At 65.0% G+C, this 57163-nt stretch carries 51 protein-coding genes (2 of these 51 running past the window's edge); 16 read left to right on the plus strand and 35 right to left on the minus strand.

The window, feature by feature from the left end; genetic code table 11:
• Positions 1 to 751, minus strand: the 5' portion of a protein-coding gene (locus AC1RDS_RS05805) for a DUF932 domain-containing protein (protein ID WP_296337632.1). It extends 74 nt beyond the left edge of the window; 751 of the gene's 825 nt are visible here — the first part of the coding sequence; its start codon is at positions 749 to 751; the stop codon falls past the left edge of the window.
• Positions 752 to 1368: 617 nt separating this feature from the next.
• On the opposite strand from AC1RDS_RS05805, the gene AC1RDS_RS05810 reads away from it, so the two are divergent.
• The 4 genes from AC1RDS_RS05810 to AC1RDS_RS05825 all read left to right on the plus strand — a co-directional run bounded on the left by AC1RDS_RS05810 (position 1369) and on the right by AC1RDS_RS05825 (position 5186).
• Positions 1369 to 2178, plus strand: coding sequence for a hypothetical protein (locus tag AC1RDS_RS05810; RefSeq protein ID WP_296728486.1), 810 nt, complete (start codon positions 1369 to 1371; stop codon positions 2176 to 2178).
• Positions 2179 to 2202: 24 nt separating this feature from the next.
• Positions 2203 to 4194 (plus strand): hypothetical protein, encoded by a 1992-nt coding sequence (locus AC1RDS_RS05815; protein WP_492226736.1) that lies wholly within the window; start codon positions 2203 to 2205, stop codon positions 4192 to 4194.
• Positions 4195 to 4329: 135 nt separating this feature from the next.
• A complete protein-coding gene (locus AC1RDS_RS05820) occupies positions 4330 to 4464 on the plus strand; it encodes a hypothetical protein (protein ID WP_296337639.1) in 135 nt (44 codons plus the stop codon).
• Positions 4465 to 4517: 53 nt separating this feature from the next.
• Positions 4518 to 5186, plus strand: a complete 669-nt coding sequence (locus tag AC1RDS_RS05825) for a DUF6988 family protein (RefSeq protein WP_296337641.1) — start codon at positions 4518 to 4520, stop codon at positions 5184 to 5186.
• Positions 5187 to 5216: 30 nt separating this feature from the next.
• Here AC1RDS_RS05825 and AC1RDS_RS05830 read toward each other — a convergent pair whose 3' ends face one another.
• Positions 5217 to 5567 carry a DUF2958 domain-containing protein gene (locus AC1RDS_RS05830; protein ID WP_492226737.1) on the minus strand — a complete coding sequence of 117 codons (351 nt, stop codon included), beginning with the start codon at positions 5565 to 5567 and terminating at the stop codon, positions 5217 to 5219.
• A 376-nt stretch (positions 5568 to 5943) separates the two neighbouring features.
• On the opposite strand from AC1RDS_RS05830, the gene AC1RDS_RS05835 reads away from it, so the two are divergent.
• Positions 5944 to 8580: an AAA family ATPase gene (locus AC1RDS_RS05835; protein WP_296337643.1), complete on the plus strand. Its 2637-nt coding sequence runs from the start codon at positions 5944 to 5946 to the stop codon at positions 8578 to 8580.
• A 65-nt stretch (positions 8581 to 8645) separates the two neighbouring features.
• Here AC1RDS_RS05835 and AC1RDS_RS05840 read toward each other — a convergent pair whose 3' ends face one another.
• Entirely contained in the window at positions 8646 to 10916 is a 2271-nt protein-coding gene (locus AC1RDS_RS05840; protein ID WP_269196843.1) for an nSTAND3 domain-containing NTPase, read from the minus strand.
• Between the two features lie 150 nt (positions 10917 to 11066).
• Here AC1RDS_RS05840 and AC1RDS_RS05845 point away from each other — a divergent pair, with 150 nt between their 5' ends.
• Positions 11067 to 11411, plus strand: a complete 345-nt coding sequence (locus tag AC1RDS_RS05845) for a helix-turn-helix transcriptional regulator (RefSeq protein ID WP_060983851.1) — start codon at positions 11067 to 11069, stop codon at positions 11409 to 11411.
• Positions 11412 to 11437: 26 nt separating this feature from the next.
• Here AC1RDS_RS05845 and AC1RDS_RS05850 read toward each other — a convergent pair whose 3' ends face one another.
• The 6 genes from AC1RDS_RS05850 to guaB all read right to left on the minus strand — a co-directional run bounded on the left by AC1RDS_RS05850 (position 11438) and on the right by guaB (position 18372).
• Positions 11438 to 11716, minus strand: coding sequence for a transcriptional regulator (locus AC1RDS_RS05850; protein ID WP_244138381.1), 279 nt, complete (start codon positions 11714 to 11716; stop codon positions 11438 to 11440).
• Positions 11717 to 11720: 4 nt separating this feature from the next.
• The gene (locus AC1RDS_RS05855; RefSeq protein WP_060983849.1) at positions 11721 to 12668 is read right to left on the minus strand and encodes a nucleotidyl transferase AbiEii/AbiGii toxin family protein; all 948 of its coding nucleotides are present in this window, start codon (positions 12666 to 12668) and stop codon (positions 11721 to 11723) included.
• Positions 12652 to 13476, minus strand: coding sequence for a type IV toxin-antitoxin system AbiEi family antitoxin domain-containing protein (locus tag AC1RDS_RS05860; protein WP_060983848.1), 825 nt, complete (start codon positions 13474 to 13476; stop codon positions 12652 to 12654). Before AC1RDS_RS05860 ends, AC1RDS_RS05855 begins: the two co-directional genes overlap by 17 nt.
• A gap of 157 nt (positions 13477 to 13633) precedes the next feature.
• Complete coding sequence (locus tag AC1RDS_RS05865) at positions 13634 to 14890, minus strand: tyrosine-type recombinase/integrase (protein ID WP_060983847.1); 1257 nt, start codon at positions 14888 to 14890, stop codon at positions 13634 to 13636.
• A gap of 300 nt (positions 14891 to 15190) precedes the next feature.
• Complete coding sequence (guaA, locus tag AC1RDS_RS05870) at positions 15191 to 16831, minus strand: glutamine-hydrolyzing GMP synthase (RefSeq protein ID WP_092696630.1); 1641 nt, start codon at positions 16829 to 16831, stop codon at positions 15191 to 15193.
• A gap of 71 nt (positions 16832 to 16902) precedes the next feature.
• Positions 16903 to 18372 carry an IMP dehydrogenase gene (gene guaB / locus AC1RDS_RS05875; RefSeq protein ID WP_092696629.1) on the minus strand — a complete coding sequence of 490 codons (1470 nt, stop codon included), beginning with the start codon at positions 18370 to 18372 and terminating at the stop codon, positions 16903 to 16905.
• Between the two features lie 107 nt (positions 18373 to 18479).
• Here guaB and AC1RDS_RS05880 point away from each other — a divergent pair, with 107 nt between their 5' ends.
• A complete protein-coding gene (locus AC1RDS_RS05880) occupies positions 18480 to 18995 on the plus strand; it encodes a DUF4124 domain-containing protein (RefSeq protein ID WP_348684034.1) in 516 nt (171 codons plus the stop codon).
• A gap of 31 nt (positions 18996 to 19026) precedes the next feature.
• Here the strand turns inward: AC1RDS_RS05880 and AC1RDS_RS05885 are convergent, their stop codons facing one another.
• Positions 19027 to 19374: an RnfH family protein gene (locus tag AC1RDS_RS05885; RefSeq protein ID WP_348684033.1), complete on the minus strand. Its 348-nt coding sequence runs from the start codon at positions 19372 to 19374 to the stop codon at positions 19027 to 19029.
• Complete coding sequence (locus AC1RDS_RS05890; RefSeq protein WP_092696626.1) at positions 19367 to 19807, minus strand: type II toxin-antitoxin system RatA family toxin; 441 nt, start codon at positions 19805 to 19807, stop codon at positions 19367 to 19369. Before AC1RDS_RS05890 ends, AC1RDS_RS05885 begins: the two co-directional genes overlap by 8 nt.
• A gap of 133 nt (positions 19808 to 19940) precedes the next feature.
• Between AC1RDS_RS05890 and smpB the strand changes: the two genes are divergently transcribed.
• The 4 genes from smpB to AC1RDS_RS05910 all read left to right on the plus strand — a co-directional run bounded on the left by smpB (position 19941) and on the right by AC1RDS_RS05910 (position 22260).
• Positions 19941 to 20414: an SsrA-binding protein SmpB gene (smpB, locus tag AC1RDS_RS05895; RefSeq protein ID WP_026437053.1), complete on the plus strand. Its 474-nt coding sequence runs from the start codon at positions 19941 to 19943 to the stop codon at positions 20412 to 20414.
• A 99-nt stretch (positions 20415 to 20513) separates the two neighbouring features.
• Positions 20514 to 20879, plus strand: coding sequence for a COG4315 family predicted lipoprotein (locus AC1RDS_RS05900; protein WP_092696625.1), 366 nt, complete (start codon positions 20514 to 20516; stop codon positions 20877 to 20879).
• A gap of 29 nt (positions 20880 to 20908) precedes the next feature.
• Positions 20909 to 21421 carry a sigma-70 family RNA polymerase sigma factor gene (locus tag AC1RDS_RS05905; protein ID WP_092696624.1) on the plus strand — a complete coding sequence of 171 codons (513 nt, stop codon included), beginning with the start codon at positions 20909 to 20911 and terminating at the stop codon, positions 21419 to 21421.
• 14 nt (positions 21422 to 21435) lie between these two features.
• Complete coding sequence (locus tag AC1RDS_RS05910; RefSeq protein WP_092696623.1) at positions 21436 to 22260, plus strand: anti-sigma factor family protein; 825 nt, start codon at positions 21436 to 21438, stop codon at positions 22258 to 22260.
• Between the two features lie 47 nt (positions 22261 to 22307).
• Here AC1RDS_RS05910 and AC1RDS_RS05915 read toward each other — a convergent pair whose 3' ends face one another.
• The 15 genes from AC1RDS_RS05915 to AC1RDS_RS05985 form a co-directional block, all read right to left on the minus strand.
• Positions 22308 to 23411, minus strand: coding sequence for an enoyl-CoA hydratase/isomerase family protein (locus AC1RDS_RS05915; protein ID WP_092696622.1), 1104 nt, complete (start codon positions 23409 to 23411; stop codon positions 22308 to 22310).
• The gene (locus AC1RDS_RS05920) at positions 23408 to 24280 is read right to left on the minus strand and encodes a DMT family transporter (protein WP_348684030.1); all 873 of its coding nucleotides are present in this window, start codon (positions 24278 to 24280) and stop codon (positions 23408 to 23410) included. The genes AC1RDS_RS05915 and AC1RDS_RS05920 overlap by 4 nt, the downstream gene beginning before the upstream one ends.
• Positions 24281 to 24387: 107 nt before the next feature.
• A complete protein-coding gene (gene typA, locus AC1RDS_RS05925; RefSeq protein WP_287876800.1) occupies positions 24388 to 26211 on the minus strand; it encodes a translational GTPase TypA in 1824 nt (607 codons plus the stop codon).
• Positions 26208 to 27200, minus strand: coding sequence for a tRNA pseudouridine(55) synthase TruB (gene truB / locus AC1RDS_RS05930; RefSeq protein WP_287876798.1), 993 nt, complete (start codon positions 27198 to 27200; stop codon positions 26208 to 26210). Before truB ends, typA begins: the two co-directional genes overlap by 4 nt.
• 2 nt (positions 27201 to 27202) lie before the next feature.
• A complete protein-coding gene (gene rbfA / locus AC1RDS_RS05935; RefSeq protein ID WP_092696619.1) occupies positions 27203 to 27574 on the minus strand; it encodes a 30S ribosome-binding factor RbfA in 372 nt (123 codons plus the stop codon).
• 15 nt (positions 27575 to 27589) lie between these two features.
• Positions 27590 to 30451 (minus strand): translation initiation factor IF-2, encoded by a 2862-nt coding sequence (infB, locus tag AC1RDS_RS05940; RefSeq protein ID WP_287876796.1) that lies wholly within the window; start codon positions 30449 to 30451, stop codon positions 27590 to 27592.
• Between the two features lie 23 nt (positions 30452 to 30474).
• On the minus strand, positions 30475 to 31959 hold the full coding sequence (nusA, locus tag AC1RDS_RS05945) for a transcription termination factor NusA (RefSeq protein WP_092696617.1): 1485 nt from the start codon (positions 31957 to 31959) through the stop codon (positions 30475 to 30477).
• Positions 31960 to 32036: 77 nt separating this feature from the next.
• A complete protein-coding gene (gene rimP, locus AC1RDS_RS05950) occupies positions 32037 to 32630 on the minus strand; it encodes a ribosome maturation factor RimP (RefSeq protein ID WP_348684026.1) in 594 nt (197 codons plus the stop codon).
• Positions 32631 to 32993: 363 nt separating this feature from the next.
• A complete protein-coding gene (locus AC1RDS_RS05955) occupies positions 32994 to 36353 on the minus strand; it encodes an SNF2-related protein (RefSeq protein ID WP_092696740.1) in 3360 nt (1119 codons plus the stop codon).
• A gap of 195 nt (positions 36354 to 36548) precedes the next feature.
• Positions 36549 to 36935: a thioredoxin family protein gene (locus AC1RDS_RS05960; protein WP_092696615.1), complete on the minus strand. Its 387-nt coding sequence runs from the start codon at positions 36933 to 36935 to the stop codon at positions 36549 to 36551.
• 14 nt (positions 36936 to 36949) lie between these two features.
• Entirely contained in the window at positions 36950 to 38227 is a 1278-nt protein-coding gene (locus AC1RDS_RS05965; RefSeq protein WP_092696614.1) for a cytochrome c, read from the minus strand.
• 12 nt (positions 38228 to 38239) lie between these two features.
• Positions 38240 to 39010 (minus strand): c-type cytochrome, encoded by a 771-nt coding sequence (locus AC1RDS_RS05970; RefSeq protein ID WP_092696613.1) that lies wholly within the window; start codon positions 39008 to 39010, stop codon positions 38240 to 38242.
• 94 nt (positions 39011 to 39104) lie between these two features.
• On the minus strand, positions 39105 to 39674 hold the full coding sequence (locus AC1RDS_RS05975) for an acetate and sugar kinases/Hsc70/actin family protein (RefSeq protein WP_202900055.1): 570 nt from the start codon (positions 39672 to 39674) through the stop codon (positions 39105 to 39107).
• A 64-nt stretch (positions 39675 to 39738) separates the two neighbouring features.
• Positions 39739 to 40275, minus strand: coding sequence for a flavin reductase family protein (locus AC1RDS_RS05980; RefSeq protein WP_026437378.1), 537 nt, complete (start codon positions 40273 to 40275; stop codon positions 39739 to 39741).
• A 53-nt stretch (positions 40276 to 40328) separates the two neighbouring features.
• Entirely contained in the window at positions 40329 to 41801 is a 1473-nt protein-coding gene (locus AC1RDS_RS05985) for an RNB domain-containing ribonuclease (protein ID WP_026437377.1), read from the minus strand.
• A 381-nt stretch (positions 41802 to 42182) separates the two neighbouring features.
• Between AC1RDS_RS05985 and AC1RDS_RS05990 the strand changes: the two genes are divergently transcribed.
• Together AC1RDS_RS05990 and AC1RDS_RS05995 are read left to right on the plus strand one after the other, a co-directional pair.
• Positions 42183 to 42809, plus strand: coding sequence for a class I SAM-dependent methyltransferase (locus tag AC1RDS_RS05990; RefSeq protein WP_026437376.1), 627 nt, complete (start codon positions 42183 to 42185; stop codon positions 42807 to 42809).
• 21 nt (positions 42810 to 42830) lie between these two features.
• Positions 42831 to 45464, plus strand: coding sequence for a cation-translocating P-type ATPase (locus AC1RDS_RS05995; RefSeq protein ID WP_034713085.1), 2634 nt, complete (start codon positions 42831 to 42833; stop codon positions 45462 to 45464).
• A 33-nt stretch (positions 45465 to 45497) separates the two neighbouring features.
• Here AC1RDS_RS05995 and AC1RDS_RS06000 read toward each other — a convergent pair whose 3' ends face one another.
• Positions 45498 to 46466, minus strand: coding sequence for a cation diffusion facilitator family transporter (locus AC1RDS_RS06000; protein ID WP_026437374.1), 969 nt, complete (start codon positions 46464 to 46466; stop codon positions 45498 to 45500).
• 89 nt (positions 46467 to 46555) lie between these two features.
• On the minus strand, positions 46556 to 47515 hold the full coding sequence (dmeF, locus tag AC1RDS_RS06005) for a CDF family Co(II)/Ni(II) efflux transporter DmeF (protein WP_026437373.1): 960 nt from the start codon (positions 47513 to 47515) through the stop codon (positions 46556 to 46558).
• A 66-nt stretch (positions 47516 to 47581) separates the two neighbouring features.
• Between dmeF and AC1RDS_RS06010 the strand changes: the two genes are divergently transcribed.
• Positions 47582 to 47857 (plus strand): metal/formaldehyde-sensitive transcriptional repressor, encoded by a 276-nt coding sequence (locus AC1RDS_RS06010; protein WP_026437372.1) that lies wholly within the window; start codon positions 47582 to 47584, stop codon positions 47855 to 47857.
• 40 nt (positions 47858 to 47897) lie between these two features.
• On the opposite strand, the gene AC1RDS_RS06015 is transcribed toward AC1RDS_RS06010, so the two are convergent.
• The 6 genes from AC1RDS_RS06015 to AC1RDS_RS06040 form a co-directional block, all read right to left on the minus strand.
• Positions 47898 to 49538, minus strand: a complete 1641-nt coding sequence (locus AC1RDS_RS06015) for an ABC transporter ATP-binding protein (protein ID WP_034713080.1) — start codon at positions 49536 to 49538, stop codon at positions 47898 to 47900.
• Between the two features lie 166 nt (positions 49539 to 49704).
• Entirely contained in the window at positions 49705 to 50739 is a 1035-nt protein-coding gene (locus tag AC1RDS_RS06020; RefSeq protein ID WP_026437370.1) for an ABC transporter permease, read from the minus strand.
• Entirely contained in the window at positions 50736 to 51140 is a 405-nt protein-coding gene (locus tag AC1RDS_RS06025; RefSeq protein WP_026437369.1) for a type II toxin-antitoxin system VapC family toxin, read from the minus strand. Before AC1RDS_RS06025 ends, AC1RDS_RS06020 begins: the two co-directional genes overlap by 4 nt.
• Before the next feature lie 5 nt (positions 51141 to 51145).
• Entirely contained in the window at positions 51146 to 51433 is a 288-nt protein-coding gene (locus tag AC1RDS_RS06030; RefSeq protein ID WP_026437368.1) for a type II toxin-antitoxin system Phd/YefM family antitoxin, read from the minus strand.
• A gap of 58 nt (positions 51434 to 51491) precedes the next feature.
• Complete coding sequence (locus tag AC1RDS_RS06035) at positions 51492 to 52523, minus strand: microcin C ABC transporter permease YejB (RefSeq protein WP_092696612.1); 1032 nt, start codon at positions 52521 to 52523, stop codon at positions 51492 to 51494.
• A gap of 116 nt (positions 52524 to 52639) precedes the next feature.
• Complete coding sequence (locus AC1RDS_RS06040; protein WP_092696611.1) at positions 52640 to 54439, minus strand: extracellular solute-binding protein; 1800 nt, start codon at positions 54437 to 54439, stop codon at positions 52640 to 52642.
• Between the two features lie 104 nt (positions 54440 to 54543).
• Between AC1RDS_RS06040 and fabI the strand changes: the two genes are divergently transcribed.
• Both fabI and AC1RDS_RS06050 read left to right on the plus strand, forming a co-directional pair.
• Positions 54544 to 55344, plus strand: a complete 801-nt coding sequence (gene fabI / locus AC1RDS_RS06045; RefSeq protein WP_092696610.1) for an enoyl-ACP reductase FabI — start codon at positions 54544 to 54546, stop codon at positions 55342 to 55344.
• A gap of 82 nt (positions 55345 to 55426) precedes the next feature.
• The gene (locus AC1RDS_RS06050) at positions 55427 to 56278 is read left to right on the plus strand and encodes a DNA ligase (protein WP_348684021.1); all 852 of its coding nucleotides are present in this window, start codon (positions 55427 to 55429) and stop codon (positions 56276 to 56278) included.
• A gap of 78 nt (positions 56279 to 56356) precedes the next feature.
• Here AC1RDS_RS06050 and AC1RDS_RS06055 read toward each other — a convergent pair whose 3' ends face one another.
• Positions 56357 to 57163, minus strand: partial view of an arginine/lysine/ornithine decarboxylase gene (locus AC1RDS_RS06055; protein ID WP_092696609.1) — the end only. The gene runs 1557 nt beyond the window's last position; the window shows 807 of its 2364 coding nt (coding positions 1558-2364); the start codon falls outside the window, past its right edge; it ends in the stop codon at positions 56357 to 56359.

Here is a 57163-nt window from a genome sequence, read left to right on the forward strand (position 1 = left end):
CCTGCACGGGGCGGGTCTGTTGCCTGCGGCCATTGGCGGCGCGACCATGCAATCCGCCCTTGGTCAGGTTCTCCTGCGTGCGGTTGAACACGCTCCACAGGTCGGGGCGGCGGTCATCGAAGCGGCGCGGCATCAGGATTTGCGATTCCGTGATGGGCGCGGGCTTGGTCGGGTCGTCGTACTTTAGGGCCAGCGCGGCGCGGGCGAACACTTCCGATTCACCGGCGTCCAGCGTGATGGCCTGCATGGATTCGCGCGATGCCTGCGCATGCTCGAAGCCGCCCAGCACCTGATAGGCGCCCTCGATGACATGCCCGGCCACGTCGCCTTTGTGGGGCACGCGCACATCGCCCACGGTGTCGCCGCAGACAAGGCCATTGCTGCACACGAAGCGGAACATGCCGCCCAGCAATTGATAGCTGCTCGTGCCGTCGTGCGAGTTCAGCAGGATGATTTCGTTGGCTTCGCGGGCGTTGATCTGGTTGGCATGGCGCAGGCGCAGCATGTGTTTCGTGTGCTCGCGCCGGCCCTCGTTGCGCACGCGGGTCTGGCACACCATGAAGGGTTGAAACCCTTCCTTTCGAAGCTCGGTCAACACGGCAGCCGTGGGGATGTAGGCGTATCGCTCGGAACGGCTCTCATGCGGGGCATCCGCGAAGATGGACGGGGCCACCCTGCGAATCTGGTCATCGGACAGCGGGGTTTCGCTGCGCAGCGCGGAGGAGTGGGAAGCAAAACGGGTTGCAAGCATGTCGTTCTCCTGAACAAAAAGGCTGTTGAAGAAAACCGCACACCGGATTCCTAGATTCGGAGCCCAGCCTTTATGGCTGTTCGGTGCGGTCGGCACGAGGAACCCGGTTGGCCCTGTTGCCACCGTCTTTCCTGAGTTCATCGCCCGCGGCCAAAGGAGCGCGCGGACGGGGGCCGTCAAGGAAGCAAGCGCAGGGTGGGTGCGGCCCGCAGCGCAGCGAGGACACGGCCCTGCGCGCCTTGATGGCACTCGGGAGCGGGCTACGGTCGCGGACAAGGTGATGGGGTCAGGGAAGACGGCTGGACATGGCAACGGCCCCTTCCGCCGCAGACCGCACGGCAAGCGAAGCGCGCAGGCCCGGATCTGGAAGCCGGGCCGGAGGCGTCAGCCGAGCGGAGCGAGGGAACGATCGAAGCCCGTAAGGGGGGCGAGACGCCGCAGGCGGCTCGATGCGCCAGCACGAGAGCGCGACCGGCCATATGCCATTGGCCGGGGACGCCCATGACGCCCTGGAGTGCCGATGTACCTGGTGCAGGACTTCGCAACAGCGTTTCAGGTACCGACAGAACCAGAGTGCTTCAATATGCTGCCAGCATGTCCACCAGCCAAGACCGTCCATGACATTGCATTCCCCCGCCTCCCCCAAGAACGTCTGCGAAGAGCTTCTCATGGAGGAAAAGCGGCACAACGCCGAGCATCACATCCTGCCCAGCGAAAGCGCCGTGGCGGATCGGCTTCTGGCGAGAGGCCTGGAAATGACCCCGGCCTACGAGGAGCTGCACAGCAAGCTGCACCAGCATCCGCACGCCCTCAAGACATGTCTGGGACTGGTTCTGACTGCGGCAGCACTTTGGAATCCCGAGAAGATCGCGGAAGCGCGCAATGCGCGGAGCGAACTCACCAAGGTGAACCAGCAGATTGCCAAGCAGGCTGCCGAACTGGCTGAACTGCTTCAGCAGCGCTCGGATCTCGGCAACACGTCAGGCTTCCGGACGGATACGCACTACCACGTTTGTGATGTGATCCAGGCATCCGCCCAGCAGAACTACGGGTTCAGAAACTATGTGCAGGAGCGTCTCGAAAATCTGCAAGGACAGTTCGATCTCAAGTACTGGCCCACGTTGAGCGACTTCGCCCGTGAGCTGGCTCGCGATGCCGCGACGGCGGTTGCACAGGCATCCGACCCTTTGACGGCGGCAGCAACGGCCGCCTCGCGGGCTTCTCTGGCCGATTTCTTCAAGGCCCTCTTCGCGAGCATCGAAGAGAACAGCGCACGGAGTTTCGGCCCCCTTCCCCATGGGCTGCAGATCAGCGACAGCACGTTCGCCATCCTGGTGAACTGCGCGCTGGATCTCGACGCGGATAGCATGGTGGACGGCCCCTACGTGAAGCGTCTGCGTCAACGCGAGCGCGAAGGTGCCAAGTGATGTTCCAGCAACGAAAGGGCGGCAATGGCATACGACGCGAGCATCTGGCGGGTGGACACCGAAGCCGCACCGGCGCGTCCCACGCCGCATGCCGACACTGTGCCGCTGACATGGGCGCACGACTCGCGCACCGGCGAACCGCGCTACATCCACGACGCTGAGGTCATCGACGCAAGCGCTGAATGCCAATGCCCGGCCTGCGACCTGTCGCTGACGCCGGTGTTGGCAGGGCAACCCCTGCGGAGGAACCCCACAGCGCACTTCCGTCACCCCAAGGGCGCCCAGAAAGATGACTGCACCCTCGTTGCCGCGCGACTGGCCGCGATCCGGCATCTGCAGGAACGGGGCTTCATCGATCTGCCCAGGCGCCGGATGTCGGCCAACGCCATCGGCTTCAGCGGCCAGGGCTATGAAGGCTGGGCTGAGAAGCGCGCAGAGCGCGTCTCCATCACCAGCGCGGTGCTCCACGACCACGCCACCGCGCTGTTGACGCTGGATGACGGCCGCGAATTCCTGGTCGACCTCACGGGGCAGCGCGATGCCGGCAGCGACGGCCAAGGGCGGGCCATCGTCACCCTGTTCCTCTCCGATCCCGCCATCGCGATGATGTCGCCGGACGAGATCCGCGCGCGCCTGCGCCTGCTTCCCGACATCCGCTGGTGCGCGCACTGGGACGACCAGGCGTTGCAAGCGGCCGCGAGCGCGCAGGCCCAGCAGGCCGCGCGCGAGGCCATGGATGCCTGGGAAGCCGCAGACGAAGCACAGTTCCATCAGTATCTGCCCCCGGACCTGGAGCCGTCCATTGCGCTGCAATGGCGCCGCGAGACGCTGTTGCACAGTGAAGTCAAGGCGATCCTGGAACAGGCCTCCCAAATTGCAACGCCCAGCCTCGAGCTCAAAGTGACCCGCTACGCCCCGGAAGAATTCAGCGGCGAATGGGAGGACAACACGCTTCGCGTTCAGTGGATGGCAGGATCCACGACGCTGTCGCTGGAAAAGACCCAATTGGAAGAGCGCCAAGGCAGCATCGTGCCCGATGTCATCTGCACCCTCCGCGAACCTCGACCGTATATTTACGGCGTCACAGAGACTTGGCTCGACGATGCCTTCGAAGAGTTGGTGGAGGACACCCACAGCAGCCAGCGCTGGCCCCAGACCTTGCTGATTGAAGTTACCGTGACCCACGGCATCGATCAGGAGAAGCTGCGCCGTATCCAGGCACTCGACATGCCGACGCTGGAAATCGACATCGGCTCGCTCGGTGGCCGGGTGACCCGGGAAGGTCTGCGCCACCTGGTGGTGAACGAAACCATCGGCAAGCGCTGGGTGCATCACCCTGCCCTGCGGTGGCGCCACCAGATCCTCGAAACGAAACTGGACCAGCATCCAGTCACGGTAAGGTTTCAGGAGCGCCTGGCCGAGCTGCGACGCCCCCGCTTGCTCGCGACGCCGGCGTCGGAGTGGGCCAGGATTTATCTGGCCGCCGCCACGGAATTCCTCGACACCAACACCCGCATCAACAAAGCCCGGCGTGCACATCGGGGGCCGGGCCCAGAACCCGAGCCATTGCGGGAAGACAGCGAGCCCTGGCTGCGGCTCATGGAGGCAGCGGAAGCCCTGGCTGCGCATGGTTATCCAGGCGGTGCCGACCACGAGATGGTGGGTGGCGCCGGCATCGTTTCGCGGCTGCTGTCGATCCAGCACAACCGGGGCATCGGCTATGCATTCAGCACGGGTTACCAAGTGCTCAACGCCATCATGCAGAGCACGCCCGGCTACCAGCACTGGCACACGCTGTATCTCATGGCCGTCAAGGCCTACGGTCTGGACGCTCGGCTCACCCCAGGGCAAGTCGAGCGCTATGGTTCCTGGCGACAAAGCGTCATCGACAAGGTGAACGCTGGCGACGAGACGCACCTGCGGCCCGGGCGCTATGACGCGGTGCTCGGCGTGCTGTTCGCCGAGATGGCACCGCGTCTTGCCAACGGCTATGGCCGAAACCCGCAGTCCGAGTAACTGGGCGAAGGCGGTGCGTCTCCCGGCACAATGACATCCACGATGGACATACGAGAGCTACAAGACGAGGAACTGAGTGCCCAAGCCCGCGAATGGAGACAGCGAGCGCTGGGTGGAGAAAGGGACGCGCGCGGCATGGCGCACGAACTGGAGCGCGAAGTGCGCCGCCGCTTTGGCATGCCCATGAACGATGCGCCACATCCGCTGCCGAAGGTGTGCCTTCTGGCCGAACTGCCACGGGCACGGCCGCCACGCTGGAAGCCCTGGTGACTGCGCCCGCTGGCGTTGGAAAGAACCCGAAGGCATCTTCTGACTATCCCCGCATGGAAGAACCCGGCATCCCAAGTGACGATCCGCTGGAGCACATGCTCCAGCGCTCGGGCGCATTGCATGAACGGCTGGACGCGCTGCTGGGCGACGCCGAGTTCTACGGCTCGCCCCGTGGCGAAGCCACTCTAGGCATGTGTCTGGTCGCCATGGAACATGCGATCGCATTGCGCGCCCTGATGGCGTTACGACTGCCGACCTCGGCCGTCAGCCTCATGCGTCTGCAGTTCGAGGCCCTGACGCGGGCGATGTGGCTGCTCTATGCCGCCAGCGATGCGACGATCGGCAAGCTGATGGCTCCTCTGACGCTCGCGAGCGAGCAGGCAGCCAAGAACCTGCCCGGCGCAAGCGAAATGATCGACCAGATCGGCAAGCGGATCGGACAAGGTGTGCCACCGGCAGCGCACCAGATGCTGTCGCACTTCAAGGACGTGTCTTGGCACGCCATGAACTCATTCGTGCATGGCGGCATCCATCCGCTGCGGCGCAACGCTGACGGCTTTCCCGTTGATCTCGCACTGCAGGTGCTGCGCAACTCCAACGGCCTGACCACCATGACGGGCATGACGATGGCAGTCCTCACCGGAGATGAGGCGGTGGCCAACCCCATCAGCAAGATCCAGCCGGCCTTCGCCGACTGCCTACCTGATCTGCTGAGATCTTGAACAGGGCATCTTGCGACGCCCCATGTCATATCAGTGGACGACTCGGCCAGCGTGTCGTGCATCACGCACATAGGCGCTCAATCGCTTCTCCGCACGAAAGTGCAGATCACGCTCGATTGGCAGACCCAGGCGTCCACGCACCAAAGCCAGTTCGGCCAAGCTGACCCAACCCAGCTCAGGGATCCCCAGGCCCAGGTCGCAAAGCCCGAATGCATGGTCGTGGTTGTCAGAATCGATCTCAGTTAGCAGCCAGGTTGCGCCGGCGTCGGGCGTGAACAGTTTGACCACAGGAGGCGGATCGAAGTCCGGGGTTTCGATGTATTCCTGGCCGTTGGCCAGCAGCAGCGAACGCTGCTCGTCTGTGATGAATGGGTAGTTCATGCTGAACTCCTGAAGGATGCCGGGCGAAGTTGCCCAGCCCTTCCGGGTCACGGCGCAGCGCAAGCTGTCAGGGGTCCACGACGGCCGCAGGCCGCAAGCGTGCAAGCACGCGCCGCCCTTGACCGCGAGCACGCCGTGGCACGATAGGGAAACAGCAAGCGCCCATACTCCGCCGCTTCACTAGGCCCGAGGCGTCATGGGATCAAGGCCGGATGGCCGCGATTCGGCATGAAGCACGGAGCGCAGCCTGCAAGTTTGGCGGTGAACCGCCAGGACGCCGTAATATTTCTACTTGAAACAGAAAAATCCCCGCAGGCAGCGCAGCCAGACGAGGGAGCTTCTGGGCGACAAACACGACAACTACGGGAGGAGGCCCATGTCAATATTGCAGGAGATACTGAACTGGACCAAAGGGTTGCCCGAATGGCAGAGCGATGCCGTGGCACGTTTGCTTGCCAAGCAGACACTCGCGATGGAAGACCAGAATGATCTGCTCGCGCTACTCAAGGCGGCACATGGCATTCCGGATCCCAAAGACCGTAAGCCCAAGCCACTGACCGCCGAACAGATTCCCGCCCCGGTTCAAGTGACGACTCACGTTGAGCTGCGGGCCATCAAGAACATGCGGCACGTCAACGCGATTGCCGAGAACCAACATCTACCCTTCAGCGCCTCCGGCATGACCGTCATCTATGGCGATAACGGGTCAGGAAAATCGGGCTACTCCCGCGTTCTCAAACGCGCATGCCGTGCGCGCGATCAGTCGGAGGCCATTCATCCGAACGCCAACTTGCCTGCGGGCAAGGCAGGAACTCCGGAAGCCACTTTCGAGATCGCTGTCGACGGGGTTGCGCAAGACGCACACTGGCAACACGGCAAGGCGGCCCCTGCAGCGCTGTCGTCGTTTGCGATTTTCGACTCGCGTTGCGCCCGTGCCTACCTCGATAGTGAAGACGATTTTTCGTATGTACCCTACGGGCTCGATGTATTCGAGGGCCTGGCTAAAGTCTGCAAGCATTTGAAGACGGCGATCGAGACCGAGTACGCTCAATCTGCCGCTGATCTTTCCGCCTTTGCTCCCCTGCAGGGAGACACGCTCGTCGGCAAGCTGATCGCGTCGCTTTCCGCCAAGACAACTCAGGTCCAGATTGATGCGCTCGCGACTTTGACTCCGGAGGAACTTGCCCAGCATGCGTCCCTGGACAAGAGCCTGAAGGAGAACAACCCGAAGGAGAAAGCTGCGCAATTGCGATTGCGCGCCCGCCGTGTCGCAGCCATTGCAACGAATGCGGCCAGCAAAGGCGCACAAGTAGATCAAGCTGTCGTCGCCAAACTGAAAGCCCTGGCAGACAGCTATCGCACGGCGCAAGCTGCAGCCGCCCTCGCGGCGAAGCAGTTCAAGGAAGGCGAAAACATGCTGCCAGGCACCGGCGGCGAGACATGGCGCGAACTTTTCGAGGCGGCGCGCAAGTTTGCCATCGAATCCCACCCTGACAAAACGTTCCCCGAATTGGGTGCGGACGCACCCTGCCCTCTCTGTCAGCAAGCGCTCGCCGAAGGTGCTGACCGCTTGCTGCGCTTCGAAGCCTTCATTCAACAGGAGGTGGAAAAAACCTCCCAGGCGCGTCGTGCGGCCCTGTACGCCGAATACAAGCCCTTCGCTGCACAGGTTCTCACGCTGAATCTAGACGACGTGACGCATGGAGAAATCGAGGCCCTGGACCCGCAGTTGGCCGCCGATGCCAAGGCGTTCGAGCCGCTCCTGACCGCTCGCCAGGAAGCCATCAAAGCGGCAGTGATCTCGCACCAGTGGGATGGCGTCAACCAACCCTTGTTCAATCCAGCCGAACGGCTTCAGGCTTTGGCGAACAAGCTGAATGCCGAAGTGGAGACCTTGGAGAAAGCCTCAGACGAAAAGGCCCGTGCAGCCCTACAGAAACAGTTCCTGGAACTGGATGCGCGGGTACGACTGAGTCAAGTCAAGGATGCTGTCACCACAGCAGTCAATCGACTCGCCCACCAGGCCAAGCTCACGAAGTGCCTGTCTGCCGTGAAGACCAACGCCATTTCGTTGAAGGCATCGGAGTTGGCGGAAAAGGTCGTGTCGAAGGAACTGGCCGAATCGCTGAACCGCGAATTCAAGGCGCTCGGTGTCGGCACGCTGCGCGTTTCGCTGCAAAGCCGGTCGGATCGGGGCAAGGCCCTGCACAAGCTCAAGCTGGAACTGCCGCAAAGCCGCAGTCCAGGGGACATCTTGAGCGAAGGGGAGCAACGTGCAATCGCGGTCGGTTCTTTCCTTGCCGAGGTTGGCTTAAGCGGAGGCAATGGCGGCATCGTGTTTGATGATCCCGTATCGTCACTCGATCATCGTCGGCGCGAACGTGTGGCAAAGCGCCTGACCGCCGAGGCAGCACAACGGCAGGTCGTCGTATTTACCCACGACATCTATTTCCTGTGCCTGCTCGTCGAAGAAGCGAAGTTGGCCGGTGTCCCCATCGCTACCCAAAGCCTGACCCGCCGCGCAGAGGGTTTCGGGGTTGCGGACCCGGATCTTCCATTTGAGGGGAAAACGGCAAGCAAGCGAATCAACGCCCTGAAAGCTCAACACCAAGGCATTGCAAAGCTTTACAAGGATGGCGAAGAGCAAGAGCACAAGCGGCAAACCATCGATGCCTACTTCCGCTTGCGCATGGCGTGGGAGCGCGCCGTAGAGGAGGTGTTGTTACACCAAGTCATCCTTCGTTTCCGAAAAGGCGTCGAGACTCAGCGACTGGCTGGCGTAATAGTCGAAGATGACGACTACGCGCGGGTAACCGCGGGCATGACAAAGTGCTCCAACTATGCGCACGACAAAGCGCTCATGGGCGGCGTGGCCGTCCCCGAACCCGATGAACTGCTCGCCGACATCATGGCGCTGGAAACTTGGCGCGGACAAGTTGAGGCGCGCAATGTGAATACGGCGAAGAAGCGTAAGGCCGGACCGGCCGTCGCGCCACCTACCGCAGCACCATAGGCGGCTCAGGGTTCTTTCAGCACGCTACGGAGACTGAGCCTGTCCGAAATTTTGTGCCCGAGTCATCACACGTCGCCGTCATCGATATCGTCAAAGATGCTTCGCGTGCCGTGCTTTTCCTCAGAGGGCTCAACGGCTCCAAGAGTCCGAGGACTTCTCTTCGGTTCGGGCGTCTCGGTTTCGGCGATCCATTCATTCGCGAGATCTATCTCGCGCTCAATCAGCTTGACTGCATCTGCATCCCCGCTGAATCGCATCTTGAGGGTGTTGAACGATTCGATAATATCTTGCATGTGCTCATCCGGAGGGTCGGAGGAATGGTTGTTTTGCACCTCTAGCCGCAGTTCTGGCAGCTTCGGCAGTAGGTCCGCGCGCGCGGCTTCCACAAGCTCATCAAATTCTTCTTCTGTGAAGACACTGCGCACACCGGCATCTTTCAAGGCGTATGTGTCCTCACCCGCAATCGCATAGTTGCTAACGTTCTCGACGAACTGTCTTCGGTTCTCCTCGGGAAGGAGCCCGAACTCATGCAGGCGTACCGCGAGATCAACCTCAGGTACAGCGCCAAGGCTCAGCCCCGGCTTGGACACACGCTCCAAGGTTTCCGCTGACTGCTCAAGGAACAACGCCAAGAACTCTTTGGAACAGCGACTGGCGAGAAACCGGTGGAGTGTCCATCTCGCCCCCCACGAAGACATCCACTCCACTTTGTACATATCGCTGGCTGAGAACTCCCGCAGGCGCGCAACCATCATCGGGAAGAGCGGCTTCGGAACAACAACCGCCTTTTCAAAGCCGACGTTGCCGCATGTGACCTGGGATGTCAGATTCTCCGTGGAGCTTCCACTCAAGAAAATGCCGAGCAAATCAGGACTGAAAGCCAGAGTCGCAGCGTACGCATCGCCGATGGTCGGGTGCTTGAAACGCCACACCGGCTGGTCGTCAACCTGGACATTGGTCACAAGACTGCCGTTGAGCGCATCGAGTGCGGTGATGCACTCTCCCAGTGTGCTGCCAAGCCGCTCCAGTGCTTGCGTTTCGGTGCCCTGTAAGGTGACAGGGCTTTCGAGGTGATCTTTCCTCATGTAGATCAAGCCGAGCGCGGCCTTGCTGTTCGCATCCAATCCCTGGATCACTTCAAGCAGAAGCTGCTCGCGCTTTTCCACGAACTGTCCAAGATGGTATTCACCCACGTAGAGGTCCTTGGTGAACAGCGGATCCGCGATGCGCCGTGCCGTCTCTGGAATGAAGCGCGGATGTGCTGCCACGCCTTCTAAGTGAGGTTTGATATCAGCCCGAAACGCGGTGGGCTGCTTTCCGAGCTTCAGATGGTTGTACAAAATCTGTTGTCTTTCTAAGGCCGATAGGTCATGAACATCGATCACTACCTGGCTTTCGCCGAGCAGCGGGAACGCACTTTCCTTGAGGTCATGACGCGCACGGTTGTAGATGTAATTCCGTGAGGTCATGACGATCTTGACCCCTTGACGCAACATCGCCTTCACCTGTGCCAGCGAATGGTTCCAGCCCTGCACTAGTGGCGACTCGTACTGCGTCACGCCAAATGCATCGTCAATCCAGAAGAACTGAGAGGGTTCGTCAACGTTCCAACGCTCGACGATCTTGGCCGGGTCGACCAGCTTGACTACCGATGACTTCCACTTGTCAGCCGCAGCCATTGCCAACATGGAAGCAATGGTTGTTTTTCCCGCTGCCGGTTCTCCGATAAGCAGCACAAATCCATGTTCATCGAGGGCACTGACCGCTTTCCGATAGGAATCCGTGATGACAACCTTGGCCAGGTCTTCCCGCAGCGATTCAAGAACGGCGCGCGCCTGCGAGTAGGCCCGTTCATCCAGGATTTGACTCAGGTCTCCCAGACCATATACACGGGGCACAAGCATCCGTAGGCGGGTGTTGTCCCTGATCTGGTCCTCTATCCAGGTAGACCCATATATCAACACATGCATGGCTCCGAGTTCGATCAAGTCCGCCCTAATCTGCGCCTCCTGTTTGGCAGATACACCGGCATTCGTCATCAGGACATAGACATCGCAAAGCCCATCAGCCGCCAGCTTGCGCACCTTGGGTATTTCGTCCGCCATGACGGACCTTGTGAGGAGCTGACTAGCCTTGCTTGAATATTTGCATTGAATGACAAACTTCCCGCTGAGCGCCTCACCCGTTGCCGGTGTCCAACTACCAGCAAAAGCGCCATCTCGCCCTGCGTCATTCGAATCCAGAAATGACTGCACGGTTTGCCCAAGCACTTCCCTCGCGATGGTGAGGCACAGCTGCTGAAAGCTGTTCCATCCAAGACGGTGTAAATCGTACATACCTACTCCTCAAACCGAGCACACGCAACCAAGCATCAAATTCAAGAATGATTGTGCCTGTCCACTACTCCGGGCTTCGCCCTGACAGGTTGTCCCAATCACCCGTGATAGTCACCATGAGCGACAATTCATCCGCTCACGGTCATCGTCATGCCAACATCATTGCCAGCGACCCCAAGCCCCTTACCGCATCCAAACACGGCCGGCTACGACGACATACCTCAGTTTTCAGCGGCAGCGCCCTTACCTTTCCGCCGCACCATCCGCCGGCACGAACTGCACCAGATCGTCCCCCTGGCCGAGACAACGGTCTACGAGATGGAGCAGCGCGGCGAATTCCCCAAGCGCTTCCGGCTCACGCCCCGCTGCGTCGTCTGGGACCTGGAAGAGGTCGAGGCATGGATCGAAGAACGCAAACGAGCCTCGCGCGCAGCGAAGTCCAGCACACCTGTCGGCCCGGATGTCAGGCGACGCCTGTACCGGCCCGTCAGGTGAGCGTTCTCAACACAATTCCGTGAATATCAAGGCGCCCCTGCCTTCGTCCTGACTAGCGACGCGCCCGGCAAGACCTGCGCCATCTGAGCGACAGCCAGAGCCACCGCCGCATTGCGATCCATCGCCTCCCGGCTGAAAGCCAGAGCGGCATGTCCAGGTCGCCCCCAGCCCACCGTAGCATCGGCACAGTCACTGCCTGCCAGCCGGCGCAAGACCTCATCCTGCGAATCCAGCTCAGGATTCAGCGCATAGACCAGTGTGAAATCGTGAACCATCGCGATTGCTCCGTCTTCTTGCTTTTCCACCGCATCAGCGCGCCATGATCCGCGCCAGTGCGTCCGCCAACTGACCACAATCCGCGGCGCGCTTGGCCGCCGTGCGCTGCGCCAAGTTGTGCAGCTTGCGCCGCACACCGGGTAAATCAGCCGCGTGAGGCAGCCCGATCAAGCTGAAATCCGGCTGCTCGCCCTCGATGGATTGCAGAAAGGCGCGCGACGGCTCATCCAGCCACGCTGCCACGCGCGACAACAGGCGCTCGCGAATCTCCAGCAAGACCCCGACCTCGATGGGCTCGGTCGTCATGCCCTTGAAATGGGCCTCGAAGGTCACCTCGAAATCCGCAGGCGCGCGAGGCGCCAGCATCTCCCAGGCCGGCTTGGGGCTGCACGTCAGGTACACGAGAAAGGTGCGCCAGAGCATCTCATCCGCCCGCTCGTCCTCCAACAGCAAGCCCACATCGAAAAGATCGCGCGGATGCTGCCGCGACAGCGCCGCCGCGAGCTTGCCGGCATAGAGGTCGGCGAAATCCAGCACCTGCACCTCGGCGAAGCCGAATGCGTCCTCCACCCGCGGGCGCACCACCATTCTGCGCACCGGATGCACCGTGCCGCGCATCACCGGCGTCGTCTCGATCTGCACGCGCGCGCGGCCTCGGCTAGCAACCAGCCGCGTGACAGTACCTGCGCCCTCGCCCGCCGAGGTCTGCACCTGCAGTTGCAACGGGCGGGCGCGCAGCACATCGGCCAATCGCCCAAGGGCTTCGGCAATCAGCTTCGCATCCTCGGCGTAGTCGTGGACAGGCAGCCAAGCCAGATCTATATCCACCGACAAGCGCGGCAGGTCGTGCTCGAAGAGGTTAATTGCCGTGCCGCCCTTGAGCGCGAAGCGCGGCTCCTGCGCGAGCACCGGCAGGATCTCGACCAGCAGCCGCACCCGGTCGGTGTAGCGCCGATCCCAATGGTCAAGCCAGGTGCTCATCGAGGTCTCCTGGCAAGGTGATCTGGTAAGTCGGATGCAAGCGCCCGCCGGGCACCAGCGCGCGCTTGCCCCGGCCCAGCTCGACCCCATCGAGGGGCACATGAGACAGCCACGCATGCTTGTGACGTTCGGCCAGGGCCAGGAACAGCCGCTTCGCCTTGATGCTGCGGCAGTGGCGCAGCATCAGACCGACACGCTGCGGCCGCAGCGTCGTCATCGCCTGCATCAGCGCATCAGCCTCATACACCAGCGCCGCATCCGACACGCCATCGCACAGCTCCAGCATGGCCCGCTCGGGCGTGGAGCACACCAGTGCCGAATCGGCACCCGAGTCCATCCGATGCCACGCCAGCCCCTGCCCGGCCAGCACGGACTCGGACACCTCGGCCGTGAACGACACGGTAGGCAGATCGAACGGACCCTTGCCGAGGAACGCGAAGCTCTCCTGCAACGGCAGCTTGCTCATCCAGCCTGGCGGCCGCTCCGGCCCATAGAGGGTAATCGTCCCGGCATCGCCCAGGCGCAAGTAGTGCTCGTGCCCCTGCAAGGTCAGCGCGAAGCGTCCCCCCAAATGCAACTGCATCCCCTCCCCGGCTTGCAGGCTGCGCACCACACCATCCCACTGCAGACGCCCGCCCTGGCGCATATACACGCCACGGGCCGGCGACGCCAGCCAGCCGCTGCCGAAATAGCGTGCGACGAGGCTGTTCGAGTAGCCATGCGCCCGCAGCCAGCGGCTGGAAACCAGGCGCGTATCTCCCAGCTCGGCCAGCAGGCGGTTCAGTTTTCCTGTATTTTGATCACCCATAGTGCTCAAAATACAGCTTTCTCGAACTCCCGCCAAGACTCGACGGTTCAATAGATCAGAAATTCGATCACTCACAGTGATCTTTTTACGACAACGGTAAACCGCCCGCCGCCCAGCGGCGGCACGTTCCAAGAGGATCTGCATGCGATCCCCCCTGTCACACGGTCGCACTCAGTACCGGCACCACCACGTTCTCCGGCATCAGCTTCGGCACGTAGGTCTGGCCATCGATCCAGGCATCGACCATGTTGGCCCACTCCTGCAGCATGTGGCGCCGCTGCTCGGCGTACTCGGCCTTGTTGTAGATCGAGCGCGAGGACCGCCCGTCCTCGTGCGCCAGGCACTTCTCGATCCAATCACGGTTGAAGCCGATTTCGTTCAGCAGCGTCGAGCCGGTGCGGCGCAGATCGTGGACGGTGAAAGGCTCCAACGGCAAGCCCTCAGCCTTCGCTCGCTCCGCGACGATCTGCGTGACCCGGTTCAAGGTCGCGTTCGACATGCAGCGATCAGCGTCGTAGCGCGACGGCAGCACGAACTTGGAGCCGGCCGCGCATGTGTGCAAGGCCACGAAGATGTCGAGCGCTTGGCGCGACAGATAGACCACATGCGGGTTGCGTCCCTTCATGCGCTGCTTCGGGATCGTCCAGGTCGCGTTCTCGAAATCGACCTCATCCCAGGTGGCCTGGATCAGCTCGCTCTTGCGCACCAGGGTCAGCAGGATCATGCGCAGCGCCAGCCGGATGGTCGGATAGGTCGCCACCGATTCCATCTGCCGCGCCATCAGCCGGATCTCCAGCGGCGACAAGGCGCGATCCTTCGGCACGAAGGTCGCAATCGACGCGGCCCCTACATGCTCAGCCGGGTTGTCCACCTTCTCGCCGTGCAGGATGGCGAAGGCATAGACCTGCTTCACGATGTCGCGGACGTGTACCGCAGTGGCTGGAGCACCGCGCGCCTTCACCTTATTGCAGAGGGCGCGCAGGTCATCAGCGGTGATTTCGTTGAGCTGCCTATTCTGGAAGGCCGGCAGAATGTCCCGATCGACGATGCTCTTGCGCATTGCCTTGGTGCTGTCGGCCATTCGAGCGCCGGCCAGCCACTTCTCGGTCACGTCGCCAAAGGTCTTGGCGGCGGTCAGCCGACGCTTCTCGCGCTGCTTCTCCAGCGCGGGGGACTTGCCCTGGGCCACTGCCTTCTTGGCGTCGATCAGCTTTTCACGGGCCATCGCCAGTGAAATACCCGCCGGCCCGTAGCGGCCAATGGTCAGGGTCTCACGGCGCCCGTTGAGACGGTAATCGTAGCGGAAGGTGACGGTACCGGTAGGCGATACCGTCACGTACATCCCATCCCGGTCAGAAGCCTTATAAGTCAAAGACTTAGGCTTCAAATTGCGCAGTGCGGTGTCGGTAAGCATCGAGGTTTTCCTCCTGTTGGTGACGGCTTTTACCGTCAGGGGTCAGGAGACCTGCTGATGCCCGGAAAGCCGCATGAAATCAGCTTTCCAGAGGAGACTTTTACCGTCAAAGACCGGTTTGGTCTCAATAGTGAACGGGAGGGTCTTAGTCCGGCCTCCGGTTCTTACCGCCACATTTACCGCCAACCTGTTCCGCTGGCCGGCGATAGCCACCGATAGCTGCCGTGACGTATTTCTTTTTAAATCAACACGTTACGGCGGTTTTTCGATAGCTGGCGATAGTCCCCGAAGGACGTCAAATCACTCCCACTCAATCGTCGCCGGTGGTTTGGAGCTGACGTCGTAGGTCACGCGGTTGATGCCGCGTACTTCGTTGATGATGCGCCCCGACACTTTCTTGAGCAGCGCGTAGGGCAGCTCGGCCCAGTCGGCGGTCATGAAGTCGCTGGTCTGCACGGCGCGCAGGGCGACCACGTAGTCGTAGGTGCGGCCGTCGCCCATCACGCCCACGCTCTTGACGGGCAGGAAGACGGTGAAGGCCTGGCTGGTGAGGTCGTACCAGGTCTTGCCGGTGGCTTCATCCACGTGGTTGCGCAACTCTTCGATGAAGATGGCATCGGCACGGCGCAGCAGGTCTGCGTATTCCTTCTTGACCTCGCCCAGGATGCGCACGCCCAGGCCGGGGCCGGGGAAGGGGTGGCGGTAGACCATTTCGGGCGGCAGGCCCAGGGCCACGCCGAGTTCGCGCACCTCGTCCTTGAACAGGTCGCGCAACGGCTCCAGCAGCTTGAGGCCCAGTTGCTCGGGGAGGCCGCCCACGTTGTGGTGGCTCTTGATGGTGACGGCCTTCTTGCTCTTGGCACCGCCCGATTCGATGACGTCGGGGTAAATGGTGCCCTGGGCCAGCCACGTCGCGCCTTTGACGGTGCGACCTCCGGTCTCGCCCTTGGCGCCGTCACCCTTGAGCTTGGCAGCTTCCTGCTTGAACACATCGACGAACAGGCCGCCGATGATCTTGCGCTTTTGTTCGGGCTCGCTGACTCCTGCCAGCTTGCCCAGGAACAGGTCGCTGGCGTCCACACGGATGACCTTGGCGTGCAGCTTGCCAACGAACATGTCCATGACCATGTCGCCCTCGTTCAGGCGCAGCAGGCCGTGGTCCACGAACACGCAGGTGAGCTGGTCACCGATGGCGCGGTGGATCAGCGCAGCGGCCACGGACGAGTCCACGCCGCCCGACAGGCCCAGGATCACTTCTTCATCGCCCACCTGCTGGCGGATCTGCTCCACCGCCTCGGCGATGTGGTCGCGCATCACCCAGTCGGGCGAGGTGCCGCAGATGCCGAGCACAAAACGATCCAGCAGCGCCCTGCCCTGCACGGTGTGCGTGACTTCGGGGTGGAACTGCACGGCATAGAAGCGGCGGTCTTCGTCGGCCATGCCGGCGATGGGGCAGCTCTCGGTGCTGGCCATGAGCTTGAAGCCCGGGGGCAGCTCGGTGACCTTGTCGCCGTGGCTCATCCACACGTTGAGCATGCCGTGGCCTTCGGGCGTGGTGAAGTCGGCAATGTCCTTGAGCAGCGCGGTGTGGCCGCGTGCGCGCACCGCCGCAAAGCCGAACTCGCGCTTGTGGCCGCCTTCGACCTTGCCACCGAGCTGGTGCGCCATGGTCTGCATGCCGTAGCAGATGCCCAGCACGGGCACGCCGAGCTGGAACACCGCTTCGGGGGCCTTGTCGGTGGTGTCCTCATACACGCTGGCGTGGCTGCCCGAGAGGATGATGCCCTTGAGCGAGCCGTCCTTGGCGTAGTCGCGCACCCACTCGTCCGTCACGTCGCAGGGGTGCACTTCGCAGTACACATGGGCTTCGCGCACGCGGCGTGCGATGAGCTGGGTGACTTGCGAGCCGAAATCAAGGATGAGGATCTTCTGGTGTTGCATGGTGGGCCACAGGAAAAAGACAAAGGCCCGAACACCTGGACATCGGGTTCGGGCCTGTGGTTGCTGAAAAATCAGTCCGCGCGGTAGTTGGGCGCTTCCTTGGTGATCTGCACGTCGTGGACATGGCTTTCGCGGATACCGGCGGTGGTGATCTCGACGAATTCAGCCTTGTTGTTCATGTCCTCGATCGTGGCACAGCCGCAGTAGCCCATGGCGGCACGCACGCCGCCGGCCATCTGGAACACGATGGAGACCATCGAGCCCTTGTAGGGTACGCGGCCTTCAATGCCCTCGGGCACCAGCTTGTCGGCATTGGGGTTGCCCGTGGTCGACTCCTGGAAGTAGCGGTCGGCACTGCCCTGCTGCATGGCGCCAATAGAGCCCATGCCGCGGTAGCTCTTGTAGCTGCGGCCCTGGAACAGGATCACCTCACCCGGCGCTTCTTCCGTGCCGGCAAACATGCCACCCATCATGATGGTGCTGGCACCCGCGGCCAGGGCCTTGGCAATGTCGCCGCTGTAGCGCACGCCGCCGTCGGCAATCAGCGGCACGCCCGTACCGCGCAGCGCCGTGGCCACGCTGTCGATGGCCATGATCTGCGGCACGCCCACACCGGCCACGATGCGCGTCGTGCAGATGGAGCCAGGGCCAATGCCGACCTTGACAGCGTCGGCACCGGCCTCGACCAGCGCCAGCGCAGCCGCGCCCGTGGCGATGTTGCCGCCAATCACATCGACTTGCGGGTAATTCTGCTTGACCCAGCGCACACGGTCGATGACGCCCTTGCTGTGGCCATGGGCCGTGTCCACCACGATGGCGTCCACGCCGGCCTTCACCAGGGCCTCGACACGCTCTTCCGTGCCCTCGCCCACGCCCACCGCCGCACCCACGCGCAGGCGGCCGTTGCTGTCGCGTGCGGCATTGGGAAAGCTGGTCTGCTTGGTGATGTCTTTCACCGTGATCAGGCCCTTGAGCACAAAATCATCGTTGATGACCAGCAGCCGCTCCAGCTTGTATTTGTTCAGCAGGGCCTTGGCCTCGCTGGCCGTGGCGCCCTCCTTGACCGTGATGAGCTTTTCACGGGGCGTCATGATCTGGTGCACCTTGACGTCGTAACGGGTTTCAAAGCGCAGATCGCGGCTGGTGACGATACCCACCACCTTGCCACCATCGCACACCGGAAAGCCCGAAATACCCAGCTGCTCCGACAACTCCAGCACCTGGAGCACGGTGTGCTCGGGGGTGATGACGACCGGATCGCGCACCACACCAGACTCGTACCGCTTGACCTTGGCCACGTGGGCGGCCTGTTCCTGGGGCGTGAGGTTCTTGTGCACGATGCCGATGCCGCCCTCCTGGGCGATGGCGATGGCCAGGCGCGCCTCGGTCACGGTGTCCATGGCGGCGGACACCAGCGGCAGGTTCAGCTGGATGTTGCGGGAGAGTTTCGTCGCAAGGGACGTGTCCTTGGGCAGGACCTGGGAGTACGCTGGCACCAGCAACACATCGTCGAAGGTGAGCGCTTTTCCAAGAAGGCGCATGAGAAAGCTCCAAAAAATGGATTGTACCCGCGCGGCCTGTGGCAAAAACGCTGCCACGGAAAGCAACTTGCTGGCAGCCCCATGGAGGCACAGCTAAACTTGCCGCCATGAAAATTCACAAGCTTGTGCTGCTGGCATTCGCCTGCACCTGGTCACTGGGCGCTTCGGCCCAATGGCAATGGATCGACAAGGACGGCCGCAAGGTGTTCAGCGACCGTGCGCCCCCTCTGGACATCCCGGACAAGAGCATCCTGAAGCAGCCGGGAACCCGTATGGATCCAAGGCCCGCTCTTCCGGCTGTTGCAGCAGAACCCGCTGCCGCCGCATCCGCCCCCAAACCGTCGGCCAGCAGCGCCACCGGCGGCAAGGACAAGGAACTTGAAGAGAGAAAGGCGCAAGCAGAGGCTGCAGAAGCAGCCAAGAAAAAATCCGAAGAAGAGAAGATCGCAAAAACCAAGGCGGACAACTGCACCCGCGCCCGCCAGGCCAAGGCTACACTCGACTCCGGCCGGCCCATGATGCATACGAATGCCCAGGGCGAACGGGTTTACCTTGATGAAGCAACCCGCGCCTCGGAATCCCAGCGCATCGACAGCGTCATTGCATCCGATTGCGCGCGGTGATGGTCGGGCAGCTGCCGCCGTTGTCCAGACTTCAGTAGCCCGACTTTCCGCCAGGACGCTGCCGCGCAAACAGGCCGGTGGTTCGGGCGCCCTGGCGCGCAAAGCGCTCGCGCCGTGCCACCTTGGGGTCCACCTTCAACGGGCGATACACCTCCACCCGATCCCCTGAGGCGAGCATGCAGCCTGGCGCCACCTGACGACCCCAGACACCGACAGCGGAAGAAGTCACATCTGCAGGCAAGGGTTGCAAGGCTGCGCACATGTTCAGCGCATCGGCCACCGTGGCCCCCTGCGGCAGCTGCAATGCCCACTCGACCGCACTGCGCGGTGCCGCGCAAACCACCACGGTGATGTGCAGCAACCCCTGGTCGTCACCCATACACCTGCTCCGCGCGCTTGACAAAGGCGTCCACCATGCTGGCGGCGATGCGGTCAAAAATGGGGCCCACCAATGCCGCAAGGGTGGCGCTGTCAAACCCGTAGTGCAGCAACAGCTCGACCTTGCAGGCGCGCTGACTGCCATCGGCCACCGGGTGGAAATGCCAGTCGCCCTCCAGGCGGGAGAACGGGCCCTTGACCAGGTGCATCTGCACGCGCCGGCCCGCCTCATGGATATTGCGGGTGACAAAGGTCTGGCGCAAACCGGCCATCGCGATGCCCACCTCGGCCGTCATCCCGTCATCATCGCGTTCCAGCACCGCCGAGCGGTCGCACCAGGGCAGGAACTGGGGGTAGTGCTCCACCCCCGTCACGAGGGAAAACATTTCTTCGGGGCTGTACCAGATAAGGACGGATTTGTGGACGGTTTTCATGCAGATACGGCTTCGGCGCCACGGAGCGACGGAATCAGCCAGGGGATCCGGGGGAATTTAGAATCGCTCTAGCGAGACCCAACCATTGTAGGGAGGCCTTTTACCTCCCCGTTTGCGCCGCATCTAATCTCTCATGGCCAAAAAACCCGATCCCACGTCCCGCATTGCCGACAACAAGAAGGCGGCCTTCAACTACTTTTTCGAAGAACGCCACGAGGCCGGCATGGTGCTGTATGGCTGGGAAGTCAAGGCGCTGCGCGAAGGCAAGGTGCAGCTGACCGATGGCTATGTGCTCATCCGTGATGGCGAGTTGTACCTGCTGGGCTGCCTCATCAATCCCCTCAAGACCGCCTCCACCCACGTCAACCCCGAGGCAGCACGCACCAAGAAATTGCTGCTCAAGAAGGATGACATCAAACGCCTGATCGGGAAGGTCGAGCAAAAAGGCTACACCCTGGTGCCCATCAACCTGCATTGGAAAAATGGTTTTGTGAAATGCGAGATTGCCCTGGCCAAGGGCAAGGCGGAACATGACAAGCGCGACACCATCAAGGACCGCGAAGGCAAGCGCGAAGTCGAACGCGCCATGAAAAGCCGTAACCGCTAGCGATCCTGAAGGGCGGCGGGAATAAATCACCGCCCCCATGTGTTTGTCCGCATGCAGGCCGCATTTCGCACTCGCCTGCCCCCTTGTCCGGAGAAACCCATGAAAAAGCTCTTGCCCATCACCGCGCTCTTTGCGCTTGCCGCCTGCTCCTCCATGGCCCAGTCACCCGTCAAACCCATGGATGGCGTGCTGGTCGGTGCAGGCAACATGACGCTCTACACCTTTGACCGCGACACCGCGGGCAGCGGAAAGTCCGTCTGCAACGGCCCCTGTGCCACCAACTGGCCACCCCTGATGGCGGCCCCCGCGCAAGCCAGCGGCGACTACAGCGTCATCACCCGCGACGACGGAAAAACCCAGCTGGCTTACAAGGGAAAACCGCTGTACTACTGGTCCAAGGACGCGAAACCCGGCGACAAGACCGGCGACGGCTTCAACCAGGTCTGGCACGCTGCGCGCCCCTGAAACCTTCCCCCTGCCGCTGACATCGCGCCATGGACCGCACCCAGGTTGTCGAGCAACTTCCCGGCCTGCGCCGCTATGCCCGGGTGCTGACGGGCGACTCCTGGGCGGCCGACGATCTCGTGCAGGACACGCTGGAGCGGGCCTGCAGCAAATGGCGGCTGTGGCGCAGCGGCAGTGATTTGCGCGCCTGGCTGTTCACCCTGATGCACAACCTGTACCTCAACCAGCGCCGCGCCATGCCCTCCTTGCAGCGGCTGGAGCTGGAGGATGTTCAGGACACCCTGCAGGCCAGTGCACGCCCGTCGGACGATGCGCTCGATCTGGAGCGCTGCCTGCAGCGCCTGCCTGCTGAGCAGCGCGCCGTGCTGCTGCTGGTGACGCTGGAAGACCTCAGCTACGAGGACACTGCCCGCATTCTGGACATTCCGATGGGTACCGTCATGTCGCGGCTGTCACGCGCACGTAGCCGCCTGCGCGCGCTCATGGAACGCACACCCGCGCCCGTGCCAGGCCAACCACCCGTGCTGCGCCGCCTCAAATGATTCCGGCCTCTGCCATGGACCACACCACCCCCTTCCCTGCCGGCCCTGACCCTGCGTGGCACGCACTGGTGGATGGCCGGCTGCCCCCCGCCGACGCCCGGGCGCTGCAGCAGCAACTGGCCGCCGATGCCCCGGCACAAGCCACTGTCGCACAATGGCAGGCCCAGCGCCGGCAGTTGCGCGCCCTGCACCAGGACATGCTGGATACGCCCGTGCCGGATGCGCTGCTGCAGACGCTTGCGCAAGCCACGGCGCGCAGGGCCGAGCGGCATCGCCAATGGTGGCGCTGGGGCGGCATGGCGGCCTCGGTGCTGGTGGCGTTTGCACTGGGATGGGCAGGCCGCAGCCAGTGGCCGGCGGCGGCACCCAATGGCCTTCTGGCCCTGAATGCAGGCACACCCCAGCAGCGATTTGCGGTGCAGGCCGCCATGGCCCATGCCGTGTACCAGCCCGAGCAGCGCCATCCCGTGGAGGTGCCGGCCGCCCAGCAGGAGCATCTGGTGCAATGGCTTTCCAAGCGCTTGGGGCGCCCCCTGAAAGTGCCGGTGCTGACGGCACAGGGCTACGATCTGGTGGGGGGGCGGCTGCTGCCCGGTGATACCGGCGCACGCGCGCAATTCATGTACCAGAACAGCGCAGGCGAACGCGTCACGCTGTACCTGGGTGCGCTGGCGCCAGCGACCCAACCCACGCATTCCGAGACCGCCTTTCGCTTCACCCAGGAAGGCACTGTCTCCGGTTTTTACTGGACGGATCAGGGCTTTGGCTATGCGCTCAGTGGGCAGATTCCCCGCCCCGCACTGCAGGCGCTGGCCACTGCGGTGCACCAGCAGCTCTGAAGCGAGGCGCCCGCCTTGGCAAAAGCGCACCCAGCGCCGCGCGCCCGTCAGCGCAGCGCGGCCAGGGGATGCGCGTGGACAGGCCAGGGGCTGGCAAAGAACGGGGCCACCATCTCCGGCGTCACGTCTTCGATGCGCGCAGGGTTCCATTGGGGTGCGTGGTCCTTGTCCACCGCCAGGGCACGGATGCCTTCCACCGTCTCGCTCTGGCCGGCGCGCAGGAAAAAGCAGTGGCGCACCATGTCGCGCTCCATGCGCAGATCATCGGCCAGGCCCATGCCGCGCGCACGGCGGATCTGCTCCAGCACCACATGCAGCATCAGCGGCGAGCGCTTGCGCAGCGTGGCCGCCGTGCTGCGCGCCCATTCGCTGTCTGCAGCGTCCAGGGCGGCCGTGATGGCGGCCACGCTGCCCAGCGAAAAATACTGATCGATCTGGCCTCTGACGCCCGCCAGTTTTTCGTCAGCAGCTACCGTTTTAGAAGCAACAAAGGCCTTCACGGCGGCACCGTCGGCAAAGGTCTGCGCGCCCAGGGCATCCCAGACCGTGGCCTGTGCATCCAGCGGCAGGCAGCCGTCAGCCAGGCCGAAGGCGATGGCGTCACCGGCGCCAATGGTGTCGCCGGTCAGGGCCAGCCACTCGCCCACGCGGCCAGGGCAGCGGCTCAGGAAATAGCCACCACCCACGTCGGGAAACAGGCCAATCGCCGTCTCGGGCATGGCCATCTTGGTGCGCTCGGTCACCACGCGCAGGGCTGCGCCCTGGCTGATGCCCATGCCGCCGCCCATGACGATCCCATCCATGAAGGCGATGTAGGGCTTGCCGTAGTTGTGGATCAGGTGGTTGAGCGCATATTCCTCGGTGAAGAAGTCTTCGAGCAGCGGATTGCCCTGGCTGCCCGCCTGGTGCAGAAAACGGATGTCGCCGCCCGCGCAAAAGGCCCCGAACGGGCCCTCCTTGTTGCTGCCACGGATGGCCACGGCCAGCACGCGCGCGTCGTCCTTCCAGGCCAGCAGGGTGGCCATGAGATCCCGCACCATGCCCAAGGACAGCGCGTTGAGCGCCCGCGGGCGGTTCAATGTAATGAAGCCCACCTGGCCCCGCACCTCGCTCAGCACCTCACTCGACATCTGCATTGTCATCTCCGTCATTTTTGTTCCTTCCAAGCTAAAAACTCGTTGAGCACCAGGGCGCCAACCACCAGCAGCCCCCCGGTCAGCACGGCCGAACCGGGGCGCTCCCCGGCACCGGCCCAGGCCAGCAAGATGCCGAAGATAACCTCCAGCAGGCCCAGCAAGGCCATTTCGGGCGCCTTGAGCACGCGTGCGCAGCGCACCGCCAGCACGCACGGAATGGCCAGCTGAAAAAGTCCCAGCAACGCCAGCAGCAGGATATCGTGGCCCGTGGCCTGAAACGGCCACGCCAGCGGCAAGGTGGCCAGCGCCGAAAACACGGCCCCCACCAGGACTGCCGGCACCAGGTCCACGGCGTGGCCGTGCTGCTGTGAAGACTGGACCACGGTCCAGTTGGCAGCGGCCGCCACCGGTATGCACAAGGCCACCAGGGTGCCCACGAGAGGCAGCCCGGCCATCTGCGCGCCATACATCCACGCCATGCCCACACCGGCAAGGCCAATGGCCACCCAGGTGCGCAGCACAATCCGGTGCCCGATGAAGATGCGCGCAAACAGGGCCGTGAGCAAAGGCCCCGCCGCCATGGTCACCAGCACATTCGCCACCGGCATGAGCATCATGGCGACCATGAAGGTGGTGAACATCACGCTCCAGCACAGGCCGGAGAGCCACAGGGCAGCGCCGCCGCGGCGCATGGCCGACAACACACCGCGCCCCTGCGCCGCAGGCAGGATCACCAGCAGCGAGATCACGGTGAAAAAGCTGCGCCAGAAGGTCACTTCAAAGCTGCGCGCATGCTCCAGGTGGCGCGTCACCACGCCAGCCATGGACCACAGCAGCGTGACCAGAAGCATCAACACGACAGCCCGGGAATGCGTGAGTTTCATGAAAATTGCGCTGAACGGAAAACCTTCAAACGACAAAAAGGCCACTGCACTGCAGTGGCCCCTCGGAACCTGCCGCCTTCAAGGCCTCAGGCCCCGGGAATGGCAGATCAGCTGCGGCCAGCGCGCTTGCGCTCGTTCTCGGTCAGGTAGCGCTTGCGCAGGCGCACGGACTTGGGCGTGATCTCGACCAGCTCGTCATCCTCGATGAACTCCACACCGTATTCCAGCGTGAGGTCGATCGGAGGCGTGATCTTGATCGCGTCTTCCTTGCCGCTCACGCGGAAGTTGGTCAGCTGCTTGGTGCGCGTGGCATTCACCACCAGGTCGTTGTCGCGGCTGTGGATGCCGACGATCATGCCTTCGTACACCGGGTCGTTGGCCTTCACGAACATGCGGCCACGATCGTCCAGCTTGCCCAGGGCATAGGTGAAGATTTCACCGTCGTCCATGGAGATCAGCACGCCGTTCTTGCGGCCGCCGATATCGCCCTTGTGCGGCTCATAGCTGTCGAAGATGTTGCTGATGAGGCCCGAGCCACGCGTCAGGTTCAGGAATTCGTTGGTGAAACCGATCAGGCCACGGGCCGGGATGCGGTACTCCAGGCGCACGCGGCCACGGCCGTCGGACTCCATGTTCACCAGCTCGCCCTTGCGCTCGCCCAGGGCCTGCATCACGCCACCCTGGTGGCCTTCTTCGATGTCGGCCGTCACCAGTTCGATAGGCTCGTGCTTGACGCCGTCGATGTCCTTGAACACCACGCGGGGCTTGGACACAGCCAGCTCGTAGCCTTCGCGGCGCATGTTCTCCAAGAGGATGGTCAGGTGCAGTTCACCACGGCCCATCACTTCGAAGATGCCTTCCTCGGCGGTCTCGTTCACGCGCAGGGCCACGTTGTGCTGCAGTTCCTTTTGCAGGCGGTCCCAGATCTGGCGGCTGGTCACGAACTTGCCTTCACGGCCTGCCAGTGGCGAGGTGTTCACGCAGAAGTTCATGGTCAGCGTGGGCTCGTCCACCTTCAGCATGGGCAGGGGCGCGGGGTTGGCGGGGTCGGTCACGGTCACGCCGATGCCGATGTCCTCGATGCCGTTGATCAGCACGATGTCGCCAGGGCCTGCCACCGGCGTCTGCATGCGGTCCAGCCCCTGGAAGGTCAACACCTGGTTGACACGGCCCTTGACAGCCTTGCCGCCTGGGCCTTCCATGACGACCACGTCCATCATGGGCTTCAAGGTGCCCTGGCTGATGCGGCCCACGCCGATGCGGCCCACGAAGGTGGAGAAATCGAGTGCCGAGATCTGCAGTTGCAGCGGAGCGTCTGGGTTGCCCGTGTTCGGTGGCACGTGCTTCAGGATGGTGTCGAACAGGGCCGACATGTCGGGACCCCACTGCTCGCCGGGCGCGCCTTCTTCCAGCGACGACCAGCCGTTGATGCCCGAGGCGTACACCACGGGGAAGTCCAGCTGCTCATCGGTAGCGCCCAGCTTGTCGAACAGGTCGAACGCAGCGTTCACCACCTTGTCGGGGTTGGCACCGGGCTTGTCCACCTTGTTCACCACCAGGATGGGGCGCAGGCCCAGGGCCAGGGCCTTCTTGGTCACGAAACGCGTCTGGGGCATGGGGCCTTCCTGCGCGTCGATCAGCAGCACCACGCTGTCCACCATGGACAGGGCACGCTCCACTTCACCGCCAAAGTCCGCGTGGCCGGGGGTGTCCACGATGTTGATGTGCGTGCCTTTCCAGCTCACGGCGCAGTTCTTGGCCAGGATGGTGATGCCACGCTCTTTTTCAATCGCGTTGTTGTCCATCACGGTATCGACGACCTTTTCGTGGTCGGCAAAGGTGCCGGACTGGCGCAGCAGCTGGTCGACCATGGTGGTTTTGCCATGGTCAACGTGGGCGATGATGGCGATGTTGCGGATTTGTTTGCTCATAGTGTTTCCTTAATGCCGGCAGCCACTGTGCCCGGCGTGCTTTGCAGGATTTGTTGAATTTCGATGGGGCTCAGCAAGCGATCAGGGATCAGCTCGCCTGCTACCGTATGGGCGACGCCCAGCAGCGCGCGCGGCGCCTGACCAAACACGGCCACGGCGCGGGCATCGGGCCACTGGCCACGTCGGCGCACCCCGGACAGGAAGCGTGCAGCATCTTCGCTGCCCAGTGTGACGGGCAGGTGATCGGCCAGCAGGGATTCTGCCGGCAGCAGGCAGGCCAGCCGCTGCGCTTCGTCCATGGCCTCGAGTGCGGGCAAGGTGACGCAGCGCGCGATGCCGAGGCCGCCCGTGTCAATGCGGCGCAAAGAGGTCAGGTGGGCGCCACAACCGAGTGCCGCTCCGATGTCTTCGCCCAGCGTGCGGATATAGGTACCTTTGCTGCATGTAACTATTAATTTGATAGCTGGTTGCGCTTGACCATCAAGCTCCAGAGCCACACTCAATGCATAAATTTGGACATTGCGCGCCGGGCGCTCGATCTCGATGCCCGCACGCGCGTACTCGTACAGCGCCTTCCCGTCTTTCTTGAGCGCGCTGTGCATCGGCGGCACCTGCGCGATCGGACCGGTGAACCGGCGCTGCACTTCGGCCAGTCGCTCGGGCTCCAGCATGGACGGATCGACCGCACACTCGCGCACCACCTCGCCCTCGGCATCCCCCGTGCTCGTGACCACGCCCAGACGGGCAACGGCCTCGTAGGTCTTGGGCGCATCCAGCTGCAACTGGCTGAACTTGGTGGCGGCGCCGAAGCACAGCGGCAATACACCGGTGGCCAGAGGATCCAGCGTGCCGGTATGGCCCGCCTTTTCCGCACGCAGCAGCCACTTCACCTTTTGCAAGGCGTCGTTGCTCGACAGGCCGAGCGGTTTATCGAGCAGCAACACCCCATGCACAGGGCGCCGCTGCACCCTGGTGCGTGGCGCGTTCATGGTCAGTCGTCCTTGGCGCGCGAGGAAACGGCCTTGGCAATCAAGGCATTCATGTCGGCGGCACGCTCGGAAGTGCGGTCAAACACAAAATGCAGCGTGGGCACCGTGTGGATGTGCAGGCGCTTGAACAGCCCATTGCGCAGGAAACCTGCCGCCTGGTTGAGCGCTGCCTGCGTTTCCACAGGGTCACCCGTCAGCAGGCTGAAGAACACCTTGGCGTGGGCGTAATCGGGGGTGACCTCCACGCCCTGCAGCGTCACCATGCCCACGCGCGGGTCTTTCAACTCGCGCGCGATCAGCTCCGTCAGATCGCGTTGGATCTGATCGGCCACCTTGAAGGCGCGGTTGGGGGTGGAGGATTTCTTCGCTGCCATAGAGTCGTCGTAGCCTTACAGCGTCCGCGCGATTTCCTTGATGTCAAAGAATTCGAGGTGATCACCTTCCTTGATGTCGTTGTAGTTCTTGAGCTTGATACCGCACTCAAAACCTTCCTTGACTTCCTTGACATCGTCCTTGAGACGCTTGACCGAATCGACGTCGCCGGTGTAGACCACCACGTTGTCGCGCAACAGGCGGAACTTGGCGTTGCGGTGCACCATGCCGGACGTGATGTACGAACCCGCAACGGTACCGATCTTGGACGCCACGAACACGGTGCGGATCTCGGCCGTGCCGATGATTTCCTCGCGCTGCTCGGGAGCCAGCATGCCGGACATCGCCACCTTCAGCTCATCGACGGCGTCATAGATGATGCTGTAGTAGTGCAGATCCACACCATTGCTCTCGGCGAGCTTGCGCGCACCGGCATCGGCACGCACGTTGAAGCCGATCACGATGGCCTTGGAAGCAATCGCCAGGTTGATGTCGGACTCGCTGATGGCGCCCACGGCGGCATACACCAGCTGCACCTTGACTTCATCCGTCGACAGCTTGAGCAGCGACTGGGCCAGCGCCTCCTGCGAACCCTGCACATCGGCCTTGACGATGATGGGCAGCATCTTCACTTCGCCCGCCGTCATGTCGGCAAACATGTTCTCCAGCTTGGCCGCCTGCTGCTTGGCCAGCTTGGTGTTGCGGAACTTGCCGGCGCGGTAGGTGGCGACTTCGCGCGCACGGCGCTCATCGGTCAGCACCATGAAATCGTCACCAGCCTGCGGCACTTCGGTCAGACCCTGGATTTCAACCGGGATCGACGGACCCGCCGTCTTGGCGACCCTGCCGCTCTCATCGAGCATGGCGCGCACACGGCCATAGGTCTGGCCCGCCAGCACCACGTCGCCCACCTTCAGGGTACCGGACTGCACCAGCACGGTCGCCACAGGGCCGCGGCCCTTGTCGAGCTTGGCTTCGATCACCAGGCCCTTGGCCAGCGAATCGACGGGGGCCTTGAGTTCCAGCACTTCGGCTTGCAGCAGCACCTGTTCCAGCAGCGTGTCGATGCCCATGCCGGTCTTGGAAGACACCGGCACGAAAGGCGAATCGCCACCGTACTCCTCGGGAACCACCTCTTCCACCACGAGCTCCTGCTTGACGCGGTCGGGGTTGGCATCGGGCTTGTCGGCCTTGGTGATCGCCACCACGATAGGAACGCCCGCCGCCTTGGCGTGCTTGATGGCTTCCTTGGTCTGGGGCATGACGCCGTCGTCGGCCGCCACCACCAGGATCACGATGTCGGTGGCCTGGGCGCCACGGGCACGCATGGCCGTGAAAGCCTCGTGACCCGGGGTGTCAAGGAACGAAATCATGCCGCGTGGCGTTTCCACGTGGTAGGCGCCGATGTGCTGCGTGATGCCGCCCGCCTCGCCCGAGGCGACCTTGGCACGGCGGATGTAGTCCAGCAGCGAGGTCTTGCCGTGATCGACGTGACCCATCACGGTGACGACCGGCGCGCGCGGCAGAACGGCCACGTCCTGCTGCGCCGAATCCTCGTCGGTGAAGGCTTCCGGATCGTCCAGCGCCGCCACCACGGCCTTGTGGCCCATTTCTTCCACCACGATCATGGCGGTGTCCTGGTCCAGCGGCTGGTTCATGGTGACCATCTGGCCCATCTTCATCAGTGCCTTGATGACCTCGGAAGCCTTGATGGACATCTTGTGCGCCAGTTCAGCCACCGTGATGGTTTCAGGCACATGCACTTCAATGGTGCGCGCTTCCACCGGAGCGGACTGCTGGTGGTTGTCGTCGCGGTGATCGCGGCTGTCGCCACGGCGGCCACGCGGGCCACCACGCCAGTTGTTGCGACCGACACCGCCGCTGCTGTCGCCGCGGGTCTTGATTTCCTTTTTCTTGGCCGTGTCATTGGCCCAGCTGGAAGACAGCTTGGCCGACTTGACTTCCTTGCCGGCGGCAGCCCCCGGAGCAGCAGGCGTGCCCGGACGCGCGCCCGCACCAGCCCCCACGGCAGGCTTGTGCAGCGTGCCTTTCTTGGCATCCCCCACGGCCGCAGGCTTGGCAACGGGCTTGGGCTCTTCCGGTTTCTTGGCCACCATGACCGCCTTCTTGGGCGTGGCCATCATGGAGCGGATGGCAGCAGCTTCTGCTTCAGCCTTGCGGCGACGTGCGTCGAGATCCGCAGCGCGGGCCGCTTCCTCGTCAGAGCGGGCTTTAGATTCCGCAGCCGCCTTCTCGCGTGCTTCGTTCTGTGCCGCAATGCGCGCAGCCGCTTCAGCAGCCTGCTCGCGGGTAGCCTCCTGCTTGACGGCCGAGGCCTGGGCCTTCTTGCTGGCCTCCTGGGCGGCGTATGCGGCGGCGCGCTCTTCGGCTTCGCGCTCGCGCTGTTCACGGGCTTCGCGCTCGGCGCGCTTTGCGGCCAGTTCGGCCTCCTGGCGGCGAATCAGCTCGGCCTGGCGGCTGGCCTCTTCCTCACGGCGGGCCAGTTCAATGTCTTCGCTGGACACAGCCGTTGCTTCTGCCATGGATTCTGTGGACTCGGCAGCCGCCTCGACACCTTCATCACGCTGGATGAACGTGCGCTTCTTGCGCACTTCCACTTGGATCGTGCGTGCCTTGCCGGTGGCGTCGGCCTGCTTGATCTCGCTGGTGGACTTCTTCACCAGCGTGATCTTCTTGCGATCGGCCGAGGCCGTGCCATGGCTGGCCTGCAGATAGGCCAGCAGCTTTTGCTTGTCCGACTCGGTCAATGCGTCGGAAGGGGCAGCCTTGCCCACGCCCGCAGCCTTGAGCTGATCAAGCAGGATTTCAGGTGATTTCTTGAGTTCGGTTGCAAACTCGGCGACAGTATTACTGGACATATGTGGTTCGTGCCTCCCTGACCTTACTCTTGCCCTGCGAACCAGTGTTCGCGTGCCTTCATGATCAGGGCTTTGGCATCTTCTGCGGACTGTCCGGTCAGGTCGGTCAGTTCATCAATGGCCAGATCGGCCAGGTCGTCACGCGTGTGCACACCGTTTTCTGCCAGCTTGGCAATCAGCTCGGGTGTGAGGCCCTCAAGGTCGCGCAGATCCTGCGAGACCTCGCCAACGCTTTCCTCGCGGGCGATTTCCATGGTGAGCAGCGCATCCTTGGCGCGTGCACGCAATTCGTTCACCGTGTCTTCGTCGAAGCTTTCGATTTCCAGCATTTCCTGCAGCGGCACATAGGCCACTTCTTCCAGGCTGTTGAAACCTTCGGAGATCAGGATGTCGGCGATTTCCTCGTCCACATCGAGCTTTTCCATGAACAGGCGGCGGGCCGTGTCGGACTCGTTGGCCTGCTTCTGGGCCGACTCGGCGGCGTCCATGATGTTGATCTTCCAGCCGGTCAGATCGGAGGCCAGACGCACGTTCTGACCACCACGGCCAATGGCGATGGCAAGGTTTTCCTCGTCCACCACCACATCCATGGCGTGCTTTTCCTCATCGACCACGATGGAGGACACGTTGGCCGGGGCCAGTGCACCGATCACGAACTGGGCGGGGTCCTCGGACCACAGCACGATGTCCACGCGCTCGCCAGCGAGCTCGTTGGTCACGGCATTGACGCGCGTGCCACGCACGCCGACGCAGGTGCCGATGGGGTCCACGCGCTTGTCGTGGCTCAGCACGGCAATCTTGGCGCGCGAGCCGGGGTCACGGGCGCAGGACTTGATCTCCAGCAGGCCCTGTTCGATCTCGGGCACCTCCTGGCGAAAGAGTTCGATCATGAACTCGGGGGCCGAACGCGACAGGATGATGGGGGCGCCACGCAGGGTCAGGTCCACTTCCATGATCATGGCGCGCACGCGGTCACCGCTGCGCAGGTTTTCCTTGGGGATCATCTCGCCGCGGCGCAGGCGGCCTTCCACGCGACCGGATTCGACAATGAGGTCGCCCTTGTCCATGCGCTTGACCGTGCCGGTGAAGATGCGCTCGCCGCGTGACATGAAGTCGTTGAGCAGCATCTCGCGCTCGGCGTCGCGGATCTTCTGCAGGATGACCTGTTTGGCGGCCATGGCGCCAATGCGGCCGATCGGCACCGACTCGACACCTTCTTCGATGTATTCCCCGACCTCGATGTCCGCGATGCGCTCCCTGGCGTCCATCAGCAGCTCTTCGGCTTCGGGGTTCTGCAGACCCGCCTCGTCCGGCACGACCAGCCAGCGACGGAAAGTCTCATAGTTGCCGCTGTCGCGATCGACGGACACGCGAATGTCCACCTCGCCCTGGTACAGCTTCTTGGTAGCCTGGGCCAGGGCCGATTCCACGGCGCCCAAGACCACATCGCGCTCCACGTTCTTCTCGCGCGAAATGGCCTCAACCAACATCAACAATTCGCGATTCATGCGACGACTCTCCTGTTTCTATCACCCGCGGGCGGCAGCTGCCAACAGCGCCCACCCACTCCAAACCATCCAGCGACTCAGCCCGGTACCTGACCAGCCTTCGCCCCCCGCCCCTTGAAATCCACAATGGGCGCCAACCGGGCATCCCTGAGCTCATCCAGCGTAAAACCCAGCGCCTGCAACGGGGCCGGCACACGCTTTTTGCTGATTTTCTGACCAGGCTTGGCAGCCGGCTCATCACTCCAGACGATCTGCCATCCGCCCGATTCGGCACGCTCCAGGGTGCCGCGAAATTTCTTGCGGGTGGCGTTGACCTGCCCGGCTGCCGCAGCGCCAATGGGCGCTTTCAGGGTGAGGTCAATGACCGCGCCTGCAAAACGCACGAAATCCTGCTCATGGCGCAACGGGCGATCGATGCCGGGCGAGGAGACCTCCAGCCGCTTGTACTCGGCCCCATCCACCTCCAGCGCAAACTGCAGCTGGCGGGTGACTTTCTCGCAGTCTTCGACCGTGACAAACTGATCCACTGCGGGCTCCGGCGCATCGGCGGCCGGCTGCACCCAGGGCAAGTCGATGGTGACACGCAGCAAACCACCGGCAGAGCGCTCGATCTCCACCAGGTCATAGCCCAGACCCGTCACAATTTGTTCAACAACTTGCTGTAGTGCCACGTGTTCAGTTCAATCCCGGAAAAACAACACGACTTACACAATGAGGAACAAGCCAATCGCCTGCCCCATGGAAGCACCCTGGGCGCATCCTTGTTTGCGTAAGTCCAAAACAAAAAACCCGATAACCCCCGGAGACCCTCCCCCGACAGCTTCGAGCTCCAAAAGCATTCGACCAAAAAAAACGGGCGGTAGGTACCCGCCCGTTTGGTCGTGAGATTCATATTGTAGCGCGTAAAGCATTGATTTGCAAAGACGAATCGGGCCAAAACTGTTGCCTGCGATTCGCCACAGCCTGCGCATGCCAACCGCTCACGGTTTTGCCACAAAAAATGTGCTCAGCGCAAGCACAATCAGTGCAGGCAGCTATGACAGTGATAGCGGTTGCAGCAACTCCGCCAGGTCGGTCTCGGTGAACAGCGGCTCCCTGCGCGCCGCAGACCCGCTGTAGAGGCTGCCCGCCAGTTGGGCCTTGCGTTCTTGCAGCGCCAAAATCCGCTCCTCTATGGTGCCCTGCGCCACCAGCTTGATCACCCACACGCTCTGCGTCTGGCCGATGCGGTGGGCACGGTCGGTGGCCTGGGCTTCAACGGCAGGGTTCCACCAGGGGTCGAAGTGGATCACCGTGTCGGCCTGCGGCAGGTTCAGCCCCACCCCGCCTGCTTTCAGGCTGACCAGGAACAACGGCACCTGCCCGCTGGTGAACTGCTCAATGATGGCATCGCGCTTTTGGCTCTGCCCCGTGAGCTTGACCCAGGGCAGCTTGCGCTTTTTCAACTCGGCCTCGATCAGGGTGAGCATGCTGGTGAATTGCGAGAACAGCAAAATGCGCCGCCCCTCGGCCAGCATTTCAGGCAGCAGCGCCATCAACTGCTCCAGCTTGGCCGAGGTCTTGACCTTCCTGGCGGCATCCAGCGGCAGCAGCTGCGGGTCGCAGCAGACCTGGCGCAGCTTGAGCAGCGCATCGAGGATGGTGATCTGCGACTTGGCCAGCCCCTTGGACTGCAAGGCTTCCCGCACGGTCTTCTCCATGCCCAGGCGGATGGTTTCGTACAGATCGGCCTGCGCGCCGGTCAGTTCCACCGGCATCACGGTCTCGATCTTGGGCGGCAACTCGCCGGCCACCAGCGCCTTGGTGCGGCGCAGCAGGAACGGTGTGATGCGCGCACGCAGCTGTGCCATGCGGGCGCTGTCACCCAGTTTTTCAATGGGATTGCGAAACAGCTCCCTGAAGCGCTGCTGGCTGCCCAGAAAACCGGGCATCAGAAAGTGAAACAGGCTCCAGACCTCGCCCAGGTGGTTTTCCAGGGGCGTGCCGGACAGGCACAGCCGGTGGCGCGCATTCAACTGGCTGACCACCTGCGCGGCCTGCGTGCTGGCATTCTTGATGTTCTGCGCCTCGTCGAGCACCACCAGGTGCCAGGGCTGCGCCAGCCAGCGCTCGCGGTCGCGCTGCAGCAGCGAATACGGCGCGATGACCAGATCGTGCTCGGCCACCGCATCGGCCGTCCCATGCCGGCCCGCGCCATGCAGCACCAGGCTGCGCAGGTCCGGGCAAAACCGCGCCGCCTCGCGCTGCCAGTTGCCCAGCAGGCTCACGGGCGCAATGATGAGTGCGGGGTGCATCAGGCGCCCCGCCTCTTTTTCCACCTGGATATGCGCCAGGGCCTGCAAGGTTTTGCCCAGGCCCATGTCGTCGGCCAGCACACCGGCCAGGCCGTGGGCGCGCAGGAACTGCAGCCAGTTCAGGCCCTGCTGCTGGTAGGGCCGCAGCGTGGCGTGCACGCTGGCGGGCAATGGCACTTCGGGCAACGCCATGGCACCCCGCAGCTGCGCCACCATGGCGCGCAAGGTGTCCGCCCCCTCCCACACCGCCCCCTCGCCCAGCGCGGCACTGGTGCGCAGGACGTCCATGCGCGCAAGCCGGAGGTGGTCGCCATTGAAATCATGGGCCCGGTCACCCACCAGGTCGAGCAGCGCAGCCAGCCAGGGCCGCAACGCATCGGTGGGCAGGCGCACAAAACCGGTCCCCCCCTGTGCCGGCAGATACACATGCGGCGGCAGCTGGGGCAGGCCGGTGGCGGGGTCCGGCGGCTGGGCCGCTGCAGCGGCAATCAGGTCGGGCAGCCACGGCAGGATGTTGTGGCGCACACCATCGATCTCCATGCCCAGCGACAGCGCAAACCAGGGCGAGGTGGCCTCCTCCCCGCCGTCGGGCTGCAGCGCCACATCCAGCGTGTCGGCATGCGTGATCCAGCCGGTCAGCGCCGCATCCAATGTGACGGCGAAGCCCGCGTCTCGCAGCACCCCGAAACCGTTGTCGGCCCAGTGCATCCAGTCGTGCTGCGGGCGTTCGCCGGGGATGCCGAACAGGCCGTCGTCGGTGGCCAGCAAGCCCAGCGCCATCAGCCGCTCGATGGCGCCGAGCTCGGCCCTGGGATCGCGCTGCAGCAGCACCTGGCCGCCGTCCTCCGCTGTCACCAGCATGTCCAGCGCCTGCCCGGCCCACCAGCCCACATGGCCCTGGTAGTCGAAGCGCAGCCGGGCGGTGATGAGGCCCAGGTCTGGCACTTCACCCGCCGGCACGGGCGCCAGGTGCAGGCGCGCCACGGGCGCAATGCCCTGCACGCGGGTGAGCGGGCCCAGCACCGGCGGCAACGGCAGCACACCGCCCAGGCGGCTGGCAAGCTCGGCCCGGTGCTTTTGCAGCGCTGCGGCGTCCAGCGCCGGTGCCTTGAGCAGCAGGGCCAGCTGGGCTGCGCTCAGGCCATCGGCCTGCACCGTGCCACACACACCGAGAGCGGCGTCGAGGTACAGCGGGGGGCTGTTGCTGCACAGCATGGCCGAAGCGCCTGGCAGGCTGGCGCCCAGGGCCCAGGAACTTTCGCCCCCGGCGGCAGGCGTGACCTCGCGCCATGCCCAGGTGATGGGCAAAGGGTCACCCCAGCGCAGCGGGGCACCCACGGTGGAGCCCCCTGCATCGGCAAACAGGCGGCCGGTGCTGGCCGCCTGCTGCAGCGCCAGCACGCCCACAGTTCCTTCCAGCACCGCCACCGGCGCTGCGCTGTAGGCCGAGTAGTAAGCCATGCCGCGCGGCATGGCGCGCAGCAGTTGCAGCACCTGGCGATCGGCGTCGCTGGCGCGGTCATAGACCGCCTGCCCGGGGCCGGGCTGGGTGCGGATTTGTCGGGGCTTGGCCCAGCCGCCGGTGAGCTTGGGGTAGGACACCACCGCCTCCAGCTGCATCTGCGGCAGGGCCTTCGAGGCCGCGCACGGCAGCCCCACGATGGAGGCCAGGTACAGGTAGTTTTCGGGCCGATCCGGCCGTGCGCCCGGGATGGACGAATCAGGTTCGCCTGCAGCACGGTCCCAGTCCTGCAGCCAGCGCACCAGCCGCGCGTCGGCCTCGGCGCGCGCCGAGGCCTGCTTGCGCTCCTGCAGCGCTTTCAGGGCATCGACGGCGGGGACTGAAATCTGACCTTGCGCCGGGTTGTCCTGCGCGGCCCGCAGAGTCAACGCGATGGCATGCTTGCAATCCACGCCCACGGGGCAAGTGCAGTCGCCCGACCACTGCGTGACCTGCCCATTGGGCGCAATGGCCAGCTCTGCCGACACCTGATAAGGCATGGACAGGCTGCCCTGCACCTCGCCCTCGATCCGCCAGCGGCCCTCCCCATCGGGTTCGCTGTCGATGCGGACCACGCCCGCCCGGCAATGGAGATCCATGCCGCGCGACCAGGCGCCCTTGTCGCACTGGGCCTGCAGCGATGGAAGGTGGAACCACAGTGGGTGTGCCATAGGAAAATCAAACGAAAACTGCCTCTAGCGCTTTAAAAATAGGCGCTGACAGCTATCAAAACAGGAATAAACGATCCGCACTGGTGGGCCCGCAAGAGCCCCGGTTGCCCCAGATCCAGGCAACTAGGCGCTGCGCGCTGCGCGCACACGCTCGAACACTGCCTGCGCTTCAGCGCCTGCCCCGCCCCCAGGTGTGGCGGCCTGCAGGCTGGCCAGCAGGCGCGCCAGCACGGGGGCCTGCGGCAGCAGCGGGCCCAGGAAGCGCGCCGTCGCGCCATCGGCGATCAGCAAGGTGGGAAAGGTCTCCACATCCAGATCCCCGGCCAGGTCGGCCTCGTCCTCGATGTCCACCCACTCAAAGCGCATTTGCGGGTGCGCCCTGGCCAGTTCGTCGAACAGGGGCCGGTAGTCGCGGCAGGTGCCGCACCAGTTGGCGCACAGGCACACCGCCCACCAGCCGCTGCCAGGGGCCACGGGGGGGGATTCGGGCAACGCGGCCGGGCTGTGCATCGGGGGGTTCTCCTTCAAGACCCGCGCCGCTCCCGGGCACGGTAGACGCCGATGGTACCCACTGCGCCGGCCTGGTTGCCCCAGGCATTGCGCACGAAGGTGCTCACGGCCGCCACATCCTCGTCGCCCAGCACCTGCATGAAGGGCGGCATGCCATGCGGGCGCGGGTTGCCCGCCGTGGCCGGCAGATAGCCGCCCTGCAACACCACGCGGACCAGATTGGTGGGGTCTTGCAGCACCACGGCACGGTTGCCCGCCAGCGCCGGGAATGCCCCCGGCTGACCCTCGCCGCTGTCGCCATGGCATTGCGCGCAGTGCTGCTCATACACCTTGCCCCCGCGCGCCAGCGTGGCGGCCGAGGGCTTTACCACCGCCGGGGCAGCGGGGGCCTGCTGCGGCAGCGCCCGCAGGTACACGGCGATCGCCTGGGCATCGGCATCGCTCAGGTACTGGGTGCTGCGAAACACCACCTCGGCCATGGGCCCGGTGACCGAGCCTTGCGGCGCCACACCGGTTTTCAGCAGCGCCACCACGTCCGCCACCGGCCACTGCGCCACGCCCGCCTCGGCGGCGGCATTGAGGGCCGGGGCATACCAGTTCTGCACCGGAATCAGCCCCCCGCTGAAGGCCTGCGCCTGGCTGCTGGCGCCCAGCGCATTGCGCGGCGTGTGGCAGGCAGCGCAATGGCCCAGGCCATTGACCAGGTAGGCGCCCCGGTTGTACTCAGCCGTTTGCGTGGATTCAGCCGGTGGCGCACCGGGCACGAAGAACAGGGCGCGCCACACACCCAGCGCGGCCTGCGTGTTGTACGGAAAGCGCAGCGCATGCGGCCGGTTGGCCTGCGCCACGGCAGGCAGGCTTTGCAGATAGGCGTAGATGGCGTCGGAATCCTCGCGCGTCACCTGCGTGTAGCTGGTATAGGGAAACGCCGGGTACAGCAGGCGCCCGTCCCTGGAGCGGCCGTTGTGCAGCGCGCGCCAGAACTCGGCGGCCGACCAATTGCCGATGCCCGTAGCCTTATCGGGCGTGAGGTTGGACGTGTGGATGACGCCAAACGGCGTATCGATGCCGCGCCCGCCCGCATAGGGTGCGCCACCCTGCACGGTGTGGCAGGCCATGCAGTTGCCGGCGCGGGCCAGGTATGCGCCGCGCTTTACCAGCTCCGGCGTGCTTTGCACGGTTTCGTTGGTGGTCAACGGTTCTTCGCCACGCAAATTCAGCGCCACCAGTGCGGCGGCACCCAGGCCCAGGGCGGCCATGGTGGAAGAGATGGTCCAGAGGATGCGTTTCATGCCATGCCCCCTTCAGCGCGCCGCCGCGCCAGCCACCGGCACACCATCCACCCCGCCGCAGCGCACGGGCATGGCCCCTGTCAGCCGCTCGGCCGGCTTGCCGCCGCCGGGCACCGGCTGGGCCGCCAGCCAGGCCGATACGGCACTCACCTCTTCCGGTGAAAGCTGGCGGGCAATGGCCGCCATGCAATCGGGGGCCTGCGCGCGGCGCTGGCCGGTCTGCCAGGCCCCGAGCTGGCTGTTGAGGTAGTCACGCGGCAGGCCCAGCAAGCCGGGAATCGACGGGCTGAGCCCCGTCAGCGCCGGGCCGTGGCACTGCACGCAGGCAGGCAACTGGCGCGCCGCATCGCCCTGCTGCACCAGCAGGCGCCCGCGCTCCAGCACCTGCGGCGCAGCCTGGGGCGCGGGGGGCGGCGCATAGGGCACCTCCAGCGCGGCGAAGTGGGTGGCGATCTCGCGCAGATAGCCGTCCGTGAGGTGCTCGATGAGGTAAGTCATCTGCGGGTAGCTGCGCCGCCCGTCCCGGAAATTGACCAGCTGGTTGTAGAGGTAGCCCTCCGGCTTGCCCGCGATGCGCGGAAAGTAGCCGTCTTGCGTGGCGCGGCCTTGCTTGCCATGGCAGGTGGTGCAGGCCAGCACGCGGGGCGCCATGGCGCTGGCATCTGTGGCGGGGATTTCGGGCGCAGCGCCGGCTGGCGCGGCAACGAGGGCACATGCGCCCAGGGTGGCCCCCCACAGTAGCGACAACAGGGTGCGCAGGGGGCGGCGCGGGCAATTCATCATGGGCAGGCTCTGGCGGAAACAAAAGGAACACATACGGACGTGCGACTCTACCCCGGCCACCAGACCCCATGGATCGAAAGACCCCGTGCCGTCGTCACGCCACCACGGTGATCGCCCCAAACCGCAGGTGGTGCATGAACTCGCGCAGGATCAGCAGCGCAGCGGCGAAATCGGTGCCTTGCGGCAAACCCTCGCGCACGGCCGGGCGCCCTTCGGCCACGGCGGCCAGGCGCTCGAACACGCGTTCCATGGCATCGAGCGGCATCACCATGCACTCACCCGGCGCCAGCCCTGCCAGCAGGGCCACCTCGCGCACCAGCGCGTCGGCGCACAGCAAGGCAGTGCCCGGCGCCAGCACCGGTACCGCGCGGATCACCTCGTCTTCCACGGTGGCAATGGCGTGTTCCATCTCCAGCGGCGTGGGCGGGCTGCGCTTGAAAAATTGCCGCGCCGTCTTGTGCGCGCCAATGTCCAGCACCAGCACGCCGGAAGCCTCGTCGCCCTGCCCGGTGGCAATGGCCGTGTGTTCGGCGCCGATGTGCAGCACCGTGACGGCCACTTGCGGACCGGCGTGGGCCCGCAGGCCACGGAAACGGGTGCGGATATCGGCTTCGGCAGCTGCGCCGGGGACCGTTGACGGATGAATGGGTGACGGTTCGTTCATGGATGTTCCTTGCGCTGGATGCGCCGGTGTTGCGGCGGGCCGCGGTGGACAAAGGCGGACCCGGCTATTTCATTTTGGACGGCAACCGGATCGTCTCGCCCGCCACCATGAAGGCGCCCCAGCCCCGGTGGTGCAGCGTGCGCGGGTCCTTGCAGGCCGGATCGGTCCAGGCCTGAACCACCTCCAGCACAAAGAAGCTGTAGCGGTTCACAAAACGCGTATCCACCACCTTGCATTCGAGGTGGGCATGGCACTCGGCGATCAGCGGCGCGGCCACCAGCGAGGCCGGCGCGGGCGTCAGGCCGAACGCCGCGAACTTGTCCACGCTGCGGCCCGAGCTGTTGCCGCAGTCCACCACCTTCTGCGCAAGCTCCACGGCGGGGATGTTCAGCACGCACTCACGCGTGGCTTTGAGGGCCGTGAAACTGAAATCGCGGCTGCTGACCACGCAGCCCACCAGAGGCGGCTCGAACTCCATCATGGTGTGCCAGGACATCGCCATGGCGTTGATCCGCCCCTTGTGCGCCGTGCTCAGCAGCAGCACCGGGCCGGGTTCGAGCAGCCCATAGACCTTGGACAGGGGAAAGGATCGCTTGGCCATGGTGAAGTCTCCTGCTGGGGGCTCGGACGCTGGCGCCGGGTGGGCACAGAATTTCAGCGCGCCTGCTCGAAATCGATGAAACCGCGCTCCACGTTGGTGCTGAGCAGCTTCACGCGGATCTTCTGCCCCACCTCCAGGTTGAAATCGCCCGCCATCAGCAGCCCTTCGGCCGGCGGCGTGAAGATGCGCACCCAGGTGGCGCTCTCGGTGCGGCCCGTGACGATGGCGTCAAACTTCTGGCCGATCAGCCCCTGCAGGAACAGCGCCGCCTCGGATTTGCGCACGCTGCGCTCCACCTTCTGCGCCGCGTCTTCCTGGTGGGTGCAATGCTCGGCCAGCGTGGCCAGTTCGGCCAGGCCATAGGGCGGGTGCTCGCCCGACAGCAGCGCCTTGACCATGCGCAGGCTCACCAGATCGGGGTAACGGCGGTTGGGCGCCGTGGAATGCGTGTAGTCGCGCACGGCCAGGCCGAAGTGGCCGATGGGCTCGCCCCGGGGGTGCTCGACCACATACTCGCCCGAACCCATCAGCTTGATGATGACCAGCGACAGATCGGGAAAGCGCAGCGGATCGGCCTGGCGCTGGCGCGCCAGGAAACCCTCCAACGCGCGCGAATCGGGCGTCTTGGGCAGTGCCTCGCCATATTTGCTGGCCACTTCCACGATGCGCAGCCAGCGCTCGGGCGATCGCACCACCCGCCGCAAGGCGCTGCCGCCGTGCCGCGCCAGAAACTGCGCCGTGCAGGTGTTGGTGGCGATCATGAACTCTTCGATGAGCTGGCGCGCCCGGTTCTGCTCCTGCTGGCGGATGTCCACCACGCGGTCGCCGTCGAACACGGCCCGCGGCTGGAAGGTCTCCAGGTCCAGCGAGCCCTGCTGGCGCCGGCGCGCGCGCATGCGCTGGGCCACCATGTCCTGGGTGCGCAGCTGCTCGTCCATGCCGGGCACGGCGCGCGCTGCTTCGGGCAGCTCGCCTTCGCCCTCGATCCATGCGGCCACGGCATCGTAGGCCAGCTTGGCGTGGTTGCGCACCCGCGCCCGGTGCACAGTGGAATGGGTGACCGCACCCTCGGCATCCACCACCATTTCGGTCACGATGGCCAGGCGCTCCTGCCCCGGGTTCAGCGAGGTCAGGTCGGTGGACAGGCGCTCGGGCAGCATCGGAAACACCCGCGCCGAGGTATAGACCGACGTGGTGTTGATGTGCGCATGCTGGTCGATGGCCGAGTTCTTCCGGACCAGGGCGTCCACATCGGCCACCGCCACAAAGATCTTCACGGCGCCGTTGCCCAAGGGACCGCAGGCCGTGAGCTGGTCGAGGTCGAGCGAGTCATCGTTGTCGATCGAGCACCAGGGCAGCGCGCTGAGGTCGCGGATGCGCGGATCGTCATCCTGCCCGGCGGCCGCGATGGTTTGCAGTTGTTGCAGCGCGCGGGGCGGAAACTCGGGCTCCAGGCCGCGCTCCTTCATGGCGTCAACGGCAATGCGCACCAGGTCGCTGCGGTGAAAGGTGTGTTTTTTGTCCATGGCTCCAATGTAAGTTGTCGCGGGAAGATGCGGTGCACGGGTGCCCAGTGGCGCCCGGCTGCGGCAGACCGAAGCACCCCAAACACCACCCTGGCCGCCACCGACAGCACGGCAGCCAGCCCGAAGGCCAGGTCCTCGATCAGCCCCGGCAAGGCGGTCGAGGCGCCGGCCATGGTGGCGAGGCGAGCAGATCAAATACTATCAATTTAATAGCTTTCAGAGCTTTATCAAAAAGCGCTACAGGCCATTCTTGCCCTAAAAACTCCGGCCACGCGCAGCCGCATCACGGCCTGTGGCACCATCGGCCCACCATCGCCGTGAACGACAACGGCAAGCGCCCGGCCTGTATGTTCTAGCCCACGACTGCACAAGGCACCTACCATGACCGCAACACCCTTCCCCGACGCCGCTGCCACCTGGAACCAGCGCTACGCAAGCGACCCCCACCTGTTTGGCCAGGAGCCCAACGACTACCTGCGCACCCAGGCCCACCACCTCGCACCCGGCGGCCGCGTGCTGTGCGTGGCCGATGGCGACGGGCGCAACAGCGTCTGGCTGGCGCGCCAGGGCCTGCAGGTGGACGCTTTCGACATCTCGGACGTGGGCGTGGGCCGGGCTCGGCAACTGGCCGCGCAAGCCCAGGTCACCGTGCACTACAGCGTGGCCGATTGCGACCAGTGGCCCTGGCCCACCGCCAGCTACGACGCCGTGGTGGCCATCTTTGTACAGTTTGCCGACCCCGCCATGCGCGCGCGCCTGTTCGCCCACATGGTGGCAGCGCTCAGGCCCGGTGGCGTGCTGGTGCTGCAGGGCTACACGCCCCGGCAACTGGAATACAAGACCGGCGGGCCACCCATCCTGTCGCACCTGTACACGCCGGAAATGATCCGCTCGGCCTTCAGCGGCCTGGAGATCATCGAGTTGCGCGACTATGAGGCGGTGCTGAGCGAGGGCACCCAGCACAAAGGCCCGTCTGCCCTGCTGGGGCTGGTGGCGCGCAAGCCCTGATATGCGCCCCAGCGCAAAGCCATGCCCGCTCCAGAAATCCCGACGCCCAGGCCAACGCCCGCACAACCCGGCCTGAGCACCGCCGACGCCGCACACCGCCTGGCCGCCGAAGGCCCCAACCTGCTGCCAGGCAGCGCGCCCAAGTCCACGCTGGCCATTGTGCGCGACGTGGTCACCGAGCCGATGTTCCTCATGCTGCTGGCGGCTGGCGGCATCTACCTGGCGCTGGGCGACCGGGGCGAAGCCCTCTTCCTGCTGGGCTTTGTGTTCGTGGTCATCGGCATCACGCTGGCGCAGGAGCGCAAGACGCAGCGCGCGCTGGAGTCGCTGCGGGACCTGTCGGCCCCGCGCACGCTGGTCATCCGCGACGGCCAGGAGCAGCGCATCGCCGGGCGCGACGTGGTGCGCGGCGACCTGCTGGTGCTGCACGAGGGCGACCGCATCGCCGCCGACGCCCTGCTGATCGACGGCCAGCTCGAAGTGGACGAATCCCTGCTCACCGGCGAAGCCGTGCCGGTGGCCAAGCTGCCCGCAGCACAAGGCGCTGCACCGGATACCCAACAAACACCGTCACCAACACCGGGAGGAGATGGCACACCCAGTCTCTTCGCGAGCACCGTGGTCACGCGCGGCGTGGGGGTGGCCCAGGTGTGTGCCACCGCCGCCCACACCGCCGTGGGGCGCATCGGCGCCGATCTCGCAGCAACAGTGGAGCCGCCTTCGGCGCTGCAGCAGGGCTCGCGCCGGCTGGTGCGCACGCTGGGCACGGCCGCCCTCGTCCTGGCCCTGGCGCAGGTGCTGCTGGGCTGGTGGTGGAACGGCCGGCCGCTGCTCGACAGCCTGCTCTCGGGCATTGCGCTGGCCATGGCCATCCTCCCCGAGGAGATTCCTGTCATCCTCACCGTGTTCCTGGCGCTGGGCGCCTGGCGGATTGCGCACCAGAAGGTGCTGACGCGGCGCGTCACCGCCGTCGAGGCGCTGGGCGCCATCACGGTGTTGGCCGTGGACAAGACCGGCACGCTCACCCTGAACCGCATGGCCGTGGCCGAAATCGCCACCGCCGACCAGCGCTTCAGGCCCGCCGACGGCGCCAGCGAAATGCCCGAACATTTCCACCTGCTGGCCGAATTCGCCATGCTGGCCACGCCGGGCGATCCGTTCGATCCCATGGAAAAGGCCATCCAGCATTTCGGCCACCAATGGCTCGAAGGCACCGAGCATGTGCACGACGGGCGCGAGCCCGAGTTCGAATACGCGCTCTCGGGCGAGATCCTGGCCATGACACGGGTGTTTGCCAGCGACGAGCCCGACCTGCACCTGCTGGCCACCAAGGGTGCGCCCGAGGCCGTGGCCGACCTGTGCCACCTCGATGCCGCGCGGCTGGGTGCCATCCGCCGCCAGGTCGAAGCCATGGCCGAGCGTGGCCTGCGCGTGCTGGGCGTGGCACGGGGGCGCTGGCGGGGCCCGCCCCCGGCGCCCGACCAGAGCCCGCCCTGGCCGCAAAGCCAGCACGACTTCGACTTTGATTTCCTCGGCCTGGTGGCGCTGGCCGACCCGCCCCGCCCCGAAGTGCCCGCCGCGCTGGCCGAATGCCGGCGCGCGGGCGTGCGCGTGATCATGATGACCGGCGACCACCCGGCCACGGCCCGCGCCATTGCGCAGCAGGTGGGCCTGTCGGAGCGGCCCCAGGTGCTCACCGGCCCCGAGCTGGAAGCGCTGGACGACGCGGCCCTTGCCGAGCGGCTGCGCCATGTGGATCTGTGCGCGCGCCTCAAGCCCCAGCACAAGCTGCGCCTGGTGCAGCTGCTGCGTGCCAGCGGCGAAGTGGTGGCCATGACCGGCGACGGCGTGAACGACGCCCCCGCGCTCAAGGCTGCCGACGTGGGCATCGCCATGGGCGAGCGCGGCACCGACGTGGCGCGCGAGGCCGCCGCGCTGGTGCTGCTGGACGACAGCTTCGCGCGCATCGTCGCCGCCATCCGCCAGGGCCGGCGCATCGACGGCAACGTGCGCAAGGCCATGCGCTTCACCTTCGCGGTCCACGTCCCCATCATCGCGCTGGTGCTGGGGCCAACGCTGCTGAAATGGCCCACGCTGCTGATGCCGGTGCATATCGTGCTGCTGCAGTTGCTGATAGACCCCACCTGCGCGGTCGTGCTGGAGGCCGAACCCGAAGACAGCAACACCATGGAGCGGCCGCCCCGCCCCGTCTCCGACTCGCCGTTTGCCATGGGCCCACTGGTTTACTCCGTGCTGCAGGGCCTGGGCGTGGCGGCCTTGCTCTTGGGCGGGCAGTCCTGGCTGGCGGGTCAGGGCTGGGGCAGCGCGCAAAGCCGCACCGTGGTGTTCGGCACGCTGGTGCTGTGCGTCATGCTGCTGATCCTGGCCAACCGCGACCTGTCGCGCCCGGCGCTGCTGGGCATCACCCGGCCAAACCCCTGGCTGTGGCGCATTGCCGCCGCAATGGCCTTGCTGCTGGCCGCGGTGCTGGGCATTCCGGGGCTGCGCGCGCTGATGGGATTGGCTTTGCCCGGCGCCCAGGGCGTGGCGGTGGCCGCTTGCCTGCTGGCGCTTTGCCTGGTCTGGCTGGAACTGGTGCGGCGCGCGGGCCGGAGCCTGGTGCGGACCCGGCTGCCCGGACCTGGCGGACGCTGACTCCGGCCCGGCCCGCGCCCCGGCAAAGAACGCCTACTGCGCCACGGCGCTGCCGCGCACCAAAGGCGCGGCGTGGTCCAGATCGGGCCGGCGCCACGGGTCCACATGGGTCATGAGGTTGAGCACGCGGTGGCGCTGCAGCACGCGCTGGCGCGCCTGCACGGCGATGTCGTGGCCGGCCTCCACGGTGAGCGCTGCGTCCACCTCCAGGTGGGCATCGACCACGATCATGTCGCCCATCTTGCGCGTGCGCACATCGTGCACGCCGCTCACGCCCGGCGTGTCGAGCAGCGTCTGGCGGATGGCCTGCACTTCCTGCTCGTCCACCGAACGGTCCATCAGGTCGTGCAGCGCATCCCAGCCAAACTCCCAGCCCATCTTGCCCACCATGAAGCCGACGATGAGCGCGGCAATCGGGTCCAGGATGGGATAGCCGGCCAGGTTGCCGGCAATGCCGATGCCCACCACCAGCGACGAGGCCGCATCCGAGCGCGCGTGCCAGGCATTGGCCACCAGCATGCTGGACTTGACGCGCTTGGCCACGGCCAGCATGTAGCGAAACAGCAGTTCCTTGCCCACCAGAGCGGCACCGGCCACCCACAGTGCCACCCTATGCACCTGCGGCACCGTTTGCGGGTTCTCCAGCTTGAGCACCGCCGACCACACCATGCCCATGCCCACCGCCAACAGCAGCAGACCCAGCACCAGCGAGGCCGCCGTCTCGAAGCGGTGGTGGCCGTAGGGGTGGCCCTCGTCGGCATCCTTTTTGGCATGGTGGCTGGCGAACAGCACCACGAAATCGGCCACGAGGTCGGACAGCGAGTGGATGCCATCGGCGATCAGGCCCTGCGACTTGGCCAGCACGCCCACCACGATCTGGATGGTGGACAGCACCAGGTTGACACCCACGCTCACCCAGGTGCTGCGCGATGCGGCGGCAGCGCGCTCCTGGGGCGTGTGCACGGTGTCTTCGGTATCGCTGTCAAGATCGCTGAATTGCATGGCCGTGGTCTCTGAAGGGGGTGCGCAGGTGCGCCCTGCAGAGGATTGTGCCCCGGCACGGGGCTACAGCCGAAAGTGACGGCGGAAAATCAGGCCGGCGCCGCCGCGCCAGGCGCATGGATCTCGACCGTGATGTGCACCAGCTCCTCGTGCACGCGCAGCTGCCGCTTGAAATATTCCGGCGCCACGCCGGGCGACGTGACCAGCGACAGGATGCACGCGTAGTCGCCCCGGCCCACGCGCCAGACATGCAGGTCGCTGATGCGCGCCGGCACGGGGCTGGCCGCGATGACCTCGCGGATTTCCGCCACCACCGGCGCGTCCATCTCGGCATCGAGCAGCACCTTGCCCGTATCCCGCAGCAGGCCCTGGGCCCACACGGCCACCAGCACCGCGCCCACGATGCCCATCACCGGATCCAGCCAGTCCGCCCCCCACAGCTTGCCGCCGAACAGCGCCACGATGGCCAGCACCGAGGTGGCGGCATCGGCCAGCACATGCAGGTAGGCCGAGCGCAGGTTCAGGTCGTGGTGGTGGTCCGAATGCCCATGCCCGTGGGAATGCCCATGGCCATGATCGTGTCCGTGGTGGTGGCCACCGCGCAGCAGCCAGGCGCAGGCCAGGTTGACCAGCAGGCCCACCACACCAATGGCGATGGCCTCGTCGTAGTGGATGGGCTGGGGCGCCAGCAGCCGCTGCAGCGACTGCACCAGCATCACGCCCGCCACCAGCACCAGTGCCAGCGCGCTCGTGTAGCCTGCCAGCACCTCGATCTTCCAGGTACCCAGCGAAAACCGCCGGTCGTGCGCGTAATGCCGCGCCGCCGCGTAGGCCATGGCCGACAGGCCCAGCGCCAGCGCGTGCGAACTCATGTGCCAGCCATCGGCCAGCAAGGCCATGGAGTTGAAAACCCAGCCCCCGGCGATCTCGGCCACCATCATCGCTACGGTCAGGGCCACGGCCCAGCGCGTGTTGCGCTCGGCCAGCGGGTTGCCCTGGTGGAAGTGGTGGGAATGGGACCCGTCAGAGGGCGTGGCAGTGGATGGCATGGAATGGAGGGGGATGAAATTGCCCCGCAATATACTCCACCCCAGTATCCATCACCCCCCAATTCCATGGCACACACCATCACCGGACACAAGCAGTTGCTGGCACGCGTGCGCCGCATCCAGGGCCAGGCCAGCGCACTCGAAAAAGCCCTGCTGGCGCAGTCCGACTGCGCCGCCGTGCTGCAGCAGATCGCCGCGATCCGCGGTGCCGTCAATGGCCTGATGGCCCAGGTGCTGGAAGGCCACCTGCGCGAGCATGTGGGCGCGCAAGGGCTGTCGGATGCGGCACGCGACGCAGGCATGGATCAGGTGACCGCCGTGCTGCGCTCCTACCTGCGATAGGCAGAATGGCCGCACGACAGGCACTCGCCCGCGCAGTGCGTCAGCCCGGCACTGCGGCCGCTGCCACCAGGCGCTGGGTGTAGGCTTGCCGGGGCGCATCCAGCACCTGGGCCACCGTGCCGCTTTCCAGCACCTCGCCATCCTTCATCACCAGCACGTCGTGCGCCATGGCGCGGATGACCTGAACGTCGTGCGTGATGAGCAGGTAGCTCAGGCCCTTGTCACGCTGCAGGCGCTGCAGCAGGCCCAGCACCTGCTGCTGGATGGTGACATCGAGCGCGCTGGTGGGTTCGTCGAGCACCAGCACGCGCGGCTGCACGATGAGGGCACGGGCAATGGCCAGGCGCTGGCGCTGGCCGCCGGAAAATTCATGCGGGTAGCGCGCCAGCAGGCCGGGGAACTGCGCCTCGGTCAGCCCCACCTCGGCCAGCGCGGCCTCCACCCTGGCACGACGCGCCGCCATGTCCAGCGCGCGCTCGTGCACCTGGAGGCCCTCGCCCACGATCTCTTCGACGGTGAGGCGCGGCGAGAGCGAGGAGAACGGGTCCTGGAACACCACCTGCACCTGGCGGCGCAACTGCTGGTTGGCGGGCGTGTTGCGCGCGGCCGGCTGCTGCCAGCCCTGCCCCGCCACCGCCAGCTCGCCGCCATGCGGCAGCAGGCCCAAAATAGCCTGCGCCAGCGTGGATTTGCCCGAACCCGATTCGCCCACCACGCCCAGCGTGCGGCCGGGCAGCAGTTGCAGCGTGGCCCCCAGCACGGCGACGAATTCACCTTTTTTGAACCAGCCGCGCACGCCGGGCAAGGGCGTGGGATAAACCACGCGCAGGTCTTGCGCCTGCACCACAGGGGCGATCCCTTCGGCGGGTTCGGTCTCCACCACATCGCGCCGGGGCTGGCTGGCGATGAGGCGGCGGGTGTAGCCATGCTGCGGGGCAGCAAACACATCGGCCACGCGGCCCTGCTCCACCAGCACGCCCTGCTCCATCACGGCCACGCGGTCGGCAAAGCGGCGCACCAGGTTCAGGTCGTGCGTGATGAGCAGCACGGCCATGCCGGTCTGGCGCTGCAAATCAGAAAGCAAATCCAGGATCTGGCCACGCAGCGTGACATCGAGCGCCGTGGTGGGCTCGTCGGCCAGCAGCAGCGCGGGCTCGCTGGCCAGGGCCATGGCGATCATGGCGCGCTGGCGCTGGCCGCCGCTCAACTGGTGCGGAAAGCTGTTGGCACGGCGTTCGGGCTCGGGGATGCCGGTCTTTGCCAGCAACTCCATCGCTTGCTGCGCAGACTGGGCGGGCGCCAAAGCCCTTTTCAACGCCAGAACCTCGGCAATCTGCTGGCCAATGGTCATCAGCGGGTTCAGCGCCGTCATGGGCTCCTGGAACACCATGGCGATGTCACCGCCGCGCACGCCGCGCATCTCGCGTTCCGACAAGGAGAGCAGGTCGCGCCCGCGCAGCAAGGCCTGGCCGCTGATGCTGGCATCACCCGCCAGGCGCAGCAGGCTCAAAGCGGTGATGGTCTTGCCCGAGCCCGACTCGCCCACCAGCGCCAGCTTCTCGCCCGGCGCGATGCTGAAGCCCACGCCGCACACCACCTCCTTGGCACCAAAGCGCACGGAAAGGTCGTGCACCTGCAGCAGCGGTGCAGGCGGGGACTGGGGTTGGAGTGTGGCGATCATGGCTTTGCTGTCGTTCGCAACGGGCTGATGCAGGATCGGATGTCAGCAACTGGCACGCACCAGGCCAGCGGACGCCGCGCAAGGGCCGCCCCGCCGCGCTGGCGGCGTCTCCCCTCCCGGCGAAGCCGAGAGAGGGGGGAAGGCGCGAAGCGACTCAGGGGGGTGTTCATTGTTTCCGGGGGTCCAAGGCATCGCGCAGCGCATCGCCCATGAAGGTCAGCAGCAGCAGCGTGACCACCAGCACGCCGAAGGTGGACAGCGAGATCCACCAGGCATCGATGCTGTTCTTGCCCTGGCTCAGCAGCTCGCCCAAGCTGGGCGTGCCCGGCGGCACGCCCAGGCCCAGGAAGTCGAGCGAGGTCAGCGCCAGGATGGCCGCGCTCATGCGAAACGGCAGGAAGGTGACCACGGGCGTGAGGCTGTTGGGCAGGATGTGGCGCCCGATGATCTGCGCATTGCCCACGCCCAGGGCGCGCGCCGCCTTCACGTAATCAAGCTGGCGGTTGCGCAAAAACTCGGCGCGCACGTAGTCGCTCAGCCCCATCCAGCCAAACAGGCTGAGCAAGATCAACAGCAGCGAAATGCTGGGCGCGAACACGGCACTGAAGATGATGAGCAGGTACAGCTCGGGCATGGAGCCCCAGATCTCGATGAAGCGCTGAAACGCCAGATCGGTCTTGCCGCCAAAGAAACCCTGGATGGCGCCGGTGATCACGCCCAGCGCCACGCCCGTGACGGTGAGCGCCAGCGCAAACAGCACACTCACGCGAAAGCCGTAGATCAGCTGCGCCAGCAGGTCGCGCCCGCGGTCGTCGGTGCCCAGCCAGTTCTCCGGCGTGGGCGCCGAGGGGTTGGGCGCCTTGGCAAAGTAGTTGAGCGTGTTCGGCCCGTAGGGGTTCAAGGTGTAGAGCGCCCAGTTGCTGCCCTGCGTGATGCGCTCGCGGATGAAGGGATCGAGGTAGTCGGTGGGCGTCTCGAAGTCGCCGCCAAAGGTCTTCTCGGGGTAGTCCTTGAGCATGGGAAAGTAGGTCTGCCCCTCGTAGCGCACGATGAGCGGCCGGTCGTTGCTGACCAGCTCGGCGCACAGGCTCACGAGCACCAGCGCGCAAAAAATCAGCAGGCTCCAGTAGCCCAGGCGGTTGCGCTTGAAACGCAGCCAGGCGCGGCGGGAGGGGGACAAGGACGGGCTGGCTGGACTCATGCCGTAAACGGGTTGAGCAGCCCAATGCCGCAGCCATCAAAGTCGCGCACATTGCGCGTGACCACCGTGAGCGCGTGCACCTGGGCGGTGGCGGCTATCAGCATGTCGGCCTGGCTGCGCACCTGCCCGCGTGCGGCGAACATGCCGCGCATTTCTCCAGCGCGGCGAGCTATGGATGGCGTGGTGTCGAGCACCTCATTGCGCCCAATGAACTCGTCAAACCATGCCATTAAGGTGGGGTGGGGTTTGCGCAATAAGCCATAAAAAATTTCATCGATAGTGATGACAGACAAAGTGAGCTTGCCATGCACAGCATCGACCGTGTCGCGCCACGCCAGAACGCCTGGGTGGGGCTGGCGGCGCATCAGCTCGCTAATGATGTTGGTGTCTGCAAGCTGCATGGCTGTCAGTCCCAGTATCCAGGTTCATCCATGGGATTGGGGCGATTGGTTCTGGGCGGTATCTCGATGCCATCCAATCCCTGTGCTGCAAGCAAAGCGCGTATTTCGTCAAACTGCTGCGCCAGCGTGGGCCGCTGGCGCTCGGCCTTCCATCGTTTGAATTCCTCAAACTCCTGCGCCGAAATCAGCACGGCGACAGGTTTGTCTCGGTTGTAGATAGCTTGCGGCTCCTCGGCGGTCAGGCGCACCACTTCAGAAAATTGCTGCTTGGCGCTGGCGATGTTCCAGGTCATGATGAACCCCTCAAATGGACAAGTTGGGCACTTATTATGTCCAACTCTCGATCAGCCATCAATCGAATTTCACCCGCGGGTCCACCCACACGTAGCACAGGTCGGAAATCAGCTTGGTCACCAGCCCGATCAGCGTGAACAAATACAGCGTGCCCAGTACCACGGGGTAGTCGCGGCGGATCACGCTCTCGTAGCTCAAGAGGCCCAGGCCGTCGAGTGAAAACAGCGTCTCGATCAGCAGCGAGCCCGCAAAGAACGCGCCGATGAACGCCGCCGGAAAGCCGGTGATGATGGGAATCAGCGCGTTGCGGAACACATGCTTCCACAGCACCTGGCGCTCGCTCAGGCCCTTGGCGCGCGCCGTCAGCACATACTGCTTGCGGATTTCTTCCAGAAACGCGTTCTTGGTCAGCATGGCCGTCACGGCAAAGCTGCCCAGCACCATGGCGGTGATGGGCAAGGTGATGTGCCACAGGTAGTCCACGATGCGCGCGCCCCAGCCCAACTCCTCCCAGTTCGACGAGGTCAGCCCGCGCAGCGGAAACCACTGCAGCTGTCCGCCGAAGATGACCAGCAGCGCCACACCCAGCACGAAGCCCGGAATCGCATAGCCCACCAGGATGAGCAGCGTGGTCACCAGATCGAAGCGCGAACCCGCGCGCACCGCCTTGGCCACGCCCAGGGGCACGGCCACGAGGTAGCTGATGAAGAAGGTCCACAGCCCCAGGCTGATGGACACGGGCAGCTTCTCCACCACCAGCTGCCACACGTCCTTGTTCTGGAAGAAGCTCTTGCCCAGGTCAAAGCGCGCGAACTGGCCCAGCATCTGCCAGAAACGCTCGTGCGCAGGCTTGTCGAAGCCATACAGCGCCTTGATCTGCTCCAGCCGCTTCGGGTCCACGCCCTGCGCGCCCCGGTAGGCCAGGCCGCCGCCTTCGGCGCCACCACCACCCGCGCCGGCCTTGGCCTCGGCCATGTACTGCTCCACCGGACCGCCGGGCACGAACTGGATCACCACAAAGGTCAGCAGCAGCACGCCCAGCAGGGTGGGCAGCATCAGCAGCACGCGCTTGAGGATGTAGGCCAGCATCTTCGATCAACCCTTGTTTTCAGCAGTGGTGGTGGCGGCCGCCGCGCCGGGCCGCCACCAGCAAGGCCAGCCCCCTCGGGGAACAGCGACCCGCGCAACGGTGGAGCGTGGGGGCATCATTGGCGTGCCCACCAGGTGTCGATAACCCAGCCCTCGCCGCTGGTGTAGGGCGGCACCGTGGCGGGTCTGGCCAGGCGCCAGCCGTTGTAGGCCATGCGGTGGGTGGGCGCCGTCCACTGGGGAAGCAGGTAGTGGCTGTGCGCGATGATGCGCTCCAGCGCATGGCAGGCGGGCAGCAGCTGCGCCGCGGTCCTGGCCGCGGTCATGGCCTTGATCATGGCGTCCACGGCCGGGCTCTTCACGCCGGCGAAGTTGCCCGAATCCTCGGTGTCGGCGGCCTTGCTGCCGAACAGGTCGGCAAACTCCTGGCCCGGGTTGTGCGTGCCCTGGAAGGCCATGGAGGTGATGTCGAAGTCAAACTTCTGCAGGCGCTGCTGGTACAGGGCAAAGTCCACCGAGCGGAAACGCAGCGTGATGCCCAGCTTTTCGAGGCTGCGCATCCAGGGCGTGACGGTGCGCACGCCGCCCTCGTTGCTGTCCATGTATTCCAGCACCATGGCCTGCCCCTGGGCATTGCGCAGGGCACCATCGCGCACCTCCCAGCCCGCTTCTTTCAGCAGCTGCTGCGCGCGGCGCAGGTTGGCGCGCAGCGACGAATCCCCGTCGGTGCGCGGTGGCACGGTCATGGGGCCAAAAGCCGCTGGTGGGATGTCCTTGCGAAACGGCCCCATCAGCGCCAGCTCCTGCGGCGACGGCGTGCCGCGGGTCTCGCAGGCGGTGTTGCCAAACAGGCCGTTGACCCGCTGGTAGGCGCCGTAGAACATCTGGCGGTTCATCCACTCGTAGTCGATCGCCAGGCCCAGCGCCTCGCGCACGCGCACATCCTGCAACAGCGGGCGGCGCGTGTTGAGCACATAGCTCTGGAAGCCCGAGGGCAGCTTGTGGGCGAATTCGCCCTTGACCAGTTCACCGGTGTCGAACTTCTTGCCATTCACGCGCCGCGCCCAATCGCCCGCGCTGAAAAAGCGCATCAGGTCGAACTCGCCGGCCTTGAGGGCTTCGAGCCGCGCCGTGGCGTCCTTGTAGATCTTGACGGTGATGCGATCAAAGTTGGCCGTGCCCCTGCGCACGTTCAAATCCTTGGCCCAGTAGCCCGGGTCGCGCACGTAGGTGATGTCCTTGCCGAAGCGCACCGGGCCGATCTTGTAGGGCCCGCTGCCAATGGGGATGTCCATCACCACCTGGTCGAAGGGCTTGGCCTGGCCGTTCTCCATGCCCCAGTCGCGGCTGAACACCGGCAGGCCGCCCACGGTGAGCGGCAGCTCGCGGTTGGGCTGCCTGAAGCGGTAGCGCACCGTGCGCTCGTCCAGCACATCGACCCCCGCCACATCGATCAGCGTGGTCTTGTAGGCGGGCGACGTGAACGGGCCCACCAGGGTGTCGTAGCTGTATTTCACGTCCTGCGCCGCCACCTGCTTGCCATTGTGAAAGCGCGCCTCAGGCCGCAGGCGGAACGTGGCCGAAAGCCCGTCGGGGGCCACCTCCACATCCTCGGCCAGCAGGCCGTAGCCGGTGGCGGTTTCGTCCATGGAGCCCGCCAGCAGCGAGTCGAACATCAGCGCCGACAGGTAGGCCGGCGCGCTGCCCTTGATGGTGAACGGGTTGTATTTGTCGAAGGTGGAGGTGCGCAGGTTGCTCACCAGCCGCAGCTCGCCGCCCTTGGGGGCATCGGGGTTCACGTAACTGAAATGCGTGAACCCGGCCGGGTAGCGCGGCGCGCCCCACAGCGCATAGGCATGCGCAGCCCAGGCTGGCGCCGCACACAAGCACATCGAAAAAATCAACCAAAACCGCATGAGACAATTCTGCCCTACGTCGGCGGGGCCTTTGCGCAAACTGCGGGGCCGACCCCAGTAACCACGCCGTCCACCCCCACATCGCATTCCACAGGAGAAAAACCATGGGTTTTCTGACCGGCAAGAAACTGCTCATCACGGGCGTGCTGTCCAACCGCTCCATCGCTTACGGCATCGCCAAGGCCTGCCACGCACAGGGCGCCGAGCTGGCCTTCAGCTACGTGGGCGAGCGCTTCAAGGACCGCATCACCGACTTTGCCGCCGAGTTTGACTCGAAGCTGATCTTTGATTGCGACGTGGGCAGCGACGAGCAGATCGACCGCATGTTTGCCGACCTGGCCCAGACCTGGCCCCAATTCGACGGCTTCGTGCACAGCATCGGCTTTGCGCCGCGCGAGGCGATTGCCGGCAACTTCCTCGAAGGCCTCTCGCGCGAAGCGTTTCGCATTGCGCACGACATCAGCGCCTACAGCTTCCCGGCCATGGCCAAGGCCGCCCTGCCCTACCTGAACGACAAGTCCTCGCTGCTCACGCTGAGCTACCTGGGCGCGCTGCGCAGCATTCCCAACTACAACACCATGGGCCTGGCCAAGGCCAGCCTGGAAGCCAGCGTGCGCTACCTGGCCGAGGCCGTGGGCCGCACCGAAGACGGCCGCAGCATCCGCGTCAACGGCGTCTCCGCCGGCCCCATCAAGACCCTGGCGGCCAGCGGCATCAAGGACTTCGGCAAGCTGCTGGGCCGCGTGGCCGACGCCGCGCCCCTGCGCCGCAACGTGACGATCGAGGACGTGGGCAACGTGGCAGCCTTCCTGCTGTCCGACCTGGCCAGCGGCATGACGGCCGAGATCAGCTACGTGGACGGCGGTTTCAGCCAGACGGCAGGCCTGAGCGCCGACCAGGTCTGAATACCTCCCGCCGGTATTCTTGGTCAAATCGGCTGCTAGCGCTTACCAATCAAGCGCCAGCAGCCACATGATCCATCGCACCATGCGCCGCAGAAGCTGCCTCGCCCTGCTGGCGCTGGCCGCCCTTCCTGCCCTGCCCTCGCTGGCCGCAGAGGCACCCGCCCTGCTGCTGGCCCAGGTCTATCGCCCCGGCCTGGCGCTGCAGGATTACTGGGTGAGCGAGAAATACGACGGCGTGCGCGGCTTCTGGGATGGCCGCACGCTGCGCACCCGGGGCGGCGAGACGGTGCAGGCCCCCGCCTGGTTCACCGCCGGCTGGCCCGAGGTGCCGATAGACGGCGAGCTGTGGGCCGGGCGCGCACGATTCAGCCACGCCCAGTCCACCGCGCGCCAACAGCAAGCCGACGACGCGGCCTGGCGCCAGATGCGCTTCATGGTGTTTGACCTGCCCGCGCATGGCGGCACATTCGACCAGCGCCTGCCGGCCCTGGCCGCCCTCGTCGAGCACCTGGGCCAGCCCTGGGTGCAGGCCGTGCCGCAACGGCGCGTGGCCAGCGACGCAGCGCTGCAGGCGCTGCTGCACCGCACCGTGCGCGCCGGTGGCGAGGGGCTGATGCTGCACCGGGGCGCATCGCTGTACCGCGCAGGCCGCAGCGACGATCTCATCAAGCTCAAGACGCACGAAGACACCGAGGCCCGCGTGGTCGCGCACCTGCCCGGCAAGGGCAGACACGCCGGACGCATGGGTGCGCTGCTGGTCGAAATGCCCACCGGCCAGCGTTTCCGGCTGGGTGCAGGCTTCAGCGATGCCGACCGCGAACGCCCGCCGCCCGTGGGCAGCTGGGTGACCTACCGCTTTCGCGGCACCCACGACGGCGGCCTGCCACGCTTTGCCAGCTTTGTGCGGGTGCGCGAGGACATGCCGGCCCAGTGAAGTGAACGGGTTGAACGGGCGAGCGGCTGGCAGCCAGTTCAACCCAAAATCCAGCGACCGCAAAGGCCGCCGGCGCCGTCACACATTGCGGCCGTAAGGGCCATCGTCGCCCATCTGCACCAGATTGTCGGAAGTGGTCAGCGGCTTGGGTTGTCTGGCGAATTTCTCGGCCACGCAGTCGGCGTAATAGCGCACCTGGCCGCTTTCATCCTCCACCTCGACCAGGCCGTGGATATCCGTCTCGAAGCCCGGGCACAGCTTGGCGAATTCACGGGCGAACTTCAGGTAGTCCACGATCTTCCGGTTGAACACCTCGCCCGGAATCAGCAGCGGAATGCCCGGCGGGTACGGCGTGACCAGGCCCACGGTGATGCGGCCTTCGAGGTGGTCGATCTCCACGCGCTCGGTGGTGCGGTGGGCGATGTGCGCAAACGCGTCGCTGGGCTTCATGGCCGGCGTGAGGTCCGACAAATACATCTCGGTCGTCAGGCGCGCGATGTCGTACTTGGCATACATCTCGTGCACATGCTGGCACAGGTCCTTGAGGCCCATGCGCTCGTAGCGCTTGTGCTGCTGGCAGAACTCGGGAAGGATGCGCCACATGGGCTGGTTCTTCTCGTAGTCGTCCTTGAACTGCTGCAGCGCCGTGAGCAGCGTGTTCCAGCGGCCCTTGGTGATGCCGATGGTGAACATGATGAAGAAGCTGTAGAGCCCCGTCTTTTCGACCACCACGCCGTGCTCGGCCAGGTACTTGGTCACGATGGACGCCGGAATGCCGGTCTTGTCGAACTTGCCGTCCAGGCTCAGGCCCGGCGTGACGATGGTGGACTTGATCGGGTCGAGCATGTTGAAGCCGTCGGCCAGCTGGCCGAAACCGTGCCACTT

Source organism: Acidovorax sp. GW823-FHT02H02, assembly GCF_058797075.1.

Coding starts and splice junctions, on each gene's coding strand:
- AC1RDS_RS05810 (WP_296728486.1), top strand. CDS start 1,369: ATGACATTGCATTCCCCCGCCTCCCCCAAGAACGTCTGCGAAGAGCTT.
- AC1RDS_RS05815 (WP_492226736.1), top strand. CDS start 2,203: ATGGCATACGACGCGAGCATCTGGCGGGTGGACACCGAAGCCGCACCG.
- AC1RDS_RS05820 (WP_296337639.1), top strand. CDS start 4,330: ATGGCGCACGAACTGGAGCGCGAAGTGCGCCGCCGCTTTGGCATGCCC.
- AC1RDS_RS05825 (WP_296337641.1), top strand. CDS start 4,518: ATGGAAGAACCCGGCATCCCAAGTGACGATCCGCTGGAGCACATGCTC.
- AC1RDS_RS05830 (WP_492226737.1), bottom strand. CDS start 5,567: ATGAACTACCCATTCATCACAGACGAGCAGCGTTCGCTGCTGCTGGCC.
- AC1RDS_RS05835 (WP_296337643.1), top strand. CDS start 5,944: ATGTCAATATTGCAGGAGATACTGAACTGGACCAAAGGGTTGCCCGAA.
- AC1RDS_RS05840 (WP_269196843.1), bottom strand. CDS start 10,916: ATGTACGATTTACACCGTCTTGGATGGAACAGCTTTCAGCAGCTGTGC.
- AC1RDS_RS05845 (WP_060983851.1), top strand. CDS start 11,067: ATGCCAACATCATTGCCAGCGACCCCAAGCCCCTTACCGCATCCAAAC.
- AC1RDS_RS05855 (WP_060983849.1), bottom strand. CDS start 12,668: ATGAGCACCTGGCTTGACCATTGGGATCGGCGCTACACCGACCGGGTG.
- AC1RDS_RS05860 (WP_060983848.1), bottom strand. CDS start 13,476: ATGGGTGATCAAAATACAGGAAAACTGAACCGCCTGCTGGCCGAGCTG.
- AC1RDS_RS05865 (WP_060983847.1), bottom strand. CDS start 14,890: ATGCTTACCGACACCGCACTGCGCAATTTGAAGCCTAAGTCTTTGACT.
- guaA (WP_092696630.1), bottom strand. CDS start 16,831: ATGCAACACCAGAAGATCCTCATCCTTGATTTCGGCTCGCAAGTCACC.
- guaB (WP_092696629.1), bottom strand. CDS start 18,372: ATGCGCCTTCTTGGAAAAGCGCTCACCTTCGACGATGTGTTGCTGGTG.
- AC1RDS_RS05880 (WP_348684034.1), top strand. CDS start 18,480: ATGAAAATTCACAAGCTTGTGCTGCTGGCATTCGCCTGCACCTGGTCA.
- AC1RDS_RS05885 (WP_348684033.1), bottom strand. CDS start 19,374: ATGGGTGACGACCAGGGGTTGCTGCACATCACCGTGGTGGTTTGCGCG.
- AC1RDS_RS05890 (WP_092696626.1), bottom strand. CDS start 19,807: ATGAAAACCGTCCACAAATCCGTCCTTATCTGGTACAGCCCCGAAGAA.
- smpB (WP_026437053.1), top strand. CDS start 19,941: ATGGCCAAAAAACCCGATCCCACGTCCCGCATTGCCGACAACAAGAAG.
- AC1RDS_RS05900 (WP_092696625.1), top strand. CDS start 20,514: ATGAAAAAGCTCTTGCCCATCACCGCGCTCTTTGCGCTTGCCGCCTGC.
- AC1RDS_RS05905 (WP_092696624.1), top strand. CDS start 20,909: ATGGACCGCACCCAGGTTGTCGAGCAACTTCCCGGCCTGCGCCGCTAT.
- AC1RDS_RS05910 (WP_092696623.1), top strand. CDS start 21,436: ATGGACCACACCACCCCCTTCCCTGCCGGCCCTGACCCTGCGTGGCAC.
- AC1RDS_RS05915 (WP_092696622.1), bottom strand. CDS start 23,411: ATGACGGAGATGACAATGCAGATGTCGAGTGAGGTGCTGAGCGAGGTG.
- AC1RDS_RS05920 (WP_348684030.1), bottom strand. CDS start 24,280: ATGAAACTCACGCATTCCCGGGCTGTCGTGTTGATGCTTCTGGTCACG.
- typA (WP_287876800.1), bottom strand. CDS start 26,211: ATGAGCAAACAAATCCGCAACATCGCCATCATCGCCCACGTTGACCAT.
- truB (WP_287876798.1), bottom strand. CDS start 27,200: ATGAACGCGCCACGCACCAGGGTGCAGCGGCGCCCTGTGCATGGGGTG.
- rbfA (WP_092696619.1), bottom strand. CDS start 27,574: ATGGCAGCGAAGAAATCCTCCACCCCCAACCGCGCCTTCAAGGTGGCC.
- infB (WP_287876796.1), bottom strand. CDS start 30,451: ATGTCCAGTAATACTGTCGCCGAGTTTGCAACCGAACTCAAGAAATCA.
- nusA (WP_092696617.1), bottom strand. CDS start 31,959: ATGAATCGCGAATTGTTGATGTTGGTTGAGGCCATTTCGCGCGAGAAG.
- AC1RDS_RS05955 (WP_092696740.1), bottom strand. CDS start 36,353: ATGGATCTCCATTGCCGGGCGGGCGTGGTCCGCATCGACAGCGAACCC.
- AC1RDS_RS05960 (WP_092696615.1), bottom strand. CDS start 36,935: ATGCACAGCCCGGCCGCGTTGCCCGAATCCCCCCCCGTGGCCCCTGGC.
- AC1RDS_RS05965 (WP_092696614.1), bottom strand. CDS start 38,227: ATGAAACGCATCCTCTGGACCATCTCTTCCACCATGGCCGCCCTGGGC.
- AC1RDS_RS05970 (WP_092696613.1), bottom strand. CDS start 39,010: ATGATGAATTGCCCGCGCCGCCCCCTGCGCACCCTGTTGTCGCTACTG.
- AC1RDS_RS05975 (WP_202900055.1), bottom strand. CDS start 39,674: ATGAACGAACCGTCACCCATTCATCCGTCAACGGTCCCCGGCGCAGCT.
- AC1RDS_RS05980 (WP_026437378.1), bottom strand. CDS start 40,275: ATGGCCAAGCGATCCTTTCCCCTGTCCAAGGTCTATGGGCTGCTCGAA.
- AC1RDS_RS05985 (WP_026437377.1), bottom strand. CDS start 41,801: ATGGACAAAAAACACACCTTTCACCGCAGCGACCTGGTGCGCATTGCC.
- AC1RDS_RS05990 (WP_026437376.1), top strand. CDS start 42,183: ATGACCGCAACACCCTTCCCCGACGCCGCTGCCACCTGGAACCAGCGC.
- AC1RDS_RS05995 (WP_034713085.1), top strand. CDS start 42,831: ATGCCCGCTCCAGAAATCCCGACGCCCAGGCCAACGCCCGCACAACCC.
- AC1RDS_RS06000 (WP_026437374.1), bottom strand. CDS start 46,466: ATGCAATTCAGCGATCTTGACAGCGATACCGAAGACACCGTGCACACG.
- dmeF (WP_026437373.1), bottom strand. CDS start 47,515: ATGCCATCCACTGCCACGCCCTCTGACGGGTCCCATTCCCACCACTTC.
- AC1RDS_RS06010 (WP_026437372.1), top strand. CDS start 47,582: ATGGCACACACCATCACCGGACACAAGCAGTTGCTGGCACGCGTGCGC.
- AC1RDS_RS06015 (WP_034713080.1), bottom strand. CDS start 49,538: ATGATCGCCACACTCCAACCCCAGTCCCCGCCTGCACCGCTGCTGCAG.
- AC1RDS_RS06020 (WP_026437370.1), bottom strand. CDS start 50,739: ATGAGTCCAGCCAGCCCGTCCTTGTCCCCCTCCCGCCGCGCCTGGCTG.
- AC1RDS_RS06025 (WP_026437369.1), bottom strand. CDS start 51,140: ATGCAGCTTGCAGACACCAACATCATTAGCGAGCTGATGCGCCGCCAG.
- AC1RDS_RS06030 (WP_026437368.1), bottom strand. CDS start 51,433: ATGACCTGGAACATCGCCAGCGCCAAGCAGCAATTTTCTGAAGTGGTG.
- AC1RDS_RS06035 (WP_092696612.1), bottom strand. CDS start 52,523: ATGCTGGCCTACATCCTCAAGCGCGTGCTGCTGATGCTGCCCACCCTG.
- AC1RDS_RS06040 (WP_092696611.1), bottom strand. CDS start 54,439: ATGCGGTTTTGGTTGATTTTTTCGATGTGCTTGTGTGCGGCGCCAGCC.
- fabI (WP_092696610.1), top strand. CDS start 54,544: ATGGGTTTTCTGACCGGCAAGAAACTGCTCATCACGGGCGTGCTGTCC.
- AC1RDS_RS06050 (WP_348684021.1), top strand. CDS start 55,427: ATGCGCCGCAGAAGCTGCCTCGCCCTGCTGGCGCTGGCCGCCCTTCCT.